General features: G+C 69.5%; 40 protein-coding genes and 5 pseudogenes. 30 read left to right on the top strand and 15 right to left on the bottom strand.

The window, feature by feature from the left end:
* Positions 1-232, top strand: a 232-nt coding sequence (locus ACFYO2_RS44805; RefSeq protein ID WP_388361946.1) for a hypothetical protein, incomplete at its 5' end; no start/stop codon positions are given.
* On the opposite strand, the gene ACFYO2_RS44800 is transcribed toward ACFYO2_RS44805, so the two are convergent.
* A complete protein-coding gene (locus ACFYO2_RS44800) occupies positions 225-1,574 on the bottom strand; it encodes an IS30 family transposase (RefSeq protein ID WP_388361942.1) in 1,350 nt (449 codons plus the stop codon). The genes ACFYO2_RS44805 and ACFYO2_RS44800 overlap by 8 nt on opposite strands.
* Before the next feature lie 64 nt (positions 1,575-1,638).
* Here ACFYO2_RS44800 and ACFYO2_RS44795 point away from each other — a divergent pair.
* The 3 genes and pseudogenes from ACFYO2_RS44795 to ACFYO2_RS44785 all read left to right on the top strand — a co-directional run.
* Positions 1,639-1,935: pseudogene (locus tag ACFYO2_RS44795) on the top strand (integrase core domain-containing protein); the annotation flags it as partial.
* Between the two features lie 193 nt (positions 1,936-2,128).
* Positions 2,129-2,838 (top strand): annotated as a pseudogene (locus ACFYO2_RS44790) (ISAzo13 family transposase); the annotation flags it as partial.
* Positions 2,815-3,702, top strand: coding sequence for an IS701 family transposase (locus tag ACFYO2_RS44785; protein WP_388361943.1), 888 nt, complete (start codon positions 2,815-2,817; stop codon positions 3,700-3,702). The pseudogene ACFYO2_RS44790 and the gene ACFYO2_RS44785, both read left to right, overlap by 24 nt.
* Before the next feature lie 181 nt (positions 3,703-3,883).
* Here ACFYO2_RS44785 and ACFYO2_RS44780 read toward each other — a convergent pair whose 3' ends face one another.
* From ACFYO2_RS44780 to ACFYO2_RS44750, 7 genes and pseudogenes are all read right to left on the bottom strand, one after another.
* Complete coding sequence (locus ACFYO2_RS44780) at positions 3,884-4,561, bottom strand: hypothetical protein (protein WP_388361939.1); 678 nt, start codon at positions 4,559-4,561, stop codon at positions 3,884-3,886.
* A gap of 96 nt (positions 4,562-4,657) precedes the next feature.
* Positions 4,658-4,906: pseudogene (locus ACFYO2_RS44775) on the bottom strand (transposase); the annotation flags it as partial.
* 137 nt (positions 4,907-5,043) lie between these two features.
* Positions 5,044-6,312 (bottom strand): Nramp family divalent metal transporter, encoded by a 1,269-nt coding sequence (locus tag ACFYO2_RS44770; protein WP_388361936.1) that lies wholly within the window; start codon positions 6,310-6,312, stop codon positions 5,044-5,046.
* A 276-nt stretch (positions 6,313-6,588) separates the two neighbouring features.
* The gene (locus ACFYO2_RS44765) at positions 6,589-7,317 is read right to left on the bottom strand and encodes a GntR family transcriptional regulator (RefSeq protein WP_388361934.1); all 729 of its coding nucleotides are present in this window, start codon (positions 7,315-7,317) and stop codon (positions 6,589-6,591) included.
* A gap of 32 nt (positions 7,318-7,349) precedes the next feature.
* Positions 7,350-8,093, bottom strand: a complete 744-nt coding sequence (locus ACFYO2_RS44760) for an alpha/beta hydrolase (protein WP_388361931.1) — start codon at positions 8,091-8,093, stop codon at positions 7,350-7,352.
* A 65-nt stretch (positions 8,094-8,158) separates the two neighbouring features.
* A complete protein-coding gene (locus ACFYO2_RS44755) occupies positions 8,159-9,235 on the bottom strand; it encodes a maleylacetate reductase (protein ID WP_388361929.1) in 1,077 nt (358 codons plus the stop codon).
* Between the two features lie 91 nt (positions 9,236-9,326).
* Positions 9,327-10,283, bottom strand: a complete 957-nt coding sequence (locus ACFYO2_RS44750; protein WP_388361926.1) for a hypothetical protein — start codon at positions 10,281-10,283, stop codon at positions 9,327-9,329.
* Between the two features lie 206 nt (positions 10,284-10,489).
* Between ACFYO2_RS44750 and ACFYO2_RS44745 the strand changes: the two genes are divergently transcribed.
* The 10 genes from ACFYO2_RS44745 (at position 10,490) to ACFYO2_RS44700 (ending at position 18,803) form a co-directional block, all read left to right on the top strand.
* On the top strand, positions 10,490-11,335 hold the full coding sequence (locus ACFYO2_RS44745) for an N-acyl homoserine lactonase family protein (RefSeq protein ID WP_388361923.1): 846 nt from the start codon (positions 10,490-10,492) through the stop codon (positions 11,333-11,335).
* A complete protein-coding gene (locus tag ACFYO2_RS44740) occupies positions 11,332-12,255 on the top strand; it encodes an NAD(P)-dependent oxidoreductase (RefSeq protein ID WP_388361920.1) in 924 nt (307 codons plus the stop codon). Before ACFYO2_RS44745 ends, ACFYO2_RS44740 begins: the two co-directional genes overlap by 4 nt.
* Before the next feature lie 6 nt (positions 12,256-12,261).
* Entirely contained in the window at positions 12,262-12,660 is a 399-nt protein-coding gene (locus tag ACFYO2_RS44735; protein ID WP_388361918.1) for a cupin domain-containing protein, read from the top strand.
* Positions 12,661-12,666: 6 nt separating this feature from the next.
* Complete coding sequence (locus ACFYO2_RS44730; RefSeq protein WP_388361916.1) at positions 12,667-13,140, top strand: carboxymuconolactone decarboxylase family protein; 474 nt, start codon at positions 12,667-12,669, stop codon at positions 13,138-13,140.
* Positions 13,133-14,053 carry an NAD(P)-dependent oxidoreductase gene (locus ACFYO2_RS44725; protein WP_388361914.1) on the top strand — a complete coding sequence of 307 codons (921 nt, stop codon included), beginning with the start codon at positions 13,133-13,135 and terminating at the stop codon, positions 14,051-14,053. The genes ACFYO2_RS44730 and ACFYO2_RS44725 overlap by 8 nt, the downstream gene beginning before the upstream one ends.
* A complete protein-coding gene (locus ACFYO2_RS44720) occupies positions 14,050-14,835 on the top strand; it encodes a carboxymuconolactone decarboxylase family protein (protein ID WP_388361911.1) in 786 nt (261 codons plus the stop codon). The genes ACFYO2_RS44725 and ACFYO2_RS44720 overlap by 4 nt, the downstream gene beginning before the upstream one ends.
* Before the next feature lie 87 nt (positions 14,836-14,922).
* Complete coding sequence (locus ACFYO2_RS44715; protein WP_388361908.1) at positions 14,923-15,780, top strand: SDR family NAD(P)-dependent oxidoreductase; 858 nt, start codon at positions 14,923-14,925, stop codon at positions 15,778-15,780.
* On the top strand, positions 15,777-16,865 hold the full coding sequence (locus ACFYO2_RS44710; RefSeq protein ID WP_388361905.1) for a zinc-binding dehydrogenase: 1,089 nt from the start codon (positions 15,777-15,779) through the stop codon (positions 16,863-16,865). Before ACFYO2_RS44715 ends, ACFYO2_RS44710 begins: the two co-directional genes overlap by 4 nt.
* A 29-nt stretch (positions 16,866-16,894) precedes the next feature.
* Positions 16,895-17,986, top strand: a complete 1,092-nt coding sequence (locus ACFYO2_RS44705; protein WP_388361902.1) for a zinc-binding dehydrogenase — start codon at positions 16,895-16,897, stop codon at positions 17,984-17,986.
* Positions 17,987-18,092: 106 nt separating this feature from the next.
* A complete protein-coding gene (locus tag ACFYO2_RS44700; protein WP_388361900.1) occupies positions 18,093-18,803 on the top strand; it encodes a GntR family transcriptional regulator in 711 nt (236 codons plus the stop codon).
* Positions 18,804-18,873: 70 nt separating this feature from the next.
* Here the strand turns inward: ACFYO2_RS44700 and ACFYO2_RS44695 are convergent, their stop codons facing one another.
* Complete coding sequence (locus ACFYO2_RS44695; protein WP_388361897.1) at positions 18,874-20,115, bottom strand: acyl-CoA dehydrogenase family protein; 1,242 nt, start codon at positions 20,113-20,115, stop codon at positions 18,874-18,876.
* 219 nt (positions 20,116-20,334) lie between these two features.
* Here ACFYO2_RS44695 and ACFYO2_RS44690 point away from each other — a divergent pair, with 219 nt between their 5' ends.
* The 7 genes from ACFYO2_RS44690 to ACFYO2_RS44660 all read left to right on the top strand — a co-directional run bounded on the left by ACFYO2_RS44690 (position 20,335) and on the right by ACFYO2_RS44660 (position 28,422).
* A complete protein-coding gene (locus ACFYO2_RS44690) occupies positions 20,335-21,501 on the top strand; it encodes a flavin reductase (protein WP_388361896.1) in 1,167 nt (388 codons plus the stop codon).
* 77 nt (positions 21,502-21,578) lie between these two features.
* Entirely contained in the window at positions 21,579-22,820 is a 1,242-nt protein-coding gene (locus ACFYO2_RS44685) for an acyl-CoA dehydrogenase family protein (RefSeq protein WP_388361894.1), read from the top strand.
* 54 nt (positions 22,821-22,874) lie between these two features.
* Positions 22,875-23,888 (top strand): alpha/beta fold hydrolase, encoded by a 1,014-nt coding sequence (locus ACFYO2_RS44680; RefSeq protein ID WP_388361891.1) that lies wholly within the window; start codon positions 22,875-22,877, stop codon positions 23,886-23,888.
* On the top strand, positions 23,885-25,507 hold the full coding sequence (locus tag ACFYO2_RS44675) for an FAD-binding oxidoreductase (RefSeq protein ID WP_388361889.1): 1,623 nt from the start codon (positions 23,885-23,887) through the stop codon (positions 25,505-25,507). The genes ACFYO2_RS44680 and ACFYO2_RS44675 overlap by 4 nt, the downstream gene beginning before the upstream one ends.
* Entirely contained in the window at positions 25,504-26,355 is an 852-nt protein-coding gene (locus tag ACFYO2_RS44670; protein WP_388361887.1) for an SDR family NAD(P)-dependent oxidoreductase, read from the top strand. The genes ACFYO2_RS44675 and ACFYO2_RS44670 overlap by 4 nt, the downstream gene beginning before the upstream one ends.
* An 18-nt stretch (positions 26,356-26,373) precedes the next feature.
* Positions 26,374-26,790 (top strand): nuclear transport factor 2 family protein, encoded by a 417-nt coding sequence (locus ACFYO2_RS44665; protein ID WP_388361884.1) that lies wholly within the window; start codon positions 26,374-26,376, stop codon positions 26,788-26,790.
* Positions 26,791-26,841: 51 nt separating this feature from the next.
* Positions 26,842-28,422, top strand: a complete 1,581-nt coding sequence (locus ACFYO2_RS44660; protein WP_388361881.1) for an FAD-binding oxidoreductase — start codon at positions 26,842-26,844, stop codon at positions 28,420-28,422.
* Between the two features lie 89 nt (positions 28,423-28,511).
* Here ACFYO2_RS44660 and ACFYO2_RS44655 read toward each other — a convergent pair whose 3' ends face one another.
* The gene (locus ACFYO2_RS44655; protein WP_388361878.1) at positions 28,512-30,104 is read right to left on the bottom strand and encodes an FAD-binding oxidoreductase; all 1,593 of its coding nucleotides are present in this window, start codon (positions 30,102-30,104) and stop codon (positions 28,512-28,514) included.
* A complete protein-coding gene (locus ACFYO2_RS44650; protein WP_388361876.1) occupies positions 30,101-31,063 on the bottom strand; it encodes an NAD(P)H-binding protein in 963 nt (320 codons plus the stop codon). Before ACFYO2_RS44650 ends, ACFYO2_RS44655 begins: the two co-directional genes overlap by 4 nt.
* A gap of 227 nt (positions 31,064-31,290) precedes the next feature.
* Here ACFYO2_RS44650 and ACFYO2_RS44645 point away from each other — a divergent pair, with 227 nt between their 5' ends.
* The 5 genes from ACFYO2_RS44645 to ACFYO2_RS44625 all read left to right on the top strand — a co-directional run bounded on the left by ACFYO2_RS44645 (position 31,291) and on the right by ACFYO2_RS44625 (position 37,129).
* Positions 31,291-32,853, top strand: a complete 1,563-nt coding sequence (locus tag ACFYO2_RS44645) for a sugar ABC transporter ATP-binding protein (RefSeq protein ID WP_388361874.1) — start codon at positions 31,291-31,293, stop codon at positions 32,851-32,853.
* Complete coding sequence (locus ACFYO2_RS44640) at positions 32,850-33,866, top strand: ABC transporter permease (protein WP_388361871.1); 1,017 nt, start codon at positions 32,850-32,852, stop codon at positions 33,864-33,866. The genes ACFYO2_RS44645 and ACFYO2_RS44640 overlap by 4 nt, the downstream gene beginning before the upstream one ends.
* The gene (locus ACFYO2_RS44635) at positions 33,863-34,915 is read left to right on the top strand and encodes an ABC transporter permease (protein ID WP_388361868.1); all 1,053 of its coding nucleotides are present in this window, start codon (positions 33,863-33,865) and stop codon (positions 34,913-34,915) included. Before ACFYO2_RS44640 ends, ACFYO2_RS44635 begins: the two co-directional genes overlap by 4 nt.
* Before the next feature lie 139 nt (positions 34,916-35,054).
* The gene (locus tag ACFYO2_RS44630; RefSeq protein ID WP_388361865.1) at positions 35,055-36,341 is read left to right on the top strand and encodes a substrate-binding domain-containing protein; all 1,287 of its coding nucleotides are present in this window, start codon (positions 35,055-35,057) and stop codon (positions 36,339-36,341) included.
* A gap of 8 nt (positions 36,342-36,349) precedes the next feature.
* Positions 36,350-37,129, top strand: coding sequence for an SDR family NAD(P)-dependent oxidoreductase (locus tag ACFYO2_RS44625; RefSeq protein ID WP_388361862.1), 780 nt, complete (start codon positions 36,350-36,352; stop codon positions 37,127-37,129).
* A 43-nt stretch (positions 37,130-37,172) separates the two neighbouring features.
* On the opposite strand, the gene ACFYO2_RS44620 is transcribed toward ACFYO2_RS44625, so the two are convergent.
* The 3 genes and pseudogenes from ACFYO2_RS44620 to ACFYO2_RS44610 all read right to left on the bottom strand — a co-directional run bounded on the left by ACFYO2_RS44620 (position 37,173) and on the right by ACFYO2_RS44610 (position 39,817).
* Positions 37,173-37,919 (bottom strand): GntR family transcriptional regulator, encoded by a 747-nt coding sequence (locus tag ACFYO2_RS44620; protein WP_388361859.1) that lies wholly within the window; start codon positions 37,917-37,919, stop codon positions 37,173-37,175.
* 400 nt (positions 37,920-38,319) lie between these two features.
* A pseudogene (locus ACFYO2_RS44615) lies at positions 38,320-39,189 on the bottom strand (DUF4158 domain-containing protein); the annotation flags it as partial.
* A gap of 301 nt (positions 39,190-39,490) precedes the next feature.
* Complete coding sequence (locus tag ACFYO2_RS44610; RefSeq protein WP_388361856.1) at positions 39,491-39,817, bottom strand: ester cyclase; 327 nt, start codon at positions 39,815-39,817, stop codon at positions 39,491-39,493.
* Between the two features lie 185 nt (positions 39,818-40,002).
* On the opposite strand from ACFYO2_RS44610, the gene ACFYO2_RS44605 reads away from it, so the two are divergent.
* From ACFYO2_RS44605 to ACFYO2_RS44595, 3 genes are all read left to right on the top strand, one after another.
* Positions 40,003-40,788 carry an SDR family NAD(P)-dependent oxidoreductase gene (locus ACFYO2_RS44605; protein ID WP_388361853.1) on the top strand — a complete coding sequence of 262 codons (786 nt, stop codon included), beginning with the start codon at positions 40,003-40,005 and terminating at the stop codon, positions 40,786-40,788.
* A 479-nt stretch (positions 40,789-41,267) separates the two neighbouring features.
* The gene (locus ACFYO2_RS44600; protein WP_388361850.1) at positions 41,268-41,876 is read left to right on the top strand and encodes a TetR family transcriptional regulator; all 609 of its coding nucleotides are present in this window, start codon (positions 41,268-41,270) and stop codon (positions 41,874-41,876) included.
* Between the two features lie 439 nt (positions 41,877-42,315).
* Positions 42,316-43,380 (top strand): hypothetical protein, encoded by a 1,065-nt coding sequence (locus tag ACFYO2_RS44595; RefSeq protein ID WP_388361848.1) that lies wholly within the window; start codon positions 42,316-42,318, stop codon positions 43,378-43,380.
* Positions 43,381-43,651: 271 nt separating this feature from the next.
* Here the strand turns inward: ACFYO2_RS44595 and ACFYO2_RS44590 are convergent.
* Positions 43,652-45,027 (bottom strand): annotated as a pseudogene (locus tag ACFYO2_RS44590) (IS1380 family transposase).
* A gap of 141 nt (positions 45,028-45,168) precedes the next feature.
* Here ACFYO2_RS44590 and ACFYO2_RS44585 point away from each other — a divergent pair.
* A complete protein-coding gene (locus ACFYO2_RS44585; RefSeq protein WP_388361845.1) occupies positions 45,169-45,810 on the top strand; it encodes a hypothetical protein in 642 nt (213 codons plus the stop codon).
* Positions 45,811-45,898: the final 88 nt, after the last annotated feature.

The raw sequence follows: 45,898 nt of genomic DNA, 5'->3' as shown, positions 1-45,898 counted from the left end.
GCACACCTACCGCCAGGTCAAGGACCGCTGGGGACTGGGGGCGCAGGCCGCCCAGCACGTCATCAAGAAGACCTGCGACGCCTACGCCACGCTGATGCGGGCCGAGCTGGTCATCGACGCCCTCAAGATGGCGGTGGCGGCCCGCGGCGGCCACGTGGACGGCGTGATCTTTCATGCGGACAGGGGCTCGCAGACCAGGTTCAACCAGTGGATGCAACACCGGCTTATTTGATCGATAGTAGATGGTCGTTGAGGGCTTCGGCGGGTGTCTTCCAACCGAGGCTCTTGCGGGGGCGACTGTTGAGCGTGGCTGCGACCGCCTCGATGTCCTCCGCCGCCCATCGAGAAAGGTCGGTTCCCTTCGGGAAGTATTGGCGCAGCAGGCCGTTCGTGTTCTCGTTGGTGCCACGCTGCCAGGGGCTGTGTGGATCGGCGAAGTAGACCGGGACGCCGGTCTCGATCGTGAGCTGGGCGTGCGCCGACAACTCCTTGCCCCGGTCCCAGGTCAGCGACCGCCATAGTTGCTCGGGCAGGGTACCGATCGTCGCCGCAAGCGCATCTTTCATCGTCACCGCGCCGTAACCGGCCAGCGGCGGCCCGTTCTTGGTACGGGGAAGGACTCCGTAGCCGTCCTGGCGGGGCAGGTGGACGAGCACCGTGTAGCGGGACGTGCGCTCGACCAGCGTGCCAATCGCCGATCGCTCAAGTCCGATCAGGAGGTCGCCCTCCCAGTGTCCCGGTACGGCGCGGTCGTCGGCTTCGGCCGGCCGTTCGCTGATCAACACCTTGGGCGTGACGTGGGCCCACGCCTTCCGCTTGGACCGGGCACGAGGTACCCGCAGGGCTCTGCCGGTGCGCAGGCAGGCAACGAGCTCACGCTTGAGCGCTCCACGGCCTTGGATGAACAGGGCCTGGTAGATCGCCTCATGGCTGATCCGCATGGACTCATCATCGGGGAAGTCGACCTTCAACCGGTTCGCGATCTGCTCCGGACTCCACGCCATGACCCATTGGCGGTCGCCGCGGTGCGGCTTGTTCCTCCCCTTCCACCGCGCGCCCTGCGGCCCCAATACCGTCCCGTCCGGGCGGCTGACCTGGCCGGAAAGCCTTTCCTGCACGTAGTCCCGCAGCCGGTCGTTCGCGGCCAGCTTGGCTGTCTTCGGGCGCCGGGCCACGAGGTCGGCCTTCCACTGCGCGACCGAAGCCCGGTAGTCCAGTCGGCCGCCACGGGTCGCGGCGTTGCGCCGCAGCTCCCGGGATACCGTCGATGGATCGCGGCCGAGACGTCGCGCGGTCTCCCGGACTCCGATGCCCTGCGCTTTGAGGATCGCGATCTCTTCACGCTCGTGAAGGGACAGGTACCGGCCGGACTGCGGAGCAAGATCCATTGGTGGCATGCCGCCACCGTGACGGAACCACCTGCAACCCGCCGCCTGGGATACGCCAACCGCAGCTGCCGCCTCCTCGGCGAGCAACCCCTTCGCGATTTCCCGCCAGAACTGACGTTCCACCTCCCGTCGAAGCGCCGGCGCACCCGGGGACTTCATCGGCGACCGTCCAGTCAACGCCGCCATCCACCCTGCTGGCCTGCCCATCAACACCTCCGAGGACGAGGTGTTGCAACGACCGATTGAATCCGCCCAGTACACCGCTGCTGCGTTCGCGCAGGTCTGCGACGGTTTCGGGATCCGCAGGAGCATGGGCCGGGTCGGCTCGAGTTACGACAACGCCCTCGCCGAGTCGTTCTGGCAGGGACTCAAGAGGGAGACGATGCACCAGAGGCTGTTCTCGACGATGCGTCAGGCGAGGCTGGAGATCTTCCAGTGGCTGACCTACTACAACGCCCGCAGACGCCACAGTGCCCTCAACTACCTCTCACCGGTGGAGTTCGAACAGCAGCATCTGCGAGCAGCTAAACTCTCAATCGCGGCATGAGCCCCTGTGTCCACACTCCGGGGGACGCCTCAGGGACAGCCATCCCTTCTCCCTGGCCAACCGCCGGATGAAGACAATCATCAACAGCCAGACGGGACTTGTGGAGCGCCCGGTGCCGCGAGAGTGGCACGCCGGGTGCGGGAAGCGGCTCCGGGGAAACGGCTCGATCGAGAGACGAGACCGCGCTCTGGGCCGACTTCACCACCGGATGTTCTGTCACATCACCGCGAACTGGCGGGGGCGGCCGCTGACCAGCTACCAGGTCGTCATCGAGACCATCGCCGCCACAACAACCAAGACCGGCCTGATCATCGGGGCCGAACTGGACACAGGCAGCTACGACCTCGGCATCAGCGTCACACCCGCCGAGTTCCACGCCCTTCCGATCACACCCAACGCCTTCCACGGTGGCTGGAACTACACGCTGTCTCCCGTTCCACCGCGAGCGCCAGACGCGCCGGCAACGACATACCGGGCCGACCCGGCCCTGACCGTGGTGCTCACCGATCCGGCCCTGACCGGCATGTCACGAACCGCCTTCGAGTATTTGGTGACGGTCTCGGAGCCTTTCTGGGACGCCTTGGCCGAGGCAGCATTCCAGCGACGCTTCCACCGCCCGCGCAGCTACCGCCACCCACAGACCAGCAGCGTGGACCACACCCACCGGCTCCTGGCAGTCATCCTGCGCCGCCGCAGAGCGGTGACCATGACGTTCCTGGCCCAACTACTGGGTGTCAACCGCACCAACCTGTCCATCCAGTACCAGGACGCAAAACGGCTCCTGGACCTGCACCGGATCCTCGTCACGCCGATACCCGGATCGCCCGCCCGCACATTGGAACAGCTACACGCCCGAACAACCCCTGTGAAACCCCGTTACTGACAGTTATTGAAATACGGGCCCCCGGGCGGACCGAGAACTGCCAGATCGGCGTCTTCGCCGCCTACGCCACCACCCGCGGACACGCCCTGGTCGACCGCGAGCTCTACCTGCCCAAGTCCTGGACGGGCGACCGGGAACGCTGCCAAGCGGCCCGCATTCCCGACGAGCGCACCTTCGCCACCAAAGGCGACCTCGCCCGCGACATGGTCGTACGCGCACTTGCCTCCCCGCTTCCCGTCGCCTGGGTCACTGCGGACTCCGCCTACGGACAGGACTCGGACTTCCGGCGATTCCTCGAAGACCACGGCCTCTCCTACGTGGTCGCCGTCCCCAAGTCCCAGCCGGTTCACGGCCCGCGCATCGACCATCTCATCGCCCAGGCCCCGCCCGAGGCGTGGCAGCGTCTGTCGGCGGGGCCGGGAGCCAAGGGCGAACGGTTCTACGATTGGGCCGCCGCCCACCTGCCCGCCGTGGCCGAGTTCGATGGGGACGAGCCGACCCGGCAGCGGTGGATGCTGGCCCGCCGCAGCATCAGCAAGCCCGACGAGATCGCCTACTACCTCGCCTGCGCTCCGCTGGAGGCCACCGTCGCCGACCTGATCCGAGTTGCCGGATGCCGGTGGAAGATCGAGGAGTGCTTCCAGAGCGCGAAGAACGAGTGCGGCCTGGATCAGTACGAGGTGCGCCGCTACGTGGGCTGGTACCGGCACATCACACTCGCCATGCTCGCCCACGCGTTCCTCGCGGTGATGACCGTGCAGGAGCGCGAAGAGGGGGTGACAAGGCCGACACGCCCGACCTCGTGGCCCTCACACCAGCCGAAATCCGTCGTCTGCTGGCAGCTGAACCCGGCCGCCATCCTGCACACCGCGACCACGCGGTGAACAGGTCCCGCTGGAGGCGTCGCCACCAGGCACGAGCACGACGCTGTCATTACATGCGGCGCGGGCACACGTTGGTTGGACGGCCAGCTCAAGACCGCCCCATCCATGCCAAACCCCCGCTACACTCCCCACCGCCAAGCCGTTGACCAGCGTGCGGCAGATACGCATTGCCAGGCCTGTCCTATTCGGGTGGGGCGGGCCTGCCCACCCACGGCCTCAGCCCCCGCTGCGCGACCCGCAGCACCTCATCAGGCGGCAGTCCATCGGCTGATTCGATCACAACGAGTCCCCAGTTCTTCCGGCCGACGGTGTCGAGCGTCACCGCACGCTCGCGCAGCAGGTACTTCACCGCCGACGCGGCGTCCGCCACTGGAGGGCTTACCTCGTAGCGGGCGAGCTTTTCGACATACCAGTCCAGCCACTGCTCCCCTTCTCTCCTGGCGGCTCGGGACAATGCAGCTTCGGCGTTCCCATCGAGAAAGACCATGACCGGGCAGACTGGCGCGAGCACCTCCGTGAGGTCAGTCATGAACGCATCGATCGTCTCTTCGCCGTGTCCCGTGGCCAGCAGCGTCGGCACGAACGGCACCAGGGCGTCCGCGATCACCACGTCATCGCCGGTCGCCAGAACCGAATCAACGAACTCGGCAGTTGTTGCGATCAACGTCCCCAGGTCGACGGCGCCGGTCGCCTTGAACTCCCCAGCCACCGCGGCGAACTGCGGCCTGGTCAAGATCTCCTCCTCGCGGAAGTGATCCACCCGCAGTCCCTCATCGACCAGCCACCGGGACAGGGCAGCACATAGCGTCGACTTGCCCACTCCGGGAGATGCTCCCCACACGGTGATCAGAACCGTCATAGCTGCCGAGCCTAGGAACGGCAGTCATCGCTGCCAACCCCACCACGCCACGACGCACCATCAGACACCTACCCACCCAACAACGTGACAGCGCCCGTCGGCCTGCTCCAGCTCGAACCGCCAGCCCTTGCTGTAGCCGTCAGCGGCGTCCGCCGTCACCCACCTGAAAGGAATCCTGTCCCTGATCGCTCGCCGGACCATCGCCTTGGCCGTGGCCACCTTCGTCTCGAAGGCGACGCTGTCGTCGATGCCGGCCCGCCGGCAGCGCTCGCGGTCATCCGTCCAGGAGGTGGGCAGATACAGCCGCCGGTCGATCAGCGTGCGTCCGCGGTCGGTGGAAGCGGCCGGGGTGGGAAGGCCGATGCCGGCGAGGACGGTCCGCTTACCGGCGAGTTCTCGCGTCCCGCTACGCATGGGAGACGATGTGCATCGGCGGTGGGCAGGGGCCGGCGGTGGTGTTCGAGCGGGTGTGCCGAGCGGCCTCAGCCGAAGAAGACCTGCTGGAGCAGGTAGAGATTGATCCCGGAGATGAGAAGAGCCGCCACCCACCCCAGGAACGTGGTCACGGGCCGGTTGACCAGGTCGCCCATCAGGTCCTTGCGGCGGCTGATCAGAACCAGCGGGACCAGCGCGAAGGGGATACCGAACGAGAGGACCACCTGTGACATCACCAGCACGGTGTCCGGCGACACTCCCAGCGCGAGGATCACCATCGCGGGCGCCATGGTGATGGCCCGCCGGAGGAACAGCGGGATACGCATCCGCAGGAAGCCCTCCATGATGACCTGGCCGGAGTAGGTGCCCACGCCGGAGGAGGAGAGGCCGGACGCCAGGAGCGCGGCGGCGAAGGCCAGCGCGGCGCCGCCGCCGACGATCTGGGCGAAGCCCTGATGGGCGCTGCCCAGGCTGCCGTCAAAGCCTCCGACGCCGTGGAAGACCGCGGCGGCCACGCAGAGCATCGACAGGTTGATCAGGCCGGCCATGGTCAGGCCCAGGGTGGTGTCGACGCGCAGTGTGCGCAGGGCGTGCCTGCGCTCGGCCGGTCCCTCCGGAGCCTGTCGCTGCGCGGTCAGCGCCGAGTGCAGGTAGATGACGTGGGGCATGATCGTCGCACCGATGATCCCGATGGCCAGCACGACGGAGTCGGTGCCGTGAAAGGCGGGCAGCATCCCCGAGGCCAGGCCCGACGGTGACTGACCGCCGGCGGCGAAGAGGGTGTACACGAACCCCAGGGCGATGACACCGAGCAGGAAGACGATCGCCGACTCGAACGGCCGGTAGCCGCGCCGCTGGAGGGCCAGGATCGCGAAGCTCACCACCGCCGTGATGAGCGCGGCGGGCAGCATGGGCACACCGAAGAGCAGATAGAGGCCGATCGCGGCGCCCACGAACTCTGCCAGGTCGGTGGCCATGGCCACGACCTCGGCCTGCGCCCACAGCCCTACGACGACCGGGCGGCGGAAGCTGTCCCGGCACAGCGTCGGCAGGTCACGGCCGGTGGCCAGGCCCGTCTTGGCGGACAGGTACTGGATGAACATCGCGACCACACAGGCCGAGACCAGCACCCACACGAGCAGATAGCCGTGCCGGGCTCCTGCCTGGAAGTTGGTGGCGAAGTTGCCCGGATCGACGTAGGCGACGGCGGCGACGAAGGCCGGTCCGTAAAAGGCGAGGCGACGACGTCGGGCAGCCCGGCGGAGGGCAGGTTCTGATACGAGGGTCGGGGCCGCGGTGGAGGTACCGGTGCTCATCAGTGGCTCCTGCGAGTCAGGGAGGACGGCCAGGAATCGTCCGCACTTTGTCGGACGATATGGTGGGCTACACGTGCTCTTCGGCGGGCAGGGCTTGCTTGGGTAGGGCGTATACCCTGCTGGTTCAGGCCTGCGGGCACGCGACGAGCGAAATGGCCGCCCGATCAATCCGTATGATTGTCATACAATAATGGAGGTCGCGACGGGAGGCAATGGCGTGGCGGCTGTTTCCGGTGGTGTGAGCGGGCGGAGCCCAGGCCGCCCGGTCGGGGGGATTCAGTCCCGTGCGTCGCCGGGCCGGGCCGTGCCCAGCGCCCTCAGCGCGTCGAAGCCCGCCTCGTAGGAACGGTCCACGTGGGCCGAGCAGGCGAGGGCGGCCCGCTCGGCATCCCGGTCGGCCAGCGCCTCGTAGATCGCGCGCAGCTCGACCCCCGCGACGCGCGCTCGGCCCGGCGAACACAGGGAGGCGCACATCAGCACGATGATCCGTGCCCGCAGCTTGACCAGGGCGTCCAGCGTGACCATCACGCCGGCGGCGCGCAGCAGCAGGCCGTAGAAGTTGTCCCGCGCCTGCAGGAGGGCCCCCGGGTCCGGTGGGAGCTGCGCGAGGTCCTCGAACGCCATCAGCGCGCCGTGCAGTGCCCGCAGCTGGGAGTCGGAGGCCTGCGCCACGAAGCGGCGCACCGTGACCTCCTCCAGCGCGCGCCGGACCTCGTCGATCTCGGCGGCCTCCTCCGGTGAGGGCACGCAGACGACGCAGCCCTCGTCCACCGTCGTGAGCCAGCCCTGCTCGGAGAGATCACGAAGGGCCTGGCGCAGTACCCTCCGGGAGACGCCGGTCCGCAGCATGACGAGGTTCTCGTCGAGCCGCTGGCCCGGCACCAGCCGGGACCAGCAGATGTCCTCGCGCACCGTCCGCAGGACGCGCTGGCGCAAGCCCGCCATCACCACGGCGGACTCCAGACGTGCCTGGGGCTTCCTTGCCCACGAGCCTTCGTGCTCCACGCCAGGGAGGCTACGGCCATTTCGTCATACAATCAATGGCTCGTGTGGCGTGGTTTCGGCGGATCTGCCGGATGCGGCTCCGCCCCCGCGGCCGTCTCCACACGGTCGAGCAGGCGGGAGCGCAGCATCCGCCGCAGACGCACGATCGAGTCCTCGTTGAGGCGGTGCAGCGGGTCGTCGTACGTGGTGAGTTCGATCCTCGCGCCCAGAAAGGCCAGGGCGCCGGCCGTCTTCTCGGCGCGGGCCAGCGGGACGAACTCGTCCTCCTCCGCGCACAGGAGCACGATCTCGGTGCCGGGCAGGCCGGTTTCCGGTGCGGCGGACCAGGGCCGGGCCCGCGGCCCGAGGTGGCCGCCGGTGTGGAGGAACGCGCCGGCGCACGACGGCTGATCCCGCAGCAGGTACTCGGAGAGCAGACAGGCCCCCTGGGAGAACCCGAACAGGACCACGTCCCGCGACGCCCAGCCCATGCGGCCGAGGTCGGCGAGATGGGCTCGTACCGTGTCGAGTGCCTGGTCCAGGCGCGGCTGGTTCTCCTCCAGCGGAGCCAGGAAGCTCCGCGGATACCACGTGTCGGCGTCGGCTCCCGGGGCCACCCATGCCACCCCGGGAAGATTGACGCGATCGGCCTGCTCGACCATGAAGGCCGGGCCCTGGCCCCGTCCGTGCACCGCGTAGACCACCAGCCCGGCCCGGTCCAGGGGCGCGCCGTGCAGTACGGGCGGGCCGGCCAGGTGCGGGTTGTCGGCTGCGGTGGTGAACGCTGTCCCGTCCATCTCAGACCGCCTTGCGCTGTCTCGTGTCCATCTCGGGCCGCCCTCCGGCGTGTCGTTTCCCCATCTCAGGTCGCCTCCCGGTCCCGGGGCGGCTTCCCCGCCCACGCGCGGGCGAGCAGGTCGACGATCTCCTCCTGGCCGACCGGCACGGGGTTGTCCGGCGGCACCTGGGGCAGGACCAGTCGGGCCGCCTCGGGGATGTCCTCGCGTCGCATGCCGTGGTCGGCCAGCGCGCGCGGCGCGTCGAGTTCCTCGCGGAGCGTGTTCAGTCCGGCCACCGGCGTGGCGCCGCCCAGAGCCGTGGCGATCCGCTGTGCCGCGTCCGGCGCGCCCGGCGCGTTGAGCTCCAGCACGTACGGCAGCACGGTGGCGTGGGTCTGTGCGTGCGGCAGGTCGTACGCGCCGCCCAGCACATGACAGATCTTGTGGTGGAGCCCCGAGCCCGCGGAGGCGAAGGCCACCCCGGACAGGTAACAGCCGTACAGCGTGGCGTCCCGCCCGGCGATGTCGTCCGGCTCGCGAACGACGCGCCGCAGTCCCTCGGCGACGGCGCGCAGGCCCTCCATCGCGAACGCCTGGTTGACGGGGTTGGCGCGCGGGGCCCACATGGAGTCCACGCAGTGGGCGACGGCGTTGAGCCCGGAGGCCACCGAGAGGCCGACGGGCAGCGACAGGGTGAGCTCCGAGTCGTACACCACGCAGACCGGGAGGACGCCGTCGTCGACGCCGGTGGTCTTGCGGGAAGCCTCCGTGAGCCCCCAGACGTTGGTGGCCTCGGAGCCGGCGTACGTCGTGGGCACGGCGACGACGGGCACTCGCGTGGTGAGCGCCACCGCCTTGGCCAGTCCCGTGGTGGACCCGCCGCCGACGCAGACCAGGAGGTCGGCGCGGCACTCGGTGGCCGCGGCCCGGGCGGCCTCGGCCTGCGCCACGGGTACGTGGGGGCGTACGTCGCTGTGCCGCAGCACCACCGGCAGGTGCGCGGTGACGCGGTCGGCGATCTCGGCCTCGGAGGGCGCGGCGATCACCATGACCCGCTGGGCGCGCAGGCGGTCGACCTCCGCGCCCAGGTTCAGGGCGGCCCGGCCGTATCCGAAGAGGACGCGCTGGCCGAGCGTGATGTTCTCGAAGGTGAGGCTCACTGTTCGTTCCTGGTGGAGGCGGACGGGACGGTGGTGCGCCGGGGCCCGGGCGCGGCTGAGGCGCCCGGGCCCCGGGGCCGTAGGAGGCGGATCAGTCGGTGGTGACCGGCTCCAGACGGGCGAGGATGCTCTCCCGCTCGCTCTCGAACTGCGGCGGCAGCATGAAGTTCTTGCCGAGCTCCTCGGGAGACTCGTCGCAGTCCCAGCCTCCCTCGTCGTCGGTGACCGCCAGCTCGAACAGGGCACCGCCCGGGGTCCGCACGTAGTGGGACTTGAAGTAGGTGCGGTTCTTCAGCTCGGAGATGTCGGTGTAGCCGGCGCCCTCGATGTCGAACCGCACCGCGGACTGGTTCTCGAGGGTGTCGAGATTCCAGGCGAAGTGGTGGTAGGTGCCGGCGCCGTAGCGCCAGGTGCCCTGCTCGTCGCTGCGGTTCCCGCGCAGCTCGATGAAGTTGCCGTACTCCTGGGTGCCGGCCTGGAAGGAGGCGAGGTCGCCGTCCTCCTCGACCTTGCCCTGCGAGAAGAACGCCTCGTTCCCGAAGTCGACCATGCGGTCCTGGTCGTACACGTGGATGCCCATGCCGTGGATGCCGTGGATCGCGGCCTCGGGGGAGACGCCGTTGCCGGAGAAGCCCTCGCGCGGGTCGTTCTCGTTGCCGACCAGGACGTACTCGATGCCGGACGGGTGGAGGAAGGCGACCCGGCCGCGGCCGAGGGCCTCGAAGCGGCGGGCCTCGATGTCGTGCTGCCCCAGTCGCTTCACCCAGTAGTCGAGGGAGCCGGCCGGGACCGAGAGAAGAACCTCGCGCGCCTGGTTGGTGCCGCGCTTGCCGTACAGCCCGGCCTGGGCCCACGGGAACGTCGTCACCACAGACGACGGGTCGCCGTTCGCGTTGGAGTAGTAGAAGTGGTAGATCGGCGCGGAGCCGTCGTACAGCACGGTCTTCTTGATGAAGCGCATGCCCAGGACTCGCGTGTGGAAGTCCACGTCCTCCTGCGCACCGCCCACGGACAGCGTGACGTGGTGGGAGCCGACGAGATACGTCATTGCTCGGTTCTCCTTGTCTGTCGTGCCGGAGTGGAACTCGGCAAGCCGTATGATTGTCATACGATATGATGAGGAGGTCAATGCAGAGTTCCGCCTGAACTACCAGCCGGCTGGCGTGCTGCCTCTCGGGCCGACCATTGCGAGGGGGTCTGGTCTGCGCTAACGTACTCTCGCGACTGATTGTCTGACAATCATACGGAGTTACCGTGAGTCAAAAACCCGCCGACGAGACGTACGAAGTCCTCGTCGTGCGCTACGCGTCCCGCACCACGACGCGCGGCCAGGTCTTCCTCAACCACCACCTGTACGGCGAGCCGGACGGCCCGATCGGGATGGACTACTACGTCTGGATCCTGCGCAACGAACGGCGCACGATCGTCGTCGACACCGGCTACAGCGAACTCGGCGGGCGCAATCGAGAGCGGGGCCACCTCATCCACCCCCGGGACGCGCTGCACCGACTGGGCGTCGAACCGGCGGACGCCACCGTCGTCCTCACCCACGCCCATTACGACCACGCGGGCAACGTGGACCTGTTCGCCGACTCGAAGGTGATCGTGCCCCGGACGGAGTTCGACTTCTGGACCGGTGACTGCGCCCGCCGGTTCCAGTTCCACCACACGGTCGAGGAGAGCGAGATCGACCACCTCCGGACCGTCCACGAACAGGGCCGCATGGTGTTCCACCGCGGCCACGAGGAGATCGCGCCGGGCGTGGAGATGATCGAGCTCGGCGGCCACTCGCCGGGCCAGGCGATCCTCACGGTGAACACCGACGAGGGCCTGGTGCTCCTCGCCTCCGACGCGACGCACTACTACGAGGAACTCGAACGCGATCTGCCGTTCCTCGTCGTCGCCGACCTGGAGGCGATGTACCGGGGCTTCGACTACATGAACCAGCTCGTCGCGGACCGTGACGCGATCCTCGTCCCCGGCCACGATCCGGCCGTGCTCGACCGCCACCGGCGGCTCGACGGTCCGATGGGGGAGTTCGTCGCGGTGATCGGCGGCCCGCAAAGCCCCGGGCCGACCCAAGGTGGAGGAACAGTATGACCAGTACGACGGCGCCGGTGGGGTTCATCGGCCTCGGCAACATGGGCGGGCGGATCGCCCGCCGCCTGGTGGACGCCGGGCACGACGTCCTCGGCTACGACACCCGCCCCGAGCACGTCACCGCGTGCGGTGGCTCAGTGGCGGCGTCCGTCGCCGAGGTGACGCGCACGTGCGACGTCGTCCTGCTCTCCCTGCCGGAGAGCAAGGTCGTCGAAGCGGTCGTCCTCGGCGAGGAGGGAGTGCTCGCCCATGCCCGGGACGGACAGACGCTGATCGACCTCAGCACCTCGGCCCCCGCCTCCACGCTGCGCCTGCACGGACAACTCGCCGAAAAGGGCGCCACCTTGCTCGACGCAGGCATCTCCGGAGGCGCCGCGGCGGCCGAGAAGGGGGCCCTGACCCTCATGGTCGGCGGGGACACCGCGACCCTCGACCGCGCACGCCCGCTGCTCGCCGCCTTCTCCGCCCACGTCTTCCACTGCGGAGCCGTCGGGGCGGGACACACGGCGAAGCTGCTCAACAACTTCCTCAACGCCGTCGCGCTGTCGGCGACCGCCGAGGTGATGGTCGCCGGACGCAAGGCCGGACTCGACCTCCAGGTGCTGCTCGACGTGCTCAACACGAGCTCGGGGGTGAACTTCGCGACGCGCAACCGCTTCCCGAAGATCATCCACGGTGACTACCTCAAGGGCGGCCTCACCAACGCGCTGATGATGAAGGACGTCCTCGCCTACGTCGACCTCGTCGCCGGACTCGGCGTCGCAAGCCCCAACTCCTGCGCCCCCCTCGCCTCCTTCGGTCTCGCCCTCCAGCTGGGCTACGCCGACGACATCAGCAACACCGTCGTCGACGCGATCGGCGACGTCTCGGGACGGGTCCGCATCCACGACGGCGCGTACGACGCCGGAAAAGACAGGTGACAGGCCGTGAAGCTGATCCACGGAACGGCCCAGCACGGTGTCGGCAGCAAGACCGGTTCGCAGTTCACCGGCACGGTGCACGCCTACCTCACCATGCCCGCCACCGACGGCGTGACCATCAACACCGTCAACTTCACGCCCGGCGCCCGTACTTACTGGCACACGCACGAGCACGGTCAGATCCTCCAGGTGCTGGCCGGGAGCGGCTACGTCGCGACCGAGCAGGACGGGATCCGCCCGCTGCGGGCCGGCGACACCGTGTGGTGCCCGCCCGGCGAGCGGCACTGGCACGGCGCCGCCCCCGACTCCTACCTGACCCATACGGCCATCTCGCTCGGAGCGACCTCCTGGGCCGAGGAGGTCGCCCCCGAGCAGTACACGGCGCCCACCAGTGAAGAGGACTGAATCACTATGACGACCGAGCCCCTGGCAACCGAGGCCCTGGCAACCGGGTCACCGACCACCGAGCCCCTCACCACCGACATCTCCCCGGGCGACACCACACACCGCGACACCTACGAGGCCGGTCTCGCGGTACGCAAGGCGGTCCTGGGCGCCGAACACGTCGAGCGATCGCTCGCTCAGGTCAGCGAGTTCGCGCGGCCGATCCAGGAACTGGTCACCGAGTACTGCTGGGGCGCGGTGTGGACCCGTCCCGGTCTCGAGCGGCGTACCCGCAGCCTGGTCAACCTCGCCATGCTGACCGCACTGGGACGCAATCACGAGCTCGGTGTCCACGTGAAGGGAGCCCTCACCAACGGGGTGACCGTCGAGGAGATCCAGGAGGTGCTCCTCCAGACCGCCGTCTACGTCGGAGTCCCCGCCGCACTGGAATCCTTCCGCGTCGCCGAGCGCGTGATCGAGGAGGTCAAGGGCGATGTCTGACAGCTCCGCACCGCGATCCCCCCTGCCCTCGGTCGCCTTCGTCGGGCTGGGGAACATGGGCGCGCCGATGTCGGTGCGCCTGGTCCGGGCCGGATACGCCGTGACCGGGTTCGACCTGAGTCAGGAGGCCCGGGCCGCGCTGGCCGCCGCCGGCGCCCGTACGGCTGAGACCGGGGCCGGGGCGGTCCGGGGTGCCGACGTCGTCGTGCTCATGCTTCCCAGCAGCGCGGTCGTGGAGTCGGTGCTCGGCGACCCGGCCCTCCGCGCGGCCCTGGCCGAGGGCAGCACGGTCGTCGACATGAGCTCCTCCGACCCGATGTCCACCAGGCGCCTGGCCGCCGACCTCGAGACCGGTGGTGTCACCCTGGTCGACGCACCGGTCTCCGGAGGTGTCAAGGGTGCCGAGAACGGCACCCTCACGATCATGGTGGGCGGCGCCGAGGACGCCGTGGAGCGACTGTCTGCGCTGCTCACGGCCATGGGCACCGCCCGCCGCGCAGGCTCCGTGGGTGCCGGGCATGCGCTCAAGGCCATCAACAACCTGCTCTCCGCCACGCACCTGCTGGCCACGGCCGAAGGCGTGCTGGCCGGCGAGCGCTTCGGCCTCGACCCCGCGGTCATGGTGGAGCTGATCAACACCTCCAGCGGGCGCAGCGGATCGACGGACAACAAGTTCCCCAACTTCGTGCTGCCCGGCGGCTACGACTCCGGCTTCGGCATGAAGCTGATGGTCAAGGACATGCGCATAGCCCTCGGCCTGGCCCGTGAGCTCGGCGTCGCGAGCCCGCTCGCCCAGCACGCCGTGGCCCTGTGGGAGCGAGCCCTGAAGGACCTGCCCGACACCGCGGACCACACCGAGATCGCCCGGTGGACGTTCGACGGCCCGGCTGACCGAGAGCTGGTGACCGGATGACCACGCAGACCCCTTCGCCGCAGGACCTCCGGGACGCGGTGGTCGACCTGCACGGTGCCTGGGACGAGCAGTGGGAGGCGGTTCTCGAACTCGCCCCGCGACTCCTCGCCTCGTACGTACAGCTGGCGGGCGTGCCCCCGCGCAAGGGCCACCTCGACGCCAAGACCCGCGAGCTCGTCTACCTGGCCGTCGACGCGGCGGCCACCCATCTGTACGCCCCCGGAGTGCGCCGGCACATCCGCCGAGCCCTCGACCTGGGCGCCACCCCCGGCGAGATCACCGAGGTCATCGAGCTCACGACGACCGTCGGGATCCACGCGATGAACATCGGCGTGCCGCTGCTCGCCGAACTCCTCCAAGAGCGCGGCCTGCGCGACGGACCCGGCGAACTCGACGCGTACCAGAGCGAGTTGAAGGAGCGGTTCACCGCCAACCGCGGCTACTGGCACGAGTTCTGGGACGAGATCCTCGAACTCGACCCGGAGATGTTCGAGGCCTACACCGACTTCTCCTCGGTGTCCTGGCAGCACGGGAGCCTGGAGCCCAAGGTCAAGGAGTTCGTCTACACGGCGTTCGACTGCGCCTCCACCCACCTGTACGTGAAGGGGTGGAAGGCACACATGGACAACGCGCTCGGCTACGGCGCCACCGTCGGCGAGCTGCTGGAGGTCATGGAGATCGCCGCCACGATGGGCATGCAGAGCGCGCTCCAGGCCCTGCCCGTGCTGCGTGAGGAGCTCCTCACGAGGACGGCCGCGGTGACGGCTCCGGTGGACGCGTGACCCTGCCGGGCCGACGCCCTCGTCGGCGAACCGCGCGCGATCGCGGCTGCCGTCCGCACACCCCTACAACGATGTGAGGCGAACAAGATGTCACTGCGTGGACTGGCCGGGAAGGTTGCCGTCGTCACGGGGGCCGCGGGCGGCCTGGGGCGGGCAACGGTGGAGCGGCTCGCCGAGGAGGGCGTCAAGGTCGTCGCCGTGGACCTCGACGAGAGGGCCGCGAAGGAGGTCGCCGCGGCGGTGGGCCCGGATGCCGTGGGCGTCGGGGCCGACGTGACCTCGGAGGACGGCGTGGACGCCTATATGCGGGCGGCCGTCGACGCGTTCGGACGCGTGGACCTGCACCACCTCAACGCAGGGATCGCCGGCTCCCTGGCCGATCTCGTCGACGTGTCCGTCGAGGAGTGGGAGAAGGTCATGGCCGTCAACCTGCGGGGCCCCTTCCTCGGCGTCCGGGCGGCTTTCCGCCACTACCTGGAGCGCGGCAGCGTGGGATCGGTCGTCGTCACCTCCTCCATCGCGGGGCTGCGCGGGAGCAACGACCTGCTGGCGTACACGACCTCCAAGCACGGCACGGTGGGGCTGGTCCACGGCGCCGCCGTCTACGGGGGGCCCATCGGGGTGCGGGTCAACGCCGTGGCGCCGGGCATCGTGCCCACGCCGATCTTCGGCGAGGCCGGGATGGCCGACATGCGCCGCCGTGCGGGCACCTCACCTCTGCGACGCGCCGGCCGACCGGAGGAGGTGGCCGCGACGGTGGCGTTCCTGCTCAGCGAGGAGGCGTCGTACGTCACCGGGGAGATCTTCTCCGTCGACGGGGGCGCCAGTGTGCAGAACACCAACCGCCGGGGCGGGGGAGCGGGGCTGTGGGACGTGTCCGTGACGGACGACGCGATCCTCGAACGCCACCGCGCCGACGCGGTCAAGCGGGAGACCACACGATGACCACCATGCGTGCCGCCCTGCTGCGCGGCTTCGAACAGCCCTTGACCGTCGAGGAGGTCGAGCTGCTCGACCTCGCGCCGACCCGCGTGCTGGTCCGCACCAAGGCGACGCCGTTCTGCTCGACCGACGTGACCAGTTTCCACGGACGTCTCGGCAAGGTTCCGCCGACGATCCTCGGACACGCCTCGACCGGCGAGGTCGTCGAGGTCGGCAGCGAGGTCCGCGGCATCGAGGTGGGACAGCGCGTCGTCGTACCCGGCACGCCCGAGTGCGGCCGCTGCTTCTACTGCGGCATCGGCCGCCCCGACCAGTGCTCGGAGCTGTTCGACCTCAAGGGCGTCTACCCGGACGTGGCGCGCACCTCGGACGGCCTGGTCGTGAACGCGGCCGGATGCGTGGGCGGCTACGCCGAGGTCATGAACGTCTCGCAGAACCAGGTCTTCCCGGTCGAGACCGACCTGCCGTGGGAGGTTCTCTCCCTCCTCGGGTGCGGCGTCACCACCGGGGTGGGCGCCGTCCTCAACGTGGCACGCGTGCGGCCGGACGAGGTCGTCGCCGTCGTGGGCGCGGGACACCTGGGCCTGTGGGCGATCCAGGCGGCGCGTCTGGCCGGGGCCCGTGAGGTGATCGCGGTCGAACCGAACGAGGAGCGCCGCCGTGTCGCGGCATCCGTGGGGGCCACGCGGACGGTCGCCCCGGAGGACGCCCTGGAGGCCGTGCGGGCCGTCACCCAGGGGCGGGGAGCCGACAAGGTCATCGAGGCCGCCGGACCGCCCGCTTCCCAACGGCTGGCGCTGGAGATCTCCCGGCGGGCGGGCACCGTGGTGCTCTCCGGTCTCAAGGACGTGGCCGCAGAGGTCACGCTCGCGCAGATCCCGCTGGCCGTCCAGAGCCGCCAGGTGCTCAGCACCCAGAACGGCAACGTGCGCATGCGGCGCGACCTGCCCGCGTACGTCCGCCTGCTCGAACGCGGTGCACTGGACCCGAAGCCGATCGTCACCACGACGTACCGGCTCGACGACATCAACACCGCGCTCGCACGGTCCGAACGGCTCGAGGATCTCTCGGGCGTGTTCGTCTTCTGAACGCCCGCCCGCTGCTGAAGGAGCCCGAAATGAGAGCAGCCGTGCTGGAGGCGTTCGGCGCCCCCATGCCGGTCCGGGAGCTCGCCCCGCGTGATCCCGCAGAGCACGAGGTGCTGGTGCGCACGGTCGCCGCGCCGTTCTGCTCCACCGACTGGCTCGGGTGGCGGGCGATGCGCGGCAAGATTCCGCCGGTCGTGCTCGGCCACACCGCGCTGGGTGTGGTGGAGCGGTGCGACGGCGGCACCCGCGCGTACGGCTACGGCGTCGGAGACCTCGTGGTCGTCGCCGGAACTCCGCAGTGCGACGAGTGCTTCTACTGCGGCATCGGCCGCCCCGACCAGTGCGCGCTGCTCTTCGAGCGCCCCGAGCCGGTCGTCGCGACCGACCGCCAGGGCCGGCCGGTGCGCGCCGCGGGCGGCGTGGGCGCGTACGCCGAGCTCATGGTCGCCGACCGGAGCCAGGTGTGGCGCGTCGACAGTTCGCTGCCCGCCACCCATCTGAGTCTGCTGGGCTGCGGGATCACCACCGGTCACGGGGCGATCGTGAACGTGGCGCAGGTCCGGCCCGGCGCGTCGGTCGCCGTGGTCGGGCTGGGGCATCTCGGCCTGTGGTGTGTGCAGGCGGCGCGGGTCGCGGGGGCCGGCCGGATCATCGGCGTCGACCTGCTGGCCGAGCGGCGTGCGACCGCCGCCGCGCTCGGCGCGACCGATCTCGTGGACCCGGCCGAACACGACCCGGTCGAGCAGGTGCGTTCCCTCACCGAGGGGCGCGGCGCCGACGTGGTCGTGGAGGCGGCGGGCCCTGAACTGGCGGTACAGCAGGCCGTCGCCATGTCGCGGCGCGCCGGGACCGTCGTGCTGACGGGCGTGCAATGGGCGGAGGGGCGGGTCTGCCTGCCACAGAACGCCATCGCGATCCACGGCCGGCGCATCCTGTCGTGCCAGAACGGCCAGAGCCTGCTGGGGCGCGACCTGGCCCGGTGCGTGGCCCTGATGGAGAGCGGGGTGTACGACGCCCGCCCGATAGTGACGGCCGAGTACACCCTTGACCAGGTCAACGACGCCCTCTACGCCTCCGGCGAGTTCCGCGACCTCAGCGGGGTCATCACCGCCTTCCGCTGAACGGGGTCCCAGTACCTGCACAGGAGGTATCTTTGTATGACCGTCATGCCGTCATGCCGTCATGCGAAGCTGGGAACATGCACGGATCACCCAAGGCAGGGAAACCATGTCCACGACCTCGAACTCGCTCGCCTCGGCCTGGACCACGAGCCCGGTCGGCCGTGTCGCCGCACCGCTGCGCGAACAGGTCGTGACGGCCCTGCGGGAGGCGATCTGGGACTTCCGCCTGGAGCCGGGGCAGCGTCTCGTCGAGCGGGAGCTGGTCGAGCAACTCAATGTCTCCCGTACCACCGTTCGTGAGGCGTTGCGGGAACTGACCTCGGAAGGGCTGATCAAGGTCGTCCCGCAGAAGGGCGCCGTGGTCGCGGCGCCCACGCCGGACGAGGCGCGCGACCTCTACGAGGTGCGGGCCGCGCTGGAGAGTCTGGTGGTGCGGCGGTTCGTCGAGAAGGCGCCCCGCTCGCAGGTGTACGCGCTGGAGGCGGCGGCCGAGCGGTTCGCCGAGGTGGCGTCGCAGGAGTCCGTCGACCCGCGTCAGGTCCTCGCGGCGCGTCGCCACTTCACCGATGTCCTGATGGAGGGCGCCGGCAGCGAGGTGCTGCGGCAGCTGGTGGAGAGCGTTCAGGCGAAGGTGCGGGTGTTGCAGCTCAAGGGCATGTCGACCAGTCACGCCGAGGTGATCCAGGAGCTGCGCGCGATCGTCGCGGCCGTCCGGGACCGGGACGCGGACACGGCCGCCCAGGTCACCGCCCGCCACATCCGGCGGGTCGCGGTGAACGCCGTCGACAGCCTGAAGGAGATACAGGCCGGAACCTGACGTGGCCACGGCCCGGCGGGACCCGGTCCCACCCCCTAGCGGGGTGGGACACCCGTCGTCCCGGCCGGCCTCAGAAGGTCAGGGGCTGCCCGAAGTGATGGCGCGACACCGACCCGTAGGTGACGTCCCACTTGGCGGCGATGTGCGTCTTGAACATCGCCACGTCCCGGTAGTACTTCTCCATCGGCGATCCGAGTCGTGCCGCGCTGGACCCGGCCGTGGAGAACGCCATGTCGACGGCCTGGTTGGCCAGTTGGGCGCCCTGCAGGATGACGCCGCGCAGGCGGGCGTCCTCCTCGGGCGTGAACTCCTGGCGCGTGCGCTCCCAGCGCCGCCCCAGCTCGGTGTACCGGCGCATCGCGCCCAGCAGCAGGGTCTCGGCGGCGTCGACCTGGCCGAGCATCTTGCCGTACCAGCGGTGGTAGTCCGCGGACTCGGTGCGCGGCATGAACGGCGGGAAGCTGGTCGGGCGCCCGGCCATCAGTTCGTCGAACAGGTCGAAGGCGGCCCAGGCGGCGCCCACCTGGGTGGCGACGAGCTCGCAGTTGAAGAAGGAGATGGTCCGGCCCAGGTACACGGGATTGCGGTGGAGCCGGTAGCCGATCGTCCCCTCCTCGCCCAGGGTGTGGTCCTTGAAGTCGTAGACGACGCTGAGGTGTGCGGGGACGAGCGCGTCCTCGACCTGGATGGAGTTGGAGCTGGACGCCCGCATCCCCAGTACCCGGTCGCCGCCCCAGTCGTCGAGGATCTCGTAGTCGCACCGCGGGACGACGAACGCGCGCAGCCCGAGCGGCACGTCCGCCTCGGTGAAGGTCGGGGCGACGAGCATCGCGTGGGTGCTCCACATCGAGCCCGAGCAGTAGTCCCAGGTGCCGGTGAGGCGGTAACCGTCCGTGGTGCGGACCGCCCGGCCCCGGGGGATGGTGCGGCCGGGCGCGATGAGGTCGCCCGCGAAGAGCTCCTCCTGCGCCTGCTCGGGCCAGAAGGACGCGATGTGCCACGCGTGTCCGGCGCCGAGGACGAACGACCAGCCGACGCCCGGGTCGCCGCGTGAGATCTCGACGCCCACGCGAAGGAAGTCCTCCAGGGGCAGCTCCAGGCCGCCGTACCGCTTGGGTTGGAGCATCCGGTAGAAGCCGGCGTCGAGGAGTTGTTTGTGGACGGCCTCGGAGTAGCCGCCGAGCGCCTCGTGCTCCGCCTGCGCGGCCCTGAGGGCGGGGCGGAGCCTGGTCGCCACCTGCAGCAGGTGGTCGACCGTGCCCTCCGCCGCAGGGTGGGGCGCGGAGTCTGCGGCGTACAGGCTTGCGCTCATCAAGCTCTCCTCTCGACACGAAACTTTGTATGACGATAATATAGGCAGGCAGAGAACGACGCCAGTAACGGCCGGGCTTCGGTTCATCGCTTCTGGTGGTCGCCCCCTCGCCCCCTCTTTACGCCATTGTGCGATCGTCATACAGTCCAGCGGCGAGTTCGTGCAGAGTTCACCCCGGAGCCCGCCTGCCGCGCCGGGTCTCCAGAGGAGTTGGTTGTGATGTCCACGCCGTCACCTGTCACCCAGTCCGGCCCCCACCCGGTCGGCGCGCGGGAGTTCCGCGATGTCATCGGGCGGTTCGCCACCGGCGTCACCGTGATCACGACGGAGTACGACGGCTCGCGGTACGGCAGCACCGCGAGCGCGGTCAGTTCCCTGACCGACGACCCGCCGATGCTGCTGATCTGCCTCAACCGGAACTCGGCCACCGCCGCGGCGGTGCGCGACAGCGGAACCTTCGCGGTGAACGTCCTCGCCGAGGACCACGTGGACCTGGCCACGCGCTTCGCGTCCCGCGTCCCGGACAAGTACGAGGGGGTGCCCACCGAGACCGCGTCGAACGGCTCACCCCTGCTCGTCGGCGCGATCGCGCACCTCATCTGCCGGGTCGCCGAACAGGTGGAGGCGGGCACCCACGACGTGTTCCTCGCCCACGTCGAGGAGGCGACGTCCCACTCCGGTCATCCGCTCGCCTACTTCCGCGGCCGGTTCGGCCGGATGCAGACGGCGCCGGAGGCCTCGGTCCTGCGCGAGGTACGCGCCCGGGTGCTCGACACGGGCAGCGACGTCGAGGAGGTCATCGACACCGGCCGGTGGGCCGAGGAACTCGGGGTGGACGCCAACCGCATCCACCGCGCCCTGGTGGCACTGGCCGACGAAGGGCTCATCCGGCGCCAGGGCGGCGAGTACCTCATCACGCCCGTCCCGGACTCGATCATCGACGAGGTGTACAAGGCCAAGCTGGCCATCGAGACCGGCGTCGCGGAGCTGACCGTCGGCAAGGTGAGCCCCGCCGAACTTGCGGCACTGCGGGAGCTCATGGAGGACACCCTCGACTTCGTGAAGGACGGCCGCTTCACCGACCCCGAGAGCTGGGTGCGCGCCAACGAGCGCTTCCACGAGTACATGGTCGAGCTGGCGGGATCGACGATCCTCCTCGACACCTACCGCCGCCTCTGCCTGCCCGGACTCAACCTGCGGGCGCTCGACCGGGGAAGCTACGCGTCCAGCTCCCTCCTCGACGACCACCGCGAACTCGTCGAGGCCTACGAGGCCGGCGACGTGGCCCGGGCCGCCGCCGTACTGAGGCAGCACGCGCAGCGCCCGCTGGAGATGCGCCGGCAGGACCAACTGCGCAGGAGTGCCCCCGCGGGCACCGTCGACTGAACACCCCGACCCGCAAGACCCCCTGCCGCAGCGCGGCAGCCGAACGTGATGTGTCCCCCGGGCGCTTAGGAGAAGCGATGACCACAGCACACGCCGCCGCACGGCCCGACCTGACCGAGCCCTCGGAGGAGGAGCTCGTGGCACGGGCCAGGGCCATGCGGGAGGAACTTCTCGCCCGCCAGGAAGAGGCGGAGCGGCTGACCCACATCCCCGCCGACATCCACGAGCAGTTCCTCGCCAACCGCTTCTACGACATGTTCGTACCGAAGACGTACGGCGGCCTCGAGGTCTCGCCCAGGACGTTCTTCGAGGTGTGCAAGGAACTGGCCCGCGGCGACATGGGCAGCGCCTGGTGCTTCGCACTGGCCGCCAACCACGCCCTGCATGTCGCCTCCTGGTATCCCGAGGAGGTCCAGGACCGGGCGTTCGCGGGTGGCGACTTCCGGGCGGCCTCGGTGTCCGCGCCGACGGTCAGGGCCAAGAAGACCGACGACGGCTACGTCCTCAACGGCACCGTGGACTACTGCTCCGGCATTCCGTACTCCACCTGGTACCTCGGCCAGTGCATGGTCGAGCAGGCGGACGGCGCCACCCCGGTGATGGGCATGTTCCTGGCCCCCGAGAAGACCTTCGAGCGCCTGCACAACTGGGGCGAGTCGACCGGCCTGAAGGCCACCGGCTCGGAGAGTATCCGCTTCACCGACGCCTTCCTGGAGGCGAACCTCGTCATCGAGGACGCCAACATGATCGACATCCCGGTGAAGGACGGCACGGTCGGCTCCCGGCTGCACGGCAACCCCATGTACGCCGGCCGCGGACTGCTCACCTTCACGGTGTCCCTGGCCAGCCTGGCCGTCGGCGGGCTCTACCACGCCCTCGACGAGTTCGAGCGCCTCATGCGCACCCGCAAGACCCCGCTGCCGCCCATCCAGCTGCGCCTGTACGACGTGGACTACCAGCGCCACTACGGCGCCGCCTGGACGAAGATCAAGACCGCCGAGCTGGCCCTCGACGGAGTCATCGCCAAGCACATGGAAAACTGCCGCGCCACGGTCGACGGCACCCGCGAGTACACCTTCGTCGACGACTGGAGCCTGGCCTGCGCGGTGCGCGAGATCATCGTCCAGCTCTGGGAGACGCTCGAACACGACCTGCTCCGCGTCGTCGGCTCGGGATCCATGCGGCAGGGCGAGCGGTTCGACCGGATCTTCCGCGACATGAGCTCGTTGCTCACGCACCGCAACGCGATGCTGCGCGAGCAGGCGTTCCGCAACACCGCCTGCCTGCTCCTGGAGATCCCGCCGCCCGAGGCCCGCTGACTCCCCTTCCTTGCTCCACTGTCCCACCGGCGCCGCTGCGAGACAGGACCGCACATGAGCACGCATCCCACACCACCCCACCTCGACGACGGGGTGGAACCGATCACGATCCGCACCGGGTTCTTCTGGATCCCGGGCGAGCAGGTGGCCACCTTGCAGGGCACGTTCCCGCGCGGACCGCTCTACGTCGGGTGGATGGCGCCGGTCGAGGTCACCCGCCCGCACCCGCTGGTCCTCGTGCACGGCGGCGGCGGGCAGGGCACCGACTGGCTCGGCACGCCCGACGGCCGGCAGGGCTGGGCGTACGACCTGGTCCGCTCCGGATACGCCGTGTACGTCGTCGACCGCCCCGGACACGGACGCTCACCGCACCACCCGGACGTGCTGGGACCGGTGGCCCCGCCGCTGCCGCTGGAGTTCGCGAGCTTCCTGTTCGCCCCTGCCGACGCCGCCGACGCGCACACCCAGTGGCCCTGGGACCGCGGATTCGAGGGGGCGGAGTTCCAGCAACTCACCTCCGCGATGGGCTTCTTCCTTGCCGACTTCGCCGAAGGGCAGCGACTGGACGGCGAACGGCTCGCCGCACTGCTCGACCGGATCGGCCCGGCGGTCCTTCTCACCCACTCCGCGGGCAGCCCTGGCGGCTGGCTGGCCGCGAACCGGCGGCCCGAACTGGTGAAGGGGATCGTCGCCATCGAGCCGATGGGGCCGCCGTACGCCGAGTTCCCGGGGCTGGGCGAGATCACTTACGGCCTGGCCTACGCCGAACTGGCCACCGACCCCCCGATCGAGTCCCCGGACCAGCTGAAGGCTGACCCGGCCCAGTACCGCGTCCCCGGCCTCAGCGACACCCCGATCGCGGTCGTCACGGGCAGTGCGTCCGCCAGCGCGGCCCAGTCACCACCGCTCGTGGAGTTCCTCCGCGACGTGGGCGCGCATGCCGAGCTGATCGCCCTGGAGGACGCCGGGATCGTCGGCAACGGCCACGGACTGATCCTGGAGGCCAACTCGGCCGAGACCGTCAAGCCGGTCATCGCCTGGCTCGACCGGCTGGAGGAGACCCGATGACGACCATGGACGAGCACACGGAGCCGGCCACCCGCGGCCTCCCGGACGAGGTGGTGCGCCGCCTCACCGAGATCGCCGGCGCCGAGGCGGTCCTGCTCACCGACGCCGAACGGGACACCTACCGGGACCCCTACTGGTTCCAGGGCGACCGCACCTACGACTCCTCCGCCGTGGTCTTCCCCACCTCCACCGAGCAGGTTCGGGACATCGTGCGGGTCGCCAACGAGTACCGCATCCCGGTGTGGACGTCATCCCAGGGCCGCAACAACGGCTACGGCGGCCCGTCACCCCGGGTACAGGGCTCCCTCCTGATCAGCTTCCGCCGTATGAACCGGGTACTGGAGATAAACCGCGAACTGGCGTACGCCGTCGTCGAACCCGGGGTCAGGTGGTTCGACCTGTACGACGCGCTGGAGGCCTCCGGCAACGGCGACCTGTGGTGTTCCATCCCCGACCTCGGCTGGGGCAGCGTCATCGGCAACTCCCTGGACAACGGGGTCACGTACGGCCCCAACGGCTCCGACTTCCAGAAGCTCTGCGGGATGGAGGTCGTCCTCGCCGACGGCGAACTGCTGCGCACCGGCATGGGCGCCATCCCCGGCAACCCCTCCTGGCACGTCTACCAGCGCGGCCTCGGACCGGTCCTCGACCCGCTGTTCATGCAGTCCAACTACGGCGTCGTCACCCGCGCCGGCGTCTGGCTCCAGCGCCGCCCGCAGGCGTACGCCCCGATCTACCTGACCATCCCCCGGGACGACCAGCTCGAGCAGGCCGTCGACATCATCCGCGAACTCCGCCTCGACGGCGTGATCCGCGGCGTGCCCAACCTGCAGAACACCATCACCATGGCCGCCCAGTTTCCGGAGCTCCTCGGCGAGTTCATGGGCGCGGACGGCCCGGCGAGCGATCAGGCCCTCGACGACCTCGCCGCGCGCACCGGCATCGGACGCTGGGGACTGCGCACCGCGCTGTGGGGAGACCTGCCCGTCGTCGAGCACCAGCTGCGGCGCATCCGTGAGGCGTGGTCGGCCCTCGAAGGCTCGCGCGTCGACCACAACCGCACCTTCCTGCGCCACGAGTGGGGCGAACTCACCACCTTCATGGAGAAGGTCCAGGCCGGCATCCCGAGCATGGACCTGATGGAGGTCATTCCCGAGTTCGTCGGGCACATCGGCTTCTCACCCGTCGTACCGCTCACCGGCAGCGAGGTGCGTCGCGTCGTCGACGTGATCCAGCGCCTGGTCACCGACCGGGCCCGCACCAACTTCGTGTGCGCGATCTTCCCCATCAACGACCGCAGCGCCATCGTCGTCAGCAGCATCAGCTTCGACACGCGTGAGGAGAACCAGGTACGGGACGCGGTGGACACCGCGAAGATGCTGGTGAGCGAGGTGGGGGCGCTCGGATACGGGGAGTACCGCGCGCACCTGGACTTCATGGATCTCGCGGCCGACCAGTACTCCTTCAACGACCACGCCTACCGGCGCTTCGTGGAGCGCATCAAGGACGCCGTGGACCCGAACGGGATCCTGTCGCCCGGGCGGCACGGGATCTGGCCGAGCGCCCACCGAACCGGCACTGCGGCCTCTCCTTCGACCGACAGGGAGGCGCGGCCGTGACCGCGATAGCAGACGTCGGCGGCCTGGTCGCCGTGGTGACCGGCGGTGCCTCGGGCATCGGAAAGGGCATCGCGCAGCGGCTGGTGGAGCGAGGCGCCCGCGTGGTGATCGCCGACATCGAGGCGGGGCCGCTCGGTGCGACGGCCGCGGAGATCGGCGCCGTGGCCGTGCGTACGGACGTGTCCGACGCCGCGAGCGTGCAGGCGCTGGCCGACGAGGTCGTCGACCGGTTCGGCAAGGTGCATCTGCTGTTCAACAACGCCGGCGTCGCCCCGGAGTCCCGGATCGCGGACATGACCCTGGGGGACTGGAAGTGGATCCTCGACGTCAACCTGCACGGCGTCATCCACGGCGTCCACGCCTTCCTCCCCCTGCTGAAACAGCACGGCGAACCTGCGTACCTGGTGAACACGTCCTCCATGGGCGGCTTCGTCGCCGACATGCCGGGTCTGGCGGCTTACGCCACCACCAAGTTCGCCATCATGGGGCTCACCGAGGCACTGGCGGGCGAGCTTCAGCGGGAGCACTCCAACGTGGGGGCCGCGGTGCTCGCTCCGGGGACGGTCCGCAGCAACATCGCCCGGAGCCTGCGCACCAGGCCCGCCGAAGCGAAGAACACCAGTTTCGTGCAGAACGACATCTCCCAGAACGAGGAACTCGCCGCGCTGCGCTGGCTGGACCCGGCCGAGGTGGGCGACATCGTGCTCGCCGGCCTCGCCCGAGGTGAGACCCACATCGTCACCCATCCCGAGTGGTATCCGATGGTCGCCGAACGCGCGGCCGGCGTCGAGGCGGCGTTCAGCCGTGCGGCTGCCGCCTCCGAACCGACCGAGACCGCGACCGTATGAGACACAGGGAGAACTCCGATGGCCACTGACCCCAAGGACGTCGTCCGGGCATTCGTCGACGCGCTCAACCGCCAGGACTGGGACCGTGTCCGCGTGCTGATCACACCGGACTTCAGCTACACGATCATGTCCTACCACCTGCCCGGGGCTCAGACACCGATGGACGGGGAGACCATGCTCAAGGTGCTCCCGGAGATGCTGGCCGCTCTCTTCGACGAGACCGGCCCCCAGGTGGAACTCACCCGCCTCGTCGCGGAAGGGACGTGCGTCGTCGCCGAGGCGCAGGGCAGCGGGTTCTTCCGCGACAAAAGCCCGTACGCCAACCGGTACGCCAACGTCTACGAGGTCGCTGGCGACCGGGTCCGGACGCTTCGCGAGTACATGGACACCCAGCACACCCAGCAGTCGTTCGCGGCCGTGATGTCCGCGTCGTAAGCGCCGTGGCACACGTTCAGCCCAGGAATGCGCAGGAATGAGATGACGAAGATGTCACAGACGCTTCCGCCCGGCGTATCGGCCGAGGAGTTCTCCCGAGCGCTCAAGCTGTTGACGGGAATCGTCGGGGAACAGCACGTCCAGCGCTCCGAGGAGGAGTTGGCCGAATACCGGGACCCCTACTCGTTCGCCGGGCGTGACGAGTTCGTGCCCTCCGCGGTGATCTCCCCCGGGTCGGTCGAGGAGGTCCAGGCGATCGTCCGCCTCGCGAACGAGTCGCGCATCCCGCTGTGGACGATCTCGCAGGGCAGGAACAACGGGTACGGCGGCGCCGCTCCCCGGGTCCGCGGCTCCGTGGTGATGAGTCTGCGGCGCCTGAACCGGGTGCTCGAGGTCAACGAGGAACTCGGCTATGCCGTCGTCGAGCCCGGCGTGCGGTTCTCCGACCTCTACGACCATCTGCGGGCCGGCGGTCACCGGCTGATGATCTCCACGCCGGACCTCGGCTGGGGAAGCGTGATCGGCAACGCGCTCGACCACGGTATCGGCTACGGGGTGTACGGAGACCATGCCGCCGGCGCGTGCGGGATGGAGGTCGTCCTGCCCGACGGGGACCTCCTGCGGACCGGCCAGGGTGCGATGACCGGCTCGAAGGCCTGGCACGTGCACCGCCGAGCGTTCGGACCGTCCGTCAGCGACCTGTTCATGCAGTCCAACTTCGGGATCGTGACGAAGATGGGTGTCTGGCTGATGCCGACACCGGAGTGCACCCTCGTGGGTACGGCGAGCGTCCCCCGCGAGGAGGACCTCGAGGCCTTCGTCGACACCATGCGGCAGTTGATGCTGGACCGGATGATCGACGGTGTGCCGACCATCGCGAGCGCGCTGGCCGTCGCCTGGCTGATCGCGCCACGGGAGAACTGGTACCAGGGCGAGGGCCCGGTGCCCGAGGAGGTCGTTGCCGAGATCGGCCGGAACCTGGGGATCGGGCGATGGACCGTACGGTTCTCGGTGTACGGACCGCAAGCCGTGGTCGACGCGAAATTCGCGGCCATCGAGAAGGCCTTCGCGCGGATCGAGGGGGCGGAGGTCGTCGGCGCGACGTATCCCGGCGACGCCGGGGCGGACATCGTCGCACCGCCTCACCAGGTGCCGGCGGGAATCCCCAACCTGGACATGCTCGAGTCGGTGAAGTGGTGCGGTCCCCAGGGCGGGCACGTCGGCTTCTCTCCCGTGCTTCCCCTGGTGGGCTCGGTGGTGCGGGAGCAGCGCGACCGGGTGAAGCGCATCGTCGAGAAGTACGGCTTCGACCACATCGGCGGCCTGCTCCTCACCCCGCGCAGCGTCCAGGACGTCGTCATGTTCCTCTACGACGTGACCAACCACGAGCAGGTCACGGCGGCCTACGCGGCCTGCCGGGAACTGATCGTCGAGACGGCGAAGGCCGGTTACGGCGAGTACCGGGCGCACCTCGACGCGATGGACCTGGTCGCCGACCAGTACGACTTCAACGACCACGCGATGCGCCGCTTCACCGAAAGACTCAAGGACGCGATCGACCCGGCCGGGATCCTCGCGCCCGGCAAGCAGGGAATCTGGCCGGCCGCTTACCGGTCCGCCCCCCTGTCCTGACAGGACGGTCGGCGTTCGCGTTCGCGGGAGCGGGAAAGAGCACTGAGGCCCCGGCTCTGCCGGGGCCTCATCGCGTGAAGGGCGCCGTCTCAGTCGCGATCGGCCAGATGCCGCAGTCGCTCCGGCCAGATTCCGTGGCGGCCCGGCGACAGGATGCCGTTCGGGTCGACCGCGTCCTTGACCGTCTCGCAGAAACGCCGGTAGGCGTGGTCGTTGAAGGAGTACTGCGCCGACGCCAGGTCCATGAAGTCCAGGTGGGCACGGTACTCGCCGTACCCGCGCCGGCCCGCCTCCGCCACGAGCACCTTTACCGCGTCGTAGGCCTTCCGGCACTGCTCCGCGTCGCGGTAGTCGTAGTTGAGGCCGGTGACGTACAGCGCCGTCCGCTCATTGATGATCAGCAGCCCGCCGGCGACGTTGACGCCGACCTGCTCCCTGACGATCCGGTCGAAGAGGTCGACGACCTCGCGTACGTCCCTGCCGACCAGCGGGATGGCGGGCGAGAAGCCGATGTGGGCGACCCCCTCCGGGATGGCGTCCAGCAACTCGACGGTGGGCAGGCCCGCCTGGCACTTGTCAGGGATGGTGCGGAGCTGGTCGTACTCGTCCGGGCCGTAGGTCCGCTCGAAGAGGACCTTGCCGCCGGGGATGACGCTCCACGCCCTGCGGATCTTCTCCAGCTGATACTCGACGACGGGGATGTCACCCCACAGGGCCCCCCGCATGGCCCACCGGCCCAGGCCGGTCGCGTCGGCCATCTCGTCGAGGGTCTCCTCGCTGAAGGCTCCCTCGGCACCGGCGAACCGGCCCATCACGTCGGGGAACTGGGCCGCCAGCGTCACGGTGTTGTACATGCTCGGCACGCCGCGCAGCGTGCCGTCGAGGCGGAGTCCTCGGATGGTGTCGATCGCCTGGTCGAGGTGCTCGTCCCGCGGCACGGTCAGGAAGAACGGCGCGTAGGCCTCCGGCCGCGGCATGAGCCAGTAGCCCATCCTCGTCACGATGCCGTAGTTGGACTGCATGAACAGGCCGTCGAGGACCGGGCCGAGGCCGCGTTTGTAGGTGTGCCAGGACTTGTTGTCCGGGATGGCGCCCATGCCGGTGCGCAGCAACTCGCCGTTGGCCAGCACGACTTCCATGCCGCAGGGTGCCATGAAGTCCGCGCCGTAGGGCTGGTAGGTGATTCCGGAGTCCAGGGAGTTGCCGATGACGCTGCCCCAGCCGAGGTCGGGGACGGTCACCATGAGGTCCTCGTTGCCGGACTCCTTCAGCGCGTCGTGCAGGTCGAACCAGCGCACGCCCGGCTCGACCACCGCGTAGGCCAGATCACGGTTGATCTCGAGGACGCGGTTCATCCTCGTCAGGCTGACCACGACGGTCGCCTTGATGCGGGGGGAGGAGCCGCCGTACCCGTAGTTGCGGCCCTGGGAGGACGTCCAGATCGGCACCCCGAACTCGTTGGCGACGCGGACGACCGCCTGGACCTCCTCGGTGCTGCGCGGCAGCAGGACCGCGGCCGGGTCGTAGGAGTCGTCGTCGCGGTGCCAGTACTTGTCGCGGTACTGCTCGTGGAAACGGCCCTCGCCGAGCACCACACCGTCCTCACCGAGTACGTCGGTGAAGCGCTGGAGCGCCTTCTCGCTGAGGTACGTCGTGTCGTCGAGGTCGTGCGTGCCGCTCATCGAACCGCCTCCGCGGCCTCGGCGGGGGCCGGCTGCGCGGCTGCACCCGCGGGCGGCCAGGTGGCCGCGGCCTCTTCGAGGATCGAGCGCATCGAGCGCGGCGCCCGCCCGGCCAGCGTCTGGACGGCGTCGCTGAGGGACGACATGTGCCCCAGGCGGATCGCGCGGCTGAAGGACACCATGTCATCGCTGTTCCAGGGGATGGGGGAGGAGGCCATCGCCTTCTCGTCGTACTCGCGGGGCACGTCCAGGGAGTCGAAGATGGCGTACTGCTCTTCATCGCTGATGGGCGCGTACGCGACATCGGCGCCGCTGATCTCGGCGACCATGGCGCAGACTTGACGGTACGTCAGCTGTTCCGGTCCGGTGACCTCGTAGGCCCGGTCGTCCTCGCCCCGGCCGAGCAGCGCGCCGACGGCACTCGCCGCGCAGTCGTCACGGGAGACGAAACCGACCGTGCCCTCGCCCCAGGCGCCGACCATCCGGCCCATGGCGACCGCGCCCGGAGCGATGAAGTAGGCCACCGCCTGCGCGTACTGGGAGTCGCGCAGCGCGTTCCAGCGCAGCCCCGACGCGCGGAGCATCGCCTCGGTGGCGCGGTGCTCGGTACAGACGACCGCGTCGTTCTCCGGGATGCCGGCGCCGACGATCGAGGTGTAGGCGAGGTACTGGACCCCGGCGCGCCGGGCCGCCTCGATGGCGTTGCCGTGGAACCCGATCCGCGATCCGACCTGGGCGGTGGACACGAGCAGCATGCGCTCCGCCCCCGCGAAGGCCGCCTCCAGGCTGTCCGGTGCGGCGAAGTCGGCGTACCGCACCCGCGCACCCCGGTCGGCGAACGACTGAAGCCTCTCGGGCGCCCGCGTCGTCAGGATGACCTGGTCGGCGGATACCGACTCGAGCAGCAACTCCGCTGCGGTCTGTGCCAGACCTCCGCTGGCACCAGTGATGAGGTACACGCGCGCTCCTTCATTCCTCGCCGTCCCGGCCCGCCCGGGCGAGCTTCAGCGAACGCTACTCTTTGTATGACGAGACGACAATCATTCATTCTATCGTTTATCTGGGGCTCCGAGCTCTGGACGTGGGTTTCGCCGCGCGCTACCGTCTCCCTCGCCCCGTCAAGTTTGTATGACGAAACGACAATCATACGTAGGCGAATCCCGCGCCCTCAAGTCAGGAGGGGTCAGTGTCGACCCACCCACTCACCGACGAGCCCGCCGCGCCCGCCGCCGTCCTGGCGGTCGACGGTCTGCGGAAACACTTCGGCCCGACGGTCGCGCTCGGGAACGCGTCACTTCATCTGTTCCCGGGCGAGGTGCACGCCCTCGTGGGGGAGAACGGCTCAGGGAAGAGCACCCTGGTCAAGATCCTCAGCGGGGTACACCGGCCGGACGCCGGCGCCATGCGGGCCGACGGCCGCCCCTTCGCGCCGCGCACGCCCGCCCAGGCGCTGCGAGCGGGTATCGACACGGTGTTCCAGGAAGTGCTCGGCGTCGAGAACCGGACCGTGCTCGACAACCTCTGGCTCGGCGCCGACGGCCTGCTGCACCCCGTGTCCCGGGACACCGTCCGACGCCGGAAGGCGCAGGAGGTTCTCTCCGCACTGCTCGGCACGCCGCCACCGTTGGACACCCCGTTCGGCGCGCTGCGGCTCAGCGACCGGCAGGCCTGCGGTATCGCCAGGTCCCTGCTGCGCGACCCCCGGGTGCTGATCCTCGACGAAGCGACCAGCGCGCTCGACCACGACACCCGCACCCGTCTGTTCTCCCTGCTCAGGCACCGAGCGGCGCAGGGCATGAGCATCGTCCTCATCACCCATCGCATGGACGAGATCCGCGAGATCGGCGACCGCGTCACCGTGCTGCGGTCGGGGGAGACAGTGGGCACCCTGGACGCGGACTGGGACCACGACGAGATGATCCGGCTGATGACGGGCGGCGCGCACCTCGTGCCGGACACGGTCCGCGCGGCCGCGGACGAGAACACCGCCGTCGGCGACGCCGCCGCACGCCCGGTCGTCCAACGCGTACGGGGCTCCCGCCTGCGTCCGGACGCCGCCCCGTGCGACGCGGAGTTCCGCCGGGGCGAGATCGTGGGGCTCGCCGGACTCGAGGGCCACGGCCAGGACGAGTTCCTCCGCCTGCTCGTCGGCCACGGCGACACCGAAGGGGTCGTACGGATCGAGGGCGGCGAGGAGCACCGGGTCAGCGGCCCCGGGAAGGCGCGGGACCTGGGCGTCGCGTATGTCGCACGGGACCGGCGCGGGGAGTCGATCCTGCCGTGGATGTCGGTCCTGGACAACTTCGCGATCGCCACCGCCGACCGCGACGTCAGGAACGGGCTGCTGTCCGCGGGCTCGGCCGAGAAACGGTTCGGCCACTACGTCCGGCGCCTCAACATCAGGTACGGCCGCTCCTCGGACGCGATCACCACGCTGAGCGGCGGCAACCAGCAGAAGGTCGTCATCGCCCGCTGGCTGGCTGCGGGGCCCGAGGTTCTGCTGCTCAACGACCCGACGAGGGGCATCGACGTGGGTGCGAAACAAGACCTCTACCGGCTGCTGCGCGAGCTGTCCCAGGCCGGGCTGACCGTCGTCATGCTCTCCTCGGAGGTCGACGAGCACGTGGAACTGATGGACCGCGTCCTGGTGTTCCGGGAAGGCTCGCTCGCCGCCGAACTCGGACGGGCCGAACTGAGCCGGGAACGGCTCGTCGACGCCTTCTTCGGCGGAGCGGCGGTGACCGCATGAGCACGACCGACCCGGCCGTCCGCACCGCCGCCCCGCGGCCCGCTCACCAGGTTGCGGCATCCCGGCGCGGCGGCCTCAGGTCCCTGTTCGCCCGGCACACCTACCTGTTCGCGGTGATCCTGGCGGCAGTGCTGCTGATCGCCAACCTCGTGAAACAGCCCGGATTCGGCCTCACCTCCCAACTGGCCGCCCTGGCCCCGCTCGGCATCGCCGCGATGGCGAGCGTCCCCTCGATCATGAGCGGCCGCGGGGGCATCGACCTGTCGATCAGCCCGCTGATGACGCTCAGCGCGCTGCTCTACGCCACCCAGCTCCAGCCGGCCGGCCTGGGAGGCTACGCCGCCCTGCCCCTCCTCCTGATCGCGGGCGCGCTGGTCGGCACCCTCACCGGTCTCCTCATCGTCGTCGGCCGGCTCCAGCCGATCGTCGTCACGCTGGCGATGTTCTTCGTCCTCACGGGCCTCGACCTCAAGCTGGCCCCCAGCCCGACCACCGTCTCCGGCACCTGGATGGCGGACTTCGCAGGGTCCATGGGACCGATCCCCGGCGGCCTGGTCGCGCTCGCAGTCCCGGCGGTCCTCTGGCTGCTGGTCACCAGGGGCACGACGTACGGCGGTCTCCTGCGCTCGGTCGGCGGCAACGACGTCACGGCGTTCACCAGCGGCGTGCCCGTCGGAACGGTCCGCGTGCTCGCTTACGCGCTCGGCGGCGCGATGGCCGCCGTGGGCGGCCTCGTGCTCATCGGGCTGGCGTCGACGGCCGAGTCCGGCACGAGCTCCGCGTACACCCTCATCGCGATCGCGGCGGTCGCGCTCGGCGGCATTCCCCTCCAGGGCGGAGGCGGCGGGATCGCCAACGCGCTCGCCGGCGCGGCCGCGATCTACCTGCTGCAGAGCCTGCTCGGTGTGGTGCAGGTATCGCAGACCTGGCTGCAGGTCATCTATGGGGCCCTGCTCATCGGTGCGGTGCTCTTCGGGGCGATCGCGGCACGAGAACTGAAGGAAGGCCGATGACGACCACCCAGCAAGGCTCGCTCGAGACGGCGGCCCACGCCCCCGGCCCCGCGGCACCCGCACTCGAACGCCCCGTCCCCTCGACCGGACAGCGGCTTCTCTCCCTGCAGCGGCGGTTCCCGCTCGTCCAGATCCTGCTCACCGCAGCCGTCCTCGCCTACGGCGCACTCTCCATGCCGGGCTTCCTCGAGCCGACGAGCATCCGGTCCGTCCTCGTACTCTGCGCGCTGACCGGCCTGGCCTCAATCGGACAGACGCTGGTCGTGCTCATCCGCGGCATCGACCTCTCGCTCGCCGGATTCATCGTCGCGGGCGCGGTCACCGTGACCCAGTTCAGCGACGTTCCGGGCGTGCCGGTCCTCGTCATGCTGGCCGCGGCGGTCGCCTGCGCCGCCACGATGGGCGGACTCGTGGGATACGTGTGCCACCGCTTCGGCGTCCACCCGATCATCGTCACCCTCGCCGCGGGCTCGATCGCCATCGGAGTGACCGCGGTCCTCAGCGGAGGCGGCAGCGGCACCGGCGCCCCCGGCTGGGCGACCCGGCTGAGCGCTCCCATGTCGTCCACCTTCGGCATCCCGGTGCCGCCGATCGTGGTGATCTGGGTGCTGGTGATCGCTGTGATCTCCGTCGTCCTGCACCGCACTCTGCCCGGACGCCGGCTGCTCGCCACCGGCGCGAGCCCCGTGGCCGCGGACCTCGCACACATCAGCACGCGCCGGGTCTGGATCACCGTGTACGCCGTCTCCGCGGCCCTCGCCGTCCTGGCGGGCGTCGTGCTGGCCGGCTTCGCCGGGAACGTCGACAACCGGCTCGGCAACCCCTACCTCTTCCAGAGCATCGCCGCGGTGGTCCTCGGCGGGACCGCGTTCGGCGGGCCCGGAAGCTACACCCGTACCACCGTCGGGGTGCTGCTGCTCACCGTCGTCTCCACCGTGCTCGTCGGGCTGGGCTTCCAGGAAGCCGACCAGCAGATCCTCAACGGCGTCGTCATCCTCGCCGCGATGGCCGTCTACGGCCGCGAGCGCAGACTCCGCGACCAGGTCTGACCCGGTCGCCGTAGCCGGCCCGATCCGGGCTTCACCCGCCTCAGGTCCGACCCGGCAGCCCGAACCCGGCCCATCTCGCGGGATCTTCACCGACCTTCCCCCCCCCCCCCGCGTCAGCACCGTCCCAGAAAGGCAGTCCATGAACAGACCCACCTCCCGGCGCGCCCGCACGCGCGTCGCGGCGACCTCCACCGGGATCGTCCTCACCGCCCTGCTCGCCGGCTGCGGCGGAGCCACCGGCAACGTCAGCGGCGCGAGCGGCGACAGCTCGACGGACACCCAGGGCAAGGCGGCGGCCGACTGTGGCCAGGTGCCCACCGTCGCCCCCAAGGACCCCGACGGCGCAGTCAAGGCACTGCCCGCGGACCTCCAGAAGGCGTACAACGCCTACGGCGAGGACGTGCTCGCGAGCGTGTGGCAGGACAAGAAGGCGCTGGGCCGCCCCGCCAAGGTGGGCTTCTCCTACCTGCCCGCCTCCAACGCGTACGCCGCGGCCGTCGTCAAGCAGGTGGAGGCGAGTTTCGCCGACGCCAAGTCCGAGGGCCTGGTGCAGGGCAAGCTGGTCAAGCGGATCATGACCGACCCGGCGACCATGACCCCGGCCGAGCAGATCCGCGGCTACAACGAACTGGTCGCCTCCGGCGTCGACATCATCTACGTCACGCCGCTCTCCGGCGAGGCGATGGTCTCGGCGGTCGACGCCGCCGGCAAGAAGGGCGTCGTGACGGTCGCGCTCTCCTCGACCATCCGCTCCGAGTACGCCGTCAACGTGGCCGAGAACGCCTACCTCAACGCCGCCGAGCCGACGGCCCGGGTCGCCGGGCAGCTCAAGGGCAAGGGCAATGTCGTGGTCGTCCGCGGCTTCCAGGGTCTGTCGTCGGAGACGATCGCCTACAAGGCCGTCAAGGACGTCCTCGCCGCCTGCCCCGACCTGAAGTCGATCGGCGAGGTCAACGGGGCCTACGTGCCGCCGGTGGCCAAGACCGAACTGCTCAAGTTCCTCTCCAGCCACCCGCAGAAGATCGACATGGTGGCCCAGCTCGGCGTGATGGGCTCCGGGGTCTACGCGGCCTTCGAATCGACCGGTCGGGACGCCCCCAAGGTGGTCGACGCGGGTGCCTCCGCCTCCTCCCTGGCTTCCTGGAAGAAGCTGTCGGCCGACGGCTACGAGACCGCCGGTACGGGCGGCAACGGGACGCAGCAGGCGAAGGCATGGTTCACCGTCGGAATGATGGTGATGCAGGGGGCGGGCCCCAAGGTCAACACCATCACCCGCGAACCGTCGCTGATCACCAAGGCGAACCTGTCCGACTACCTCCCGGCGGGTGCGACCGTGAGCGATCCCGGAGAGGTCAAGGACGGCGCGGCGTGGATGCCGCGGGAGTACCTTGACACGTTCTTCGACGACCCCGCGACCGCGAAGTAGGCACCGGCATGGACGACTCGGCGAGAGGCGGCCGGCGTAAGTCCGTCGGCGGCCGCCTCGCCGGAAGGGCCGCTCTTGTCACCGGTGCCGCCTCGGGCATCGGCCTGGCCACCGTCCACCGTTTCGTCGAGGAGGGAGCCAGGGTCGCGGCCGTCGACCTCGACGCCGCCAGGACCGCCGAAGCGGTGGCCGGACACGACTCAGTGGTCGTGCTGGGGGCCGATGTGAGGGACAGCGCTCAGGTGGACGCGGCGTACGCGAGTGCACTCGCCGAGTTCGGGCGGCTCGACATCGCGGTGAACGCCGCGGGCATCTCAGGTGTGCGGGCCGACATCTGCGACCTCACCGACGACGACTTCGCGGACGTCATCGCCGTGAACCTGGCCGGAACGTTCTACTCCGTGCGAGCCGCCGTGCGCGCCATGCGCGGCAACAGCCCCTCAGGAGGTTCCGTCGTCAACGTCTCCAGCGTGGGAGCCCTGGCCAACTTCCCCTTGCCGGCGATGTATCCGGCGTCCAAGGCGGGCGTGCTGGGGATGACCCGGGCGGTGGCCGCGCTGGTGGCACCCGACATGATCCGTGTCAACGCCGTGGCGCCCGGGGCGACGGACACCCGGATGCTGCCGCAGGACGGCGAGATCCGCCGTGCCGTCGTCGAACTGGGGGTGCTGCGCCGGGCCGCCTCGGCGGAGGAGATCGCGCACACGATCCTGTTCCTCGCGAGCGAGGAGTCGGCGTTCTACACGGGGCAGACACTCTCACCGAACGGCGGGTACGTCATGCACTGAGCCGCGTACGGCATGCCGCCCCCCCCGCACACAGGGGCGCGGCTCAGGCCGTGGCGTTGCTGAACGGCAGCCCGCTCGTGGCGGACAGCCCCTCGAGTCCGGCCCGCTTGGCCTGCTCGATGTGATGGTTGCAGGCCCGTACGGCGGCCTCGGCGCTGCGGGCCTCGACGGCCTCCACCATGGTGCGCAACTCCTGCACGCTGCGTTCGATGCGTCCGGGCTGTGCCAGCGACGTGGCCCGCAGCAGGCTGAGGCGGGCCTGCACACCACCGAGCGTGGAGTGGACCGAGCGGTTGCCGCAGCCTCGCAGCAGGACGTCGTAGAAGTGGTCCTTCGCCTTGAGGACCCGCAGGGTGTCACCGTCCCCGCTCGCAGCCTCGGCCAGCTGCTCGAACGCCGCACGCAGCTCCGCCACCTGCTCGTCCGACGCGACCTCGGTGAACCGGCGTACCGCCAGCGCCTCCAGCACGGCGCGCAACTCGTACAGCTCCAGGGCCTCCTGGGGCGAGGGCACCACGACGACGGCGCCCTTCTGCGGGATGGTTTTCACCAGACCCTCCGCCGCCAGTTCACGCAGCGCCTCGCGGATGGTGGTGCGCGAGACGCCGATCTCCTCGATCAGCTCGCGCTCGATCAGCCGCTGCCCAGGGGCATAGTGAAAGCTGAGGATCGCCTGACGCAGGACATCGAGCACCTGCTGACGCAGGGGCGCGGCTACCCGGCCGACCTGGGCTGCCAGGTCGACTGATTCGGCGGAGCTGCGGGGCGCTGAGTTGCCTGATACGGTCACGCGATCAGAATACGGTAAGGCCGTCGTACAACCCAGCAGCGGCCGTGTCCAGCCGGAAAATTCCGGCCACTGACTCCCAATGTTCAAACGGACGACACATCGGCGGCTGGACAGGCAGCGCGGTTCGACCGCTGGTCATCATTTGGTACGCGAAATGTACCCTTCACGATACGGTTCGCGGTGATGTTGCTGGTCGTGGTGAGGCACACGAGCTGATGTTGGGGGCGAGGTCAGCACCCTGCAGGTGGGGCGACGGCCCAGCGGCTGGTTCCGAGGAAGTCATGCCAGGGTGACGGCGGGCTGTCGTGATCAGGCGATCGGAACACGTTCGTCCTCGCAAGGGCAGACTCGCTTCGGCGTTCGTCCGCCAGCACGATCGAGGACATCCTCGCCGTCAGTCCTCCTCGGCCGACTCCAGCTGCCGCACCAGCACCCGCGAGGCTTTCGCCGGCGTCCGCGAGGCCTCTTCCAGCTGCGGCAGCGTCGCCAACCGCTCCCGTTCCGAGGCCCGGCGCGACGGGCTGATCAGCGCGGTGGCCATCAGCAGTGCAAACAGGTCCGGCGCGTCGGCGATCGCCGCGGCCTCCAGACGGCGCACCGCCGCCGTCAGCAGGGCCGTCCGTCTCTGCTCCGGGGACTGCTGCGGCGTCGCGACCTTGGAGGCCAGCCCGCGCCGGGCCAGCGTGGACAGCCGGTTCACCGGCACCCACGTCAGGTTCACCGGCCGAGCTGTAAGGCCGAGATCTCGTTGACCCGCTCCAGGGCGCGGGCCATCGCCGTGGCCGTGGTGCGAGTCGGAGGCCGCCGCAGCCCACTCCAGCTCCGAGATCCGCGACCCGTCCGGCACGTCCGGCCGCACCAGTTCGGCCGGCAGCGCCGGATCAGCCCGGTGCGCAGCCTTGGACACAGTGCGGAACAGCCGCTTGTGTGCGACCGCCCGCACCTCGGAGACCTGCCGCGCCAGCACCACACCCCCGGCAGCAGACCCCTGTTCCGGTGCAGCCACGCGGTCGCGTGGTCGAACAGAGCCGGCGGCCCCTTGGCGTGCGTCCAGGCCCGCCCGTGCAGGAACACCCGGAACCTCCGGCCCCATCCCGGATCCTCGAAGTCGTGGTACCCGTAGGCGTCCTGGATCTCCCAGGAGTCCTCGCAGAGAGTCATCTGCCGCTCTTCGTAGCGCTTCACGCACGAGACGTCCTCGATGCCCAGCTGCTCGGCCAGGTGTGTGTTCCGCCACCGGCCACGAGACGTCCAGCGGATGATCTCGAAGTTGCTCAGGGCGCGCAGGACCGCGCAGCTCACGCTCGTGTTCCACTCGTTGGGCGGCCATCACCTCGGCACCTCGTGCTGCAGTGGCCTGCGGCGTGCGACGGCGTCGTCAGCCAGGCGGTGCGCGCGGGCCGGTCGTGATGTCGGGTTCGGCATGGCGCGCCCTGGTTCGATGGCGGGCGTCGGGAGGGGACCCGCATCACGGGTACCTCGTCGGCGGACTGTGTCACTGGGCGGAAGCCCGGGGAGGGATTCTCCCCGGGCTTCCCGGCTGTCGTCCGTAGCGGCGGCAGCTCTCTGCGTCAGGATGCCGCGCTGAACGTCGCTCCCAGCTGGCTGAGGAGTCCGACGTAGTCCTCGAGGTGCCAACTCTGCACGATCCGGCCGCCTTCCACCCGGTGGATGTCGGATGCGTTGAACTCGACCTGCCTGCCCGTCGCGGGGATCCCCATCATCTCGCCCTTGTGGGTGCCCCGGGCGACGGTACGCACCGCCGCCCGGTCGCCGGAGACGACAACGTCCTCAATGGTGATGGTGATGTCGGGGAACAGATTCGTGTCGCCGGTGGTCAGCGCCTCATAGAAGCGCCGAACCGTGGTCTCGACCTCTGTTGTGCTGCTCGTGGACATGATGCGACTCCTTCTGTTCGTGTTTTCGCTTCGTGACAGGACGGCATGCGCGGCCACTGCCAGGCGCCGGGGGACGGCCCGAAGTCAACAAGAAGAACTGTAACCCATGATGGAACTACGTACCACTTAGGATCTGTGTATCCTTCTGGCACGTCAGTTCATCCACGACACGAAGGAAGTGCGTCATGAGTGCTGCGGGACAGGATCTGCTGGGGCTGGCCGGCCGGAGGGTCGCGGTGCTCGGTGCGGGGCAGGGCATCGGCCTCGAAACGGTGCGCCTGCTGGCCGGGGCCGGTGCGAACGTCGTCTGCGTCGACCGGGACCCTCATCTCGCGACGGCCGTCGCGAAAGAGGTCAGCGGCGTTGCCGTGACGGCGGACATCACGGATGCGAGGGAACTCGAGCGGGCGTTCACCGAGGCCACCGCGGACGGTCCGCTGAACGGCATCGTCGACATCGTCGCCATAGCCAAGGCCGGGCCGCTCTCGGCGGCCAGCGATGCCGATCTGGACGAGAGGATCACCATCACCACCCGCCATGTCATGCACGTGATGCGGCTCGCGAGCACGTTCATGGTCGACGACGGGAGCGGCGCGATCGCCATCGTGGGGTCGATGGCCGGGGTGACCGCGATCCGGAACCAGGGTGTCTACGGGGCGGCGAAGGCCGCAACCCACCAGCTTGTCCGCGTCGGCGCGGTCGAACTCGGGGCACAGGGCATCACAGTGAACGCCGTGGCGCCGTACTTCACCAAGACCCCGGTCCTGCTCGGCAGGCTCGCACCCGAATCCTGGGCGAAGATCGAGCAGGTGACGCCGAACGGCCGGGTCGGGGTGCCTGCGGATGTCGCCGGCGTGCTGCTGTTCCTGATGTCCGGTCTGTCCCGGCACATCAGCGGCCAGATCTTCCCGATCGACGGCGGCTTGTCGGCCACCGTCGCGCATCCCTCCGTTCCCGAATTCGGCTGGTAACACGTCGTTCCGCATCCAGAAAGCCGTGCGTGACTGGGCGCGCGATGATCTGCGCGACGTCGGGACCGGCCAGTCGCGTACCGGCTCCGCCCGTCGGAGATGTCGCCGCCGGGCGGAGCCGGACCGAGCCGGTCTCCCGGGTTACCCGTGCAGCCCCTGCGCAGGCGCAGCGGTAACTCGCAAGGCGCCGGCCGTCCAGTGGTCGGCGCTGTCCTTCTGCCGGTTCCCGCCTGCCGGAAGGGAAGCCGATGGCTGATCAACGGGGGGCGGCGCCAAGGCGGCCGGTGGCCATCCGAGTAGGTCGGCGTCCGCGGCGGGCCCCAGTGCAGTCTTCGGAGGGTGGGTCGCAGGGTATCGGCCGTGCCGCAGGGCCTTCTGTGCCCCGACGGACCTGCCCACCTCCAGCCGGCGAGTGCGGTGACACCCTCGTTGATTCCATACCCAGTTCATTATTGAACCCAGTATGGCTTGCTGGTTGCGTGACAGGGCTTCGTGAGCGCAAGAAGGAACAGACCAGGCAGCGGATCGCCGCGGTGGCGTTGCGGATGTTCACCGAGCGCGGTTTCGACGCGGTGACGGTCAACGAGATCGCCGAGGCCGCGGAAGTGGCGAAGGCAACGCTCTTCGCGTACTTCCCGACCAAGGAATCACTCGTCCTCCACGGTGTGGGCGGCGACGACCTGGCAGGGATCGTCACCCGGCGGGCAGCCGACCAGACGCTCCTTGAGGCGCTACGAACACACCCTCGCGCGTTCGATGCCGGGCAGGCGGCGAAGGCGGATCTGAACGCACTGATCGCCCGCCTGCGCGTGATCCAGGACAGCCCGGCACTGCAGTCCGCAGCACACGGGCTGTCCTACCAGCAGCGCCAGGCACTGGCGCAGGTCCTGGCCGACGAATACGGCTCCACGACAGCCGCGCTCATGGCGGCCCAGATCACCGCGTCCCTGCTCGCCCTCCAGGAGACGTACTACCAGCGTCTGCTGGGCGGTGCCTCCGCCAACGACGCCGGCCGCGCTCTGGCCCAGGACGTCGACCTGGCCTTCGACCTGCTGGAACACGGACTCCAGCAGGTGGAAGGACGCTGACACGCGTGCGCGAGGCATCGACTACGCCACCCCGGGCCCTCTCCTGGCGACCGGCTCACTCGAAAAACGCTCGCCCCCGAGACGGTCCGCAGGAGATGGCGACGATCGCCTGTGACCTGACATAGCGCGACGTGGCGGACGACGGTGCACTCCGAACGGCGCATGAAGTCCGTGAGATCGGAAGGAAAGCGATATCCGGACGGTGGCAACGTGTCGAATCCAGGCTCCGTCCGGGTATTCCCGCGGACGGTGAGACGCATCGGCGTCTGGGTCAACAAGCCGGACGGCTGCTCAGTTCCGGCCGTTCCTCCAGCTGAGGAGGGACGAGTGGCACCAACCTGCACGGCTGCTACGGATTCCGGAGCACTTCGTTCCTGCGGGACGAAGCCCAGTTCAGTTCTCGCTGAAAAGGAGTGAGTTGTATAAAGGAGTGAGTTGTATGAGGTATCGCGGGGTCGTCTACGACGTCGGTTTGAAGTACACGGACGAAGGGTTCTCAGTCGAGCCCTTCGACCCCGCGCTGGTCGACCATGACATGCGCGTGATCGCCACCGAGTTGCATGCCAACGCCGTGCGCATCGAAGGGGAAAATGTAGGGCGTCTGCTCACGGCCGGGCGCGCCGCCCATGCAGCCGGGCTCGCCGTCTACTTCAGCCCTTGGAAGATGAACGCCGGTATCGACGAGACGCGGGCCTACCTCGCCAAAGCCGCGGCGGCTGCCGAGCAGCTCAGGAGCGAGGGTGCCGACATCGTCTTCGTCACCTCCTGCGAGTACACCAGCTTCGGCGACGGGATCTTCCCCGGAGCATCGTGGGCCGAACGAAGCACGTGGCTCGGCGTCCAGACGGCCGGCGCGCACATGCCTGGTGCGAGCCTGCCCGACGCACTGCTTGAGAAGTCGGCGAAGCTCAACAAGGTCCTCAGGTCCTTCGCGGAGACGATCCGTGCAACCTTCGGCGGTCCGCTGACGTACTCCGCGGGGACGGAGGCCATCGACTGGAGCATCTTCGACATCGTCGGCGTCGACTACTACCGCCGTGGAGAGACAGAAGAGGAGTACGTCGCCGGCCTGTCGGCCTACCGCCACGGCAAGCCGCTTGCCGTGATGGAGGTCGGATGCTGTACCTACGAGGGAGCGGCCGTCCGTGGCGACGGTGGCTTCATGATCCTGCAAGGCGTCAACCCCGACGGCAGCGGCATCTTCGAGGGCGGCGTCGTCCCGACCCGCAGCGAGCGGGAGCAGGCCGACTATGCCGGACGTCAGCTCGAGCTCCTCGCCGACGCTGACGTCCACGCCGTCTTCGTCTTTACCTTCTCGTTCCCGGCCATGCGAACGGGCGAGGGGGCGAAGGACCTGGACATGACATCCTTCGCGCTGGTGAAGACATTCGGGCACGAGGACCCGAAGTCGAAGGCTATGCCGCCCTGGGAGCCCAAGGAGTCGTTCCACCGCGTCGCCGAGTTCTTCCGAAGCCATGCGGCAGCCACCGCTTCGGATGGGTGACTACACCAACGGCGCATGTATTCGCTTCGCGTGCACGTCCCGCAGTCGCGGTTGGGACACCCTGACCGACTAACTGGGCTTTGGATCTCCGCAGATGGACGCCTTCAACCTCGATCTTTCGTGACGGTCCGTCGGATTCGCTGGCGGGCCGTTTTGTCTTGTGAGGCGGGTGGTGGGCAGGCTGGTGGCCCGCCTGTCGCGTCGGGTGGGCGCCGGGTTCCACTGCTCCGGGCGGGTGAGAGGGTTCGTCGGGATGAGACGTTGTTGCTGGTCAGCCGGGTTTTGGTAGGGCTTGCAGGCGGTCGAACGCGGTGGTGATCAGGTGGGTCCAGGGCCAGTGCCGGGCGAGGCGGAGGTAGCGGCGGCGGCCGGTTGTGGCGAGCTGTCCGGCGGCGGAGAACAGCCGTAGCCGGAGCCGCTTGGGTTCCCAGCGGCGGGCTTCGCCGGTCAGGGCGAGCATCGGCATCCAGGCCAGCAGATCGAGTGCGATCTGGACGATCTCCAGCCAGATCCGGTTCTGTGCGGCGCGGTGGAGGGTGAGGTTGCGCAGGCCGGTGTCGCGGGCGGCGCGGATGCGGTCCTCGGCGCGGGCACGCTGGCGGTGCCGCAGTTCCAGCTGGGCGATCGGCGCGTTGGCGGTGTTGGTGGCGAAACAGGTCAGGCGCATTCCGTCGGCGTCGGTGAAGCGTAACTGCGCCCCTGGATGCGGGCGTTCCTTTCGCGCAATCAGCCGCATGCCCTTCGGCCAGCCTTTGAGGACATCCCCGGCCAGTTCGGCGACCCGCGCCGTCGCGTACCTCGCCGCCGGGCTCGATGGCCGGTGTCCAGTCCGAGGCCGGAACCAGGAGCACGGCCTGGTGGATCGCGTCAGTGATGGTCATCCCGACCGAGTACGACAGCCAGCGACCACGGGCGGCAAGCCAGTTCACGAACTCGTGAGTGCCGCCGCCGGAGTCGGTGCGGATCAGCGTCCGCCGCCCGCGCCGATATTTCGCCGGGAGCTGGGCCAGCGCGATCCGGGCTGCGGTGATGTGGTCGGCGGCGGTGTTGCTGCCCGCGTTCCCCGGTCGCAGCAGGCCGGCCACCGGCTCTCCGGATCCGGTGGCGCCGTGGTCTATGAACGCGAACAGCGGGTGGTGGCCGAAAGTCTTCTTCCAGGTCGCGGCAGCGTCCTCCTTCTCGGAGCGCGCCAGGACCAGGACGCCGTCGATGTCCACGGTCACCTCACCACCCGCGTCTGGGGCCTGGTGCCCGGCAAGCCTGCCAGACCCGCTCGCGGGCATCCGCCCTGGCCCGGCGTACCGCTGCCAGGGCGCGCGGACCGGCTGCGGCCAGGGTGTCGATGAGCCGGGAAACGGTGGGGTCGGAGGCGACCGGCCCGAACACGGCCGGCTCGGCGCGCAGCATCGCGATGTCGGCCAGGCAGTCACCGCCCAGAGCGGTCGCCAGAGCCAGGTCGAGCAGGATCTTGCCCGGATCGTGCACCGCCCTGGGCTTGCGCCACGGCGCGAGGGTCGAGGACAGCGCCGCATCCAGCCCGGCCCGGCGGGCCGTCTCGACCACCAGCACCCCACCAGCCTGCGCGACCACCCCTCGGCCGCCACCCGCCACCCGCACACGCGGGTACGACCCGATACGCTTACTCACCTGAGAAGTGCCTCCGACGACGCGGAACGAGGGCCTAGACACTCCTCATTCTCGCTGGCCAGAGGCACTTTTCGTGTAGGTGATCACCTATCGGACAGTTCACCTCTTGGAGCTCGAGGTCAGCAGAGGGGAATGGGCGGGATGACGTCGCCAGGCTCTCAAGAAGCCACCACACGGGCCCGGCCGGTGTGGGTGCTCACCCCGCTGGAGAGCGTCGGGCCGTTGCAGTTCGGCATGAGTATGGATGAGGCAGCGATGGCGCTGCCGAAGACCTCTGAGCTACGTCGGTTCCAAGCCGAGCCCTATTTTCCAGAGGTCGTGGGTATCCAGCTGGGGCTCAGCCCGGCGGAACCTACCGTCTACGAGTACTTCGACGGCTCCGGCCGACTGTTCTGCATCGCCATTGATGCCGTTCGCGGGCCGCAGGTGACACTGGACGGGGTGGGGCTGGTCGGTGGCAGCCCGGCTGAGCTGGAGGAATGGCTGTTCGATCTGCCCGACTCGATGGGCGGCGTGTCCTATGGGCCGCGCGGAAACCCCGGGATCAACGACCTGGGTCTGGTCCTGCGAGTGCAGAACGCCGCAAACGGACTGCTGACCCGGCCGGTGCTGGTAGGCCGCGACTACGCCGACCGTTGCACCGACGACTGGGAAGGTTCGATCCCAGAATGCGAATGGGTGGGCCACGTGTGGCCCCACCCGTCGTTCCCACAGGACCCCGTTTGGCCTCCAGCCGGATATACGCCGACCTGGGCAGGACGTTGGTCGCCGCCGTTCTACTGACTTCGGCTCGTCAGGGTGAATTTTCTAGAAGTCCCTGAGGGGCCCGGTGTGGTGGCTGTATCTCGTGGTGTGTGAGGTATGCGGATGG

Origin of the sequence: Streptomyces sp. NPDC006602 (genome assembly GCF_042870385.1) — a bacterium.
Taxonomy (GTDB): Bacteria; Actinomycetota; Actinomycetes; order Streptomycetales; family Streptomycetaceae; genus Streptomyces.
The sequence above is the reverse complement of the archived record's forward strand: the minus strand, read 5'-3'. Positions and strand labels throughout refer to the sequence as shown.

Bases quoted from the DNA above. Each gene is read 5' to 3' on its own strand.
- ACFYO2_RS44800 (WP_388361942.1), bottom strand. From the start codon at position 1,574: ATGGCGGCGTTGACTGGACGGTCGCCGATGAAGTCCCCGGGTGCGCCG.
- ACFYO2_RS44780 (WP_388361939.1), bottom strand. From the start codon at position 4,561: ATGACGGTTCTGATCACCGTGTGGGGAGCATCTCCCGGAGTGGGCAAG.
- ACFYO2_RS44770 (WP_388361936.1), bottom strand. From the start codon at position 6,312: ATGAGCACCGGTACCTCCACCGCGGCCCCGACCCTCGTATCAGAACCT.
- ACFYO2_RS44760 (WP_388361931.1), bottom strand. From the start codon at position 8,093: ATGGACGGGACAGCGTTCACCACCGCAGCCGACAACCCGCACCTGGCC.
- ACFYO2_RS44750 (WP_388361926.1), bottom strand. From the start codon at position 10,283: ATGACGTATCTCGTCGGCTCCCACCACGTCACGCTGTCCGTGGGCGGT.
- ACFYO2_RS44740 (WP_388361920.1), top strand. From the start codon at position 11,332: ATGACCAGTACGACGGCGCCGGTGGGGTTCATCGGCCTCGGCAACATG.
- ACFYO2_RS44730 (WP_388361916.1), top strand. From the start codon at position 12,667: ATGACGACCGAGCCCCTGGCAACCGAGGCCCTGGCAACCGGGTCACCG.
- ACFYO2_RS44725 (WP_388361914.1), top strand. From the start codon at position 13,133: ATGTCTGACAGCTCCGCACCGCGATCCCCCCTGCCCTCGGTCGCCTTC.
- ACFYO2_RS44720 (WP_388361911.1), top strand. From the start codon at position 14,050: ATGACCACGCAGACCCCTTCGCCGCAGGACCTCCGGGACGCGGTGGTC.
- ACFYO2_RS44715 (WP_388361908.1), top strand. From the start codon at position 14,923: ATGTCACTGCGTGGACTGGCCGGGAAGGTTGCCGTCGTCACGGGGGCC.
- ACFYO2_RS44710 (WP_388361905.1), top strand. From the start codon at position 15,777: ATGACCACCATGCGTGCCGCCCTGCTGCGCGGCTTCGAACAGCCCTTG.
- ACFYO2_RS44705 (WP_388361902.1), top strand. From the start codon at position 16,895: ATGAGAGCAGCCGTGCTGGAGGCGTTCGGCGCCCCCATGCCGGTCCGG.
- ACFYO2_RS44700 (WP_388361900.1), top strand. From the start codon at position 18,093: ATGTCCACGACCTCGAACTCGCTCGCCTCGGCCTGGACCACGAGCCCG.
- ACFYO2_RS44695 (WP_388361897.1), bottom strand. From the start codon at position 20,115: ATGAGCGCAAGCCTGTACGCCGCAGACTCCGCGCCCCACCCTGCGGCG.
- ACFYO2_RS44690 (WP_388361896.1), top strand. From the start codon at position 20,335: ATGTCCACGCCGTCACCTGTCACCCAGTCCGGCCCCCACCCGGTCGGC.
- ACFYO2_RS44685 (WP_388361894.1), top strand. From the start codon at position 21,579: ATGACCACAGCACACGCCGCCGCACGGCCCGACCTGACCGAGCCCTCG.
- ACFYO2_RS44680 (WP_388361891.1), top strand. From the start codon at position 22,875: ATGAGCACGCATCCCACACCACCCCACCTCGACGACGGGGTGGAACCG.
- ACFYO2_RS44675 (WP_388361889.1), top strand. From the start codon at position 23,885: ATGACGACCATGGACGAGCACACGGAGCCGGCCACCCGCGGCCTCCCG.
- ACFYO2_RS44665 (WP_388361884.1), top strand. From the start codon at position 26,374: ATGGCCACTGACCCCAAGGACGTCGTCCGGGCATTCGTCGACGCGCTC.
- ACFYO2_RS44660 (WP_388361881.1), top strand. From the start codon at position 26,842: ATGTCACAGACGCTTCCGCCCGGCGTATCGGCCGAGGAGTTCTCCCGA.
- ACFYO2_RS44655 (WP_388361878.1), bottom strand. From the start codon at position 30,104: ATGAGCGGCACGCACGACCTCGACGACACGACGTACCTCAGCGAGAAG.
- ACFYO2_RS44640 (WP_388361871.1), top strand. From the start codon at position 32,850: ATGAGCACGACCGACCCGGCCGTCCGCACCGCCGCCCCGCGGCCCGCT.
- ACFYO2_RS44635 (WP_388361868.1), top strand. From the start codon at position 33,863: ATGACGACCACCCAGCAAGGCTCGCTCGAGACGGCGGCCCACGCCCCC.
- ACFYO2_RS44630 (WP_388361865.1), top strand. From the start codon at position 35,055: ATGAACAGACCCACCTCCCGGCGCGCCCGCACGCGCGTCGCGGCGACC.
- ACFYO2_RS44625 (WP_388361862.1), top strand. From the start codon at position 36,350: ATGGACGACTCGGCGAGAGGCGGCCGGCGTAAGTCCGTCGGCGGCCGC.
- ACFYO2_RS44610 (WP_388361856.1), bottom strand. From the start codon at position 39,817: ATGTCCACGAGCAGCACAACAGAGGTCGAGACCACGGTTCGGCGCTTC.
- ACFYO2_RS44605 (WP_388361853.1), top strand. From the start codon at position 40,003: ATGAGTGCTGCGGGACAGGATCTGCTGGGGCTGGCCGGCCGGAGGGTC.
- ACFYO2_RS44595 (WP_388361848.1), top strand. From the start codon at position 42,316: ATGAGGTATCGCGGGGTCGTCTACGACGTCGGTTTGAAGTACACGGAC.
- ACFYO2_RS44585 (WP_388361845.1), top strand. From the start codon at position 45,169: ATGACGTCGCCAGGCTCTCAAGAAGCCACCACACGGGCCCGGCCGGTG.